Below are 56,894 nucleotides of genomic sequence, written 5' to 3'. Positions count from 1 at the left end.
CTGGCCGGCGACCTGTCGTCGGTGGCCATCGTGATGCAGAGCTATGTGCCGATGTCGGCCCTGCTGGCATGGTGGCTCCTCGGTGAGCGCTTCGCGTGGCGGACGGGGCTGGCCATCGCCGTGAGCTTCTCTGGCGTGCTGGTGCTCGGCTTCGACCCGCTGGTGCTCGACCGCCCAGCCTCCCTGCTGCTGATGCTCTGCTCGGCGGGCTTCCTCGCCCTGGCCACCGTGATGATGCGCGGCCTGCAGGGGCAGACGCCGTGGAGCCAGCAGGGCTGGCTGGCCCTGATCAGCGTCGGCCCGCTGCTGGCCCTGTCGTTCGCGATCGAGGGGCCGCTGACGCAAAGCCTGGCCGGCGGCACCTGGATCGGCTGGAGCGGCGTGGCGTACTCGGCCCTCGTGTCGTCGCTGCTGGGCCACGGGCTCTACTACGTGCTGGTGCAGCGCCATCCGGTGGCGCAGGTCACCCCGTGGCTGCTGCTGGCCCCGGTTTTGGCCATCGGGCTCGGCGTGGCGTTCTGGGGCGACCGGCCCGGCCCGAAGCTGTGGATCGGCGGTGCGATGGTGTTGGGCGGCGTGCTGGCCATCGCCCTGCGCAGCTGGCAGAAGGCGCGGCAGACGGTCGCCCGCGCCTGATCGACCGGTCGCTCCCGGCCGCCGGCGGTTCACCGTGGTTTCACGCCACACTGACAACACTGTGGCCACGACTGCGGGCCCCTCTGGTCATGCGTGATGCATGGCGATGTCGGAGTCGTTCATCGATCCACCGGCCCGCAGCACGGACGCTCCTCGCCTCGAGGCCGGCCATCGATGACCCATCGACCTGCCTTCGGAGTCATTCATGGAACTGTTGACCGGCCTCTGGCTGGGTATGCCCGTCTGGGTGTGGCTCGCCTTCCTCGGCGCCGTCCTCGCCATCCTCGTCTTCGACCTCGGCGTCCTGCACAAGGAAGCCCACGAGATCGAGGTCAAGGAGAGCCTGTGGATGTCGGCGCTCTACATCGGCCTGGGCCTGCTCTGGGCCGTCGCCGTGTGGTTCATCTACTACAACTACGGTGGCGACAAGGCCATCGACCCGCAGATCGCGAACCTCGCAACGCCCGAGGCCAAAGCCTGGGAGGCGGTCAAGCTGTACATGACCGGCTACCTCGTCGAGAAGGCGCTGGCGATGGACAACGTGTTCGTCATCTCGATGATCTTCACGTACTTCGCCGTGCCGCGGATCTACCAGCACCGCGTGCTGTTCTGGGGCATCCTCGGCGTGATCGTGCTGCGCGCGATCATGATCGGCCTCGGCGCCGCGCTGGTGATGAACTTCTCGTGGATCCTCTACGTCTTCGCGGTGATCCTGATCGCCACCGGCGTGAAGATGCTCTACGCGATCGACGACGAGCCGGACATCGCCAACAACTTCGCCCTGAACTTCCTGAAGAAGCGCATGCCGCTCACGAAGGAACTGCACGGCGAGAAGTTCTTCGTGAAGCTGCCCGACAGCACCGGCGGCAAGATGGTGTGGTTCGCCACCCCGCTGTTCCTCTGCCTCGTGCTGGTCGAGATCGCCGACGTTGTGTTCGCGATCGACTCGGTGCCGGCGATCTTCGCGATCACCCCGGACCCGTTCATCGTCTACACGTCGAACATCTTCGCGATCCTCGGCCTGCGCGCCCTGTACTTCGCGCTGGCGGCGATGGTCCACCGCTTCCACTACCTGAAGTACGCGCTGGCCTTCGTGCTGATCTTCATCGGCGGCAAGATCTTCCTCGGCGACTGGCTGTTCGACGGCAAGGTGCCGGCCGAGATCAGCCTCGGCGTGACGTTCGGCCTGCTGTTCGGCGGCGTCGTCTACTCGCTGTGGAAGTCGCGCGACCAGGCGCCTACCCCGCAGGCCTGAGCCCGACCCAGCACCCTAGAGAAGCCCGCATCCGTGCGGGCTTCTTTTTTCCAAGGAACTCCCCATGAACACCCTCGACGCATCGCCGGGCACCCGACGCCGCGGCGTCCTCGACTGGATCGAATGGCTCGGCAACAAGCTGCCCGAGCCGGCCCTGCTGTTCGCCCTGCTCGCCTTCCTCGTGGTGCTGCTCTCGGCCCTGGGCTCCGCGCTGGAGTGGCAGGTGCAGCCGGTGAAGCCGGTGCTGGAAACGCAGGCCGTGGTGCAGGCCGATGGCAGCACGCTGCAGCAGCCGGTGCTCGACGCCAACGGCCGACCGGTGCTGGACCTCGTCGCCAGCGGAACGCCGATCCAACCGCGTTCGCTGCTCACCGCCGACGGCATCTACTGGATGCTGTCCTCGGCCTTGCGCAACTTCGCGCAGATGCCGGCGATGCCGCTGATCTTCGTCGCGATGCTCGGCATCGGCCTCGCGGAGAAGTTCGGCTTCTTCTCCGCCCTGATGCGCAGCCTCGCCCTGCTGACGCCGAAGCGCCTGCTGACGCCGGCCGTGGTGATGCTGGGCGCCACCGCCTCGGTGGCTTCCGACGCGGGCTACATCATCCTTCCGCCGCTGGCGGCCGCGCTCTACCTCGCCGTGGGGCGGCACCCGGTGGCCGGCATGGCGGCGGCTTTCGCCGGCGTGGCCGGCGGCTTTGGCGCCGGCTTCTTCCCCAACGGCAGCGACGGCGTGCTGACCGGCTTCGCGCAGGACGCGGCACGCGTGATCGATCCCGACTACTCGGTGTCGATCCTGCACAACTACTTCTTCAAGGTCGCCTCGGTGTTCACCGTGATGGCCGCCGGCTGGTTCGTCACCGACGTGATCGTCGAGCCGCGGCTCGAACGCCAACATCCCGGCGACAAGGTCGGCGCTGCTGACGACACCGCGGCCTCGATGGCGCTCTCGCCCAAGGAGCGTCGCGGCCTGAAGATGGCGCTGGCGGCGGTGGTGGTCGGCCTCGGCCTGCTCGCGACGGCGGTGCTGGTCCCGGGCATGCCCCTGCACGGCGACGGCAAGCCCACGCTGCCGAATGGGCGCGCCCTCACGCAGACGGCGGTGCAAGTGCTGCCGGCCGGCGCCGACGCCCCCACCGATGCGGTGGTGCTCGCCACCGAGCCGCTCACCGTCATCGCGGAAGGCGCGCCGCGTCTCGTCGAGTCGCCAGGGCCGCGCTGGTCGCACGTGATCGTGCCGGTGATCGTGATCCTGTTCCTGCTGCCCGGCCTCGCCTACGGCGTCGCCACCGGCACGCTGCGTGGCCAGCAGGACCTCGCCGATGCGTTGAACCACGGCATCCGCAGCATCGTGCCGGTGCTGGTGATGCTGTTCTTCCTCGCCCAGTTCGTGGCCTACATGGGCTACAGCGGCCTCGACCGCATGCTCGCCTACGCCGGCGGTAGCGTGCTGTTCAACGCCGACCTGCCCATCCCGCTGCTGGTCGTCGCCTTCGTGCTGGTGGTGGTGTTCGGCGACTTCGCGATGAGCGGCATGCTGAGCAAGTTCGGCGTGCTCGCACCGATCTTCATCCCGATGTTCATGATCGTCGGCATGAGCCCGGAGCTGACGACGGCGGCCTACCGCATCGGCGACTCGGTGGTGAACATCGTGACGCCGCTCAACAGCTACCTGCTGATCATCCTCGCGGTGTTCCAGAAGTACCGCCCGAAGGCGGGCCTCGGCACGCTGATCGCGCTGATGGTGCCGTACTCGATCGTCATCGGCCTGGTGTGGACGGCGATGCTGGTGGCGTGGGTACTGATCGGCGCGCCGCTGGGGCCGGAGTCACCGCTGTACTACGTGCCGGGCGGCTGAAAAACAGCATCCATTGCCGGAAACGACGAAGGGGCCTCGCGGCCCCTTCGTCTTTCTCTCGGCCCGCCTCGTGGCGGGAACTCATCGTCCGGACGCGGACCGGCTTACGCCGGCGGCTTCCAGGTGTCCTTCTCGGTCGGGCGCAGCAGGAAGCGGCACAGCGCCGGCAGGAAGACGATGGCGGCCACCATGTTCACCACGAACAGGAAGGTGAGCATCAGGCCCATGTCGGCTTGGAACTTCAGGTCGGAGAGGATCCACGTGGCCACGCCCACCGCCAGCGTCAGCGCGGTGTAGAAGATGGCGATGCCGGTGGTCTTCAGCGCGATGAAGTAGCTCTCCGACAGCGTCTTGCCCGAGAGCATGGCCTCGCGCATGCGGGCGAAGATGTAGATCGCGTAGTCCACGCCGATGCCGACGCCGAGGGCCACCACGGTGAGCGTGTTGACCTTCATGCCGATGTCCAGCTCCACCATCAGCGAGTGGCCGAGTTCGGTGACGAGGATCAGCGGCAGCACGATGCAGGCGGCGGCGAGGGGGTTCTTGAAGCTCAGCAGGCACATCACAAACACCGCGGCGTACAGCAGCCACAGCATGATGTGCTCCTGCTCGCGAACCTCGTCGTTGATCGCCGCCATCACGCCGACGTTGCCGGTGCCGATGCGCGGGTTGACGACATTCAGCGCCGGCGCCGTCGGGTCGTTCATCGCGGCCATGTGCGCCTCGGCGAGCTTCTCGCGGATGCCGGTGCGGTCGAGGTCCGGGATCGCGGCGTCCTCGGCGAGGCCGAGCACGGTGCGGATGCCGGCCACGTTCTCCGCTTCGGCCTCACGGAAGTCCTTGATGGCCTTCACCACGCGGTCGATCGTCGTGGCCTTGTGGTCGGTGAGGAACACGGTCACCGGCATCACCGAACAGTCGTTGTTGAGCAGGCCGGTGTCGGTCTCGAAGCTCTGCGTGGCCGTGCGCAGGTTGTCCGGCACGCGCGGCAGCTCGCGCCAGCGCACGTTGCCTTCGTTCCAGCCGGCGTTGGCGATCTTCGCGGCCATCGGCAGGCTGATCACCTGCTGCACGCCCTCGACGTTGGCGAGGTGCCACGAGAGGCGGTCGATGACCTCCATCACGCGGTAGTTGGTGCAGGCGTCCGGACTGGTCTCGACGATCACGTTGATGGTGTCGATACCGAGCGCGAAGCGCTGGGTGATCTGCGCGGCATCCTGGTTGAAGCGCGACTCCGGACGCAGCTCGGCCACGCCGGACTCGGCGTCGCCGATCATCACGTTGTCGCCGTGGGCTTCGGCGAAGAACCAGATCGCCACGCCGGCCACGACGACAATCGCCGCCGGCCCGGGCTTCGAGAGCCGCGAGAGCACCGCCCAGACCTTGTCGAACTGGGTGAGCTGGCGCAGGCGGAACTCGCGCTTCTTCTCCATGTTGCGGAGCGTGGTGTAGCTCAGCAGCACCGGCAGGAGCACGAGGTTGGTGAGCACCGTCAAGCCCACGCCGACCGTCGCCGTGATGGCGAGCTCGCGCACCATCTGGATCTCGATCAGCATGATCGTCGCGAAGCCGATGCAGCCGGCCGCCAAGGCGACGGTGCCCGGGATCAGCAGCATGCGGAAGCTGGCCTTCGCGGCCTCGAGCGGCGAGATGCCGTGGCGCTGGCGCAGCTCTTCGGGGCTGCCGTCCTCCATGCCGCCGAAGAAGATCTCGCCGCGGAAGCGGTTGATCATCTGCTCGCCGTGGCTGACCGCGATCGCGAAGATCAGGAACGGCGTGAGCATGTTCATCGGATCGATGCCGTAGCCCAGCAGGCGCAGCGCGCCGAGCATCCAGATCACCGCCACGAACGAGGCGAACACCGTCAGCGTCGCGAGCTTCGCCGAGGTCGAGTAGATGAACAGCAGCAGCCAGGTGAAGGCGATGGTGATCGCGAAGAAGATCACCACCGATGCGGCGCCGTCGGCGATGTCGTCCACCATCTTGGCGAAGCCGATGATGTGCACCGAGTACTGGTCGTTCTCGTACTTGGCGCGGATGCCCTCCAGCTGGTCGCCGATGACCTGGTAGTCGAGCTTGCCGCCCGGCGCCTGGTCTTCGGGGATCAGCTCGGCCCACACCATCGTCGCCGACCAGTCGCGGGCGACGAGGCGGCCGAGGATGTTGGCCTTCACGATGTTGCCGCGGATGCGGTCGAAGTCCTCCGGCGACGCGGTGTAGCCCTCGACGTTCGGCGAGAAGGTGTCGGGAATGACGTTGCCACCCGAGAAGCCGTCTTCGACCACTTCCACGAAGCGCGTGTTCGGCGTGAACAGCGAGCGCACGCGCGCGTCGTCCGTCGCCTCCATGGCCATCACGTCCTTGGTCACGTTCTCCAAGGTCGCCATGTACTGCTGGTCGAAGATGTCGCCATCCTTTGCGACCACCGCCACCAGCACGCGGTTGGCGCCGCCGAACTCCGCCATGTATTCGACGAAGGTCGACATGTACGGGTGTTCGCGCGGGATCTGCTTCATGAAGCCCGCATCGACGCGCAACTGGCTGGCGAAGAACGCCATCGTCACCGTCACGATGGCGAAGAACACCATCACGATCCCGCGGTTGTTGAAGATCACGCGCTCCAGCGCGCGGTGGAAGGCGCTGTCGCCCGAGGAATTACCGAGCGCCATGGCGGTCCGCTCCCTTGTCGCCGATCAGGATGAGGCCGCCCGCGGCATCGGGGATGGCACCCGAGAGGACCGGCGTTTCGCCGTCCGCGTTCTGGAAGGTGGTGCGTTCGAACGGCGAGGCGCCGTCGGCACGCTGCAGGATGGTGCCTTCGTTGCCGACCAGCACCGCGCCGCCGCCAGGCAGCGCGGTGCCGCCCATCAGGGCGACCTCGGTGCCGGTGTCGAGGCGGCTCCAGCTTTCGCCGCCGTCGGTGGATTCGTAGACGTTGCCACGCAGGCCGAAAGCCAGCACGTGGCCGGCATCCCAGGCGACGATGCCGAACATGGAGCCCTCGTAGGGGAATCCGAGACGCTGCCAGGTGTCGCCGTTGTCGCGCGAGCGGAACATCGCACCACGTTCGCCGGCGAGGTAGAGGGTGCCGGCGGCGTCGCGGGCGATGGCGTTGAGGTGCGGGTCCACTTCGTCCTCGAGGACGAGGTCGTCGGCGAGCAGCACGCCGCTGTCGTCCATGCCCATGCCCATCTCCATGCCCTCGTCGGCCAGCGCGGTGTCATCCGCCGGCGCGGCCTCGGCAGCCGGAGCCCCGCCCTTCAAGGAGAGCGCGACCCACGACTGGCCGCCATCGGTCGTCCGCAGCAGGGTGCTGAAGGCACCGACCGCGAAACCGTTGCTGGCGTCGACGAACAGCAGGTCGAGGATCGGCGCGCCCTGCGAGGGCTCAATGCTTTCCGGGTTCCAGATGTCGATCCGCTGCCGCGCCCAGGTGTCGCCGTTGTCGCTGGAACGCAGGATCACGCCGGAGTGGCCAGCCACCCACAGCTCGCCGTCGGCGCTGGCCACGCTGGTGAGGGCCACGCGCGTCGGCGTGCTGAGCTGGGTCCACTGCCCGGCGTCGTCGCCGCGCAGCACGATGCCGTGTTCACCAACGGCGAACAGGCCCGCGCTAGTCCGGGCCAGGTCGAGCAGCAGGGCCTTCGTCGCCAAGGGCAGGAGTTCGGAAGGCTGCACCGAGGGATCGGTGGGCGGCGGGTCTTGGGCCGTCGCTGCGCTCGCCCACGCCAGGGTGGCGCCCAGGGCGAGGACGAGCGGCGTCCGGGATCGCGCGAGATTCAAAGACATGGAACCCTCAAGAAAAACGGGCGGCGCCGTGAAGCGCCGCCCGCGGAGAATACGCGCCACGTCGACCGTGGCGCGACGGATCAGCGGACGCCCGCGGAGCGCAGGTTCTGCGGCGAGAAGTCCGCCGGCGTGGCCTGATAGCCGAAGTCGTAGGGCTTGTCCTCTTCGTTGTCCAGCAGGCCCGCGAGGTAGCGACCCGACTTCAGGTCGTAGTGCGCTTCGATGGTCGACCAGAACGTCGGCACTTCGTAGTAGTTGATCGACGGGGCCTCCGACACGCGCCAGATCGCACCCTGGCCGTCGTAGTGGTCGATCGCGAGGATCTGGTAGCTGTCCTCGTCGAGGTAGAAGGTGCGGCGGCTGTTGATGTGGCGCGCACCGGCCTTCAGCTTGGCCTCGACCACCCACACGCGATGCAGCTCGTAGCGCATGAAGTCGGGGTTCAAGTGGCCCGGGCGGACCAGGTCGGCGACCTTCGTGTTGTTGCTGTGCGCCTTGTAGGAGTTGTACGGGACGTACATTTCCTTCTTGCCGACCAGCGTCCAGTCGAAGCGGTCCATCGCACCGTTGAACATGTCGGTCATGTCGTTCGTCGACAGGCCGTCGGAGGCGGTGGCCGGGTTGTCGTAGGCGACGTTCGGAGCGCGGCGCACGCGGCGCTGGCCGGGGTTGTAGATCCACGCCTGACGCGGTGCCACCGAGTTGTTCAGGGTTTCATGGACCAGCAGCACCTGGCCGGCGAGACGCGCCGGGCCGAGCACGTCCTGCAGGAAGTACAGCAGGATGTTGTTGATGTTCTCCGAGGTGTTGCCGGGCTTGTAGTACAGGCCCAGCAGGCGTTCCTGCAGGCGGATCATCGTGTACTGGCCACCCGGCGTCGGCGCGACGCGGTTCGCCCAGCGACGGCCCGAGACGCCCTTGTACTTGAGCTTGTGGTTCCAGATCAGCTCGTAGGCGTTCTGCGGCACCGGGAACGGGAAGCCCTCGGCGCAGTTCTGGATGCCTTCGCCATTGGCGACCAAGCGGCAACGGGTTGCGTTGTTCTTGGTGAATTCATAGGTGCGCTGCGGGAACGCGGCCGAACGGCGCGTCGGGTAGACGTCCATGCGGAAGGTCGGGTAGCGCGTGAACATGGCCTTCTGGCCGGCCGTCAGGTTGTTGCCGTACTGGCCGACGTTGGCGCGGGTGATCTGGAACTTCGGACGGTCCGCCGCGAACGGATCCGGGTGGAACATGCCGTTGCGGTAACCCGCCGGCGGACGGGTGACGCCGCCTTCCCAGGCCGGGATGGTGCCGGCGGCATTGCCGGCCTTCTCGGCACCGACCGGGGTCAGCGTCTGGCCGAGCTGGGCGGCCTTCGCCGCATCCACCGCGGCGTTGGCGACGCTGGCCGACAGGGCCAGCGCGCCGAGGGTGGCTGCGAGTGCAGCCTTGGTGGTCAATTTCATGCTGTTCCCTCCCAGGAGCATCAGAACGAGTAACGGACGCTGGCGGACGCGAAGTCGCGGTCGGCGATCTGGTTGTAGATACCGCCGCCCGAGAACGACGTGTAGGACAGGTCGAAAATCCACGAGTTCAGGTAATTGAACTCGGCACCCAGCGTGAGGGACTTGCGGCCTTCGAGGAAGTTGCCACCCGGACCCGGCGAGATGCCATCGACGTCATGGTTGTACGCGAGACGCGGCGAGAAGGTGAACGCGGTGCCGAGGAAGCTGTTGTAGTCGGCACGCGCCGCGAGGCGGTAGCCCCACGAGAACTTCGTCGGGAAGCCGCCGGTGAGCGTCTGCGGATTGCGGGCGCAACCGGCGAGCGCCGGGTTGAACACCGCCGGCAGGCCACCGGAGAGGGCCGCCGCGACGTTGGCGACGCTGCAGCCACCACCCGTGTCGGTGCCTTCGCCCTCGTAGCGGACATTGCTGTCGAGGTCGACGTCGGTCCAGCCCACTTCGGCCACCGTCGAGATCTGGTCGGCGCCCAGCACCTGGCCGAAGACCTTGGTGAAGGTCATCTGCACCTGGGTCTGCGCGTGCTCGCGCCAGCCGCGGATTTCCTGGCCGAGCGCGGCCGTGCCGAGCTGGCTGCGGAACTCATAGGCCGGCGGGGCGCCCTGCGCGCGGATGAAGGTGTTGAGCGGCGTGAGCGCAGCGAACAGCAGCTCGACGTCGTCCATCTGGATCGGCGCGTTCGGGCGGTAGCTGACTTCACCCTGGAAGGCGATGCCGGCCGGCAGGTTGGTGTTCCAGCTCATGCCGTACAGCTGGACGTCTTCCGGGTACTCCACGAAGAAGCGGCCGGTATTGGCCGACGTACCCGTGACCGCGCGGCCCGAGAGCAGCGGCAGGCGGCTGTGGTAGTTCATGAAGTAGAAACCGAATTCGGTTTCGTTGAAGTTCTCGGCGTACCAGCGCACCGCGCCGCCGTACTGGCCGTCGTCGCGGGCGTTGCGGTTCGGCAGGCGCGCCACGGCGCCACCGCAGCCGATGCCGGCGATGGTGGCGTTGGACACGCCCGGCGGCAGGCCGGTGAAGTTGAGGTCGGTGTTGAGCGGGCCGGTCGGGCCACCGAAGCAGGTCGCGAAGAAGCGCTCCGGGTTGTTGACCGGCTGCGGCACGGTGCCGAAGCCCAGCATCACGTAGGTGCCGCCCGGGGTCGCGAAGTCGTTCGCGCTGAAGTAGGTGCCGGCGGCGTCGACTTCGATCTCTTCGAATTCGAAGAGGTAGAAGCCTTCGATCGCGACGTTCTGCGTCAGGTTGAACGAGCCGTAGATCGCATCGACCGGCAGGAAGGCTTCCTTCAACTCGGCGCCGGCGACGCGGAGCGCCGAGAGGTCGACCGGGTTGACGGAGTTGATGCCGTTCTGGATGAAGGTGCTCTCACCCCAGCTGATCACCTGGCGGCCGAGGCGCCACGTGCCGCTCTGCTCGCCGATGTTGAAATCGCGGTAGATGAAGGCGTCGAGCAGGCGGAAGCGCTCGCCGATGCGGTCCTTGGCCTCGGACGTGAGGTCGGCGCGGTCGGCGTTTTCGAAGTCGTAGAAGTACGTGGCGCGGGTGAAGGCACCCCAATTGCGCCAGCCGAGCTTCATCTCGGAGGTGATCTTGAAGGTGTTGGCGATCGCGTCGCCCTTGTCGTACTTCAGGTTGCCGTCGTCACGGTTGACCGAGAAGCGACCCCGCGCGGCGATCTGCGCGGCCGAACCCGGGAAGCCGCCGGAGCAGGCCGGGAACGGGTTGGCCGGCGACGGCGCCGGCAGCGGAATGATGGCTTGGTTCTGCGCGCAGATCAGCGGATTGAACTGCGCCTTGCCGATCAGGTTCGGATCCTGGTCTTCGGTGCGCCACGAGTAGCCGTAGGACACGGTGGTATCGATCGTGCCGGTGAATTCACCGCTGCCGAACTCGAAGGCCTGGGCCGTCGGGGCCATCAGCGCCAAGCCGACGGCGGCGGCCAGCGGAGCGAGCGCGATGCCGCCGCGCAGGTGGGTTTTGGACTTCATCAGGACTTCCTCGGGACAGGATCAGATAACAGGACAACCCCCGGGGCCTCCGGGGAGGGGGCTCGATCCCTTGATCCAAGGTTCGCGATGCGCTCGCCGCGCCCTAGATCAAAAGCTCGAAAGTGACGACGAGCCCATATTAAGAGTCCGTTAGGAAAAGGCAATGCTCCGGCGTATGGCGGACGCGCTGCGTCGCAACATGCCGGTCCCCCCACCGTTCACACGGGAAAGTCGGCCGCCGAGGGCGCGAAGCCGCGCGGCGCCCAGCCCAGGGCATCGCGGGCCGGGCCGTCGTCGAACACCAGATCGTCCGCCAGACGCGAGGCCCAACCACGCAGCCGCGCGTCGGCCCGTCCGGCGAGCGTCACCAGCGGCCACGGCACTGGGCATGGCCGGCACCCCGGGGCGCCCGCGGCCACGCTGCGACGCAGCATCTCGCCGAAGGCGACGCGCTCCCCGCCAGGCAGGTCGAAGGCGCCGGCGACGCGGACATCGGCCGATAGCGCAGCCACCGAGGCCTCGGCGAGATCGAGGGCATGGACGGGCTGGCGGAGGCCCGGCGCACCGAGAGGGAGGGGCAGTACGGGCCAACGACGGGCCAAACGGACGGCGCGGCTCACGGTGGCGTCCCGCCCAAGGCCCCAGACCAAGGTGGGTCGCAGCACGGTGCACGGCGTCCCGCTCTCCCGGCAAGCCGCGAACAGCGCGTCTTCGGCCTCGGCGAGGCGGGCCGCGACATCGCGCTCGGCGGCATCGGGCGATCGCCCCTTGACGTGCAGGCTGGTCGAACCGAAGGCGACGATGCGGCCGGCACGCACGCGCCCCGAGGCCACGGCGCGAGCGAACGCGTCGAGGGGCCCGAGGCTGAGTGCCGCGTCGAAACGATGCGGCTCATCGAAGCTGTCGAGGTCACCGGCCCGCCATTCGACGTGCCCCCCGCCTGCCACCGGCTCGCGCGCCTGCCGCGAGACCGCCAGCACCGGCAACGGCAGGCCGCGGCGGCACAGGGCATCGCCGAGTTGGCCACTGAGGCCGAAGACGAGAAGCGGTGGACGACGCATGCTGGGGCCTCGGAAAGCGACGGCGAGGATGCCATGCGGGGCGGCGAGCGTACCGGGCCCATGCGATGCTCCGCGCCGACCGAGGCCACCCCACTCCCGATGACCGACGCCCCCGACGCTTCGACGCCCTCCCGACCGTGGTCCCTCGCGCTGGTGCCGGCGCTCGCCATCGCGACTTATCTCGCGCTGCGCGCTGCCGGATCGGAGCACCCCCTTGCGTTCACCGCAGCACTGACCCTGTGGTGTGCCGGTTGGTGGGTGCTCGAGCCGGTGTCGCCCACCGTCACCGCCCTGCTGCCGCTGGCGCTGCTGCCGATGGCCGGCGTGCTGACGCCGCAGCAGGTGTCGCAGAGCTACGGCAACGAGCTGATCCTGCTGTTGCTCGGCGGCTTCGTGCTGTCGATGGCGGTGGAGAAGAGCGGCGCGCACCGGCGCCTGGCGCTCGGCATGGTGCGCGCCGTGGGCGGTGGCTCCGGCAGGGCGGTGCTCTGGGGCTTCATGATCGCGGCCGCGGCCCTGAGCATGTGGATCTCGAACGCCGCGACCACCCTGCTCCTGCTGCCGGTGGCGCTGGCCGTGCTGGCCGACTACCGCGACCCACGACTGGCTGCGCCCTTGGTGCTCGGCATCGCCTACGCGGCCAGCATCGGCGGCCTCGGCACGCCGATCGGCACGCCGCCCAACCTCGTATTCATGAGCGTGTACGAACAGACCACCGGCGAGTCCTTCGGCTTCCTGCGCTGGATGGCCATCGGCGTCCCGATCGTCGTGCTGCTCATCCCGCTGATGGCGCTTTGGCTGGGCCGGGGCCTCGGCGGAACGCCGCGCGCCTTGCTGCCCGAACTCCCGACGTGGTCCGCGGGCGAGCGTCGCGTGCTGGCGGTGTTCGCCCTCACGGCCGCGGCCTGGGTGTTCCGCGAAATGCCGAACGGGGGTTGGAGCGCGTGGCTCGGGGTGCCTGGCGCCACCGATGCCGGTGTGGCCTTGCTCGGCGCGCTGGCGATGCTGCTGGTCGGCGACGGCCGCGGCGGCCGGGTGCTCGAATGGCGCGACGCCGAGCGCCTCCCATGGGGCGTACTCGTGCTGTTCGGAGGCGGCATCGCGCTGTCGATGGCCTTCCAATCCTCGGGCCTGAGCGACGTGATCGCCGCACGGATGGGCGGGCTGGCTGCCCTGCCCCTTCTGCTGATGCTCCTGCTGCTGGTCGGCACCGTGGTGCTGCTTTCCGAGATCGTCAGCAACACCGCGACCGCGGTGCTGCTGATGCCGATCATGGCCAGCGTGGCGGTCGCCATCGACGTTGAACCGGCCCTGCTGATGTTCCCGGCGGTCATGGCCGCCAGCATCGGCTTCATGCTGCCGGTGGCGACGGCACCGAACGCGATCGCCTACGGTTCGGGCCAGGTGCCGGCGCAGCGCATGCTGCGCGAGGGCGCGGTGATGGACGTCCTGGGTGTCGTCGTGGTGTGCGCGGTCTGCTACGCGGTGTTCCGCTGAGCGCCGCGCACGATCAGCCGGCGAGGAAGAGCACCGCGGCGAGCAGGGCGACCGTCGCTGCGAGGACGGCCAAGCCCAGACCGCGACCCAGCGGCTTGGCAGGCACAGCCACAACGGCGAGCAAGCCCAGCAGCGCGAGGCCTTGCGGCAGGGGGTGCGCGAGCAGGCCCAGGTCGAGCCCGGGCATCGCGACGAAGAACGCGGCCAGCGAGGCAGCGACGACGAGCAGCGCGCCGCCACCGAGGATCGCCGCATAGGCCGCCGCGGCATCGCCAAAGCGGGCGTTGAAGGTCGCGACGATCGCGACCGCCGCGCCGATGCTGACCAGGGCCGAGACGACGAGCGCGCCAACCGCGTCGAGGCCGGGCAGGCCCGCGAAGAAGGGCGCCCCGGCCAGCACGCCGCGCGCGCCGAGGGCGAGAAGGATCGCGCCAAGGGCAAGGCGGAACAGATTGCGCGCCCAGCCCTCGCGGCTGACCGCGAACTCGGCGAGTTCGGCCTGCGCCTTGTCGCCGTCGAGCATCCGCCACGGTCGAATGCGCAGCACGAGACCGGTGCTGATCAGCAGGCCGGCGGCACCGAGGCCCAAGGTGCCGAGCATGGCACCGTGCGCGGCTGTCACGGCCATCGGCAAACCCTGCCACGCGGCAGCAGTCGCGATGAGCGCCAAGCCCGGCAAAGCGTATCCGACGCCAACCAGCACGAGCCCTGCGGTCAGCGCCGAGGCACCGGCCTGCTGGACCAGACCGGACAGGCCCTTTGTTGCGGTATCGGTGCCGAGCAGCAAGGCGATCAGGCCGCCGATGAGGTAGAGGAATTCCATGGGCGTCACCTCGGCGGGCGCGGCGACGAGGCCGCGCGCTGCTTACTTCTTCTTCGGGATGTAGAGGTCGGTGATGGTGCCTTCAGCCACTTCCGCCGCCATCGCGACCGTCTCGATCAGCGTCGGGTGCGGATGGATGGTGTGGCCGATGTCGCCCACCTCGGCGCCCATCTCGATGGCCAGAGCGATCTCGCCGATGAGGTCGCCTGCATTCGTGCCGACCACGCCGCCACCGATCACGCGATGCGTCTCGGCATCGAGGATGAGCTTCGTCGAGCCTTCGGTGCGCCCGTTGCCGATGGCGCGGCCCGAAGCCGCCCACGGGAACTTGCCGACCTCGATGGCGAGGCCCTTGGCCTTGGCTTCGGTCTCGGTGACACCAACCCACGCCACTTCCGGGTCGGTGTAGGCCACGGACGGAATGACGCGCGCGACCCACTCGCGCTTTTCACCCGCCGCGACTTCCGCGGCGAGCTTGCCTTCGTGCGTGGCCTTGTGGGCGAGCATCGGCTGCCCGACGAGATCGCCGATGGCGAAGATGTGCGGCAGGTTGGTGCGCATCTGGCGGTCGACCGGGATGAAGCCGCGCTCGGTCACCTGCACGCCGGCCTTCTCGGCGGCGAGCTTGGCGCCGTTCGGGCTGCGGCCCACCGAGACCAGCACGCGGTCGAACGCCGCGCTGCTCGGCGCTTTCTCGCCTTCGAGGCGCGCGTGCAGGCCGTCGGGCTTGGCGACGACCTCCGGCACCTTGGTATTGAGGTGCACGATGACGCCGCGGCTCTTGAGCAGGTCGGCCAGCGGCTTGACGAGGTCGAGGTCGGCGCCCGGCATCAGCTGCGGGCCGAGTTCCACCACGGTCACCGCACTGCCGAGGCCGGCATACACGCAGGCCATCTCGAGGCCGATGATGCCGCCGCCGACGACGAGCAAATTCTTGGGGATGTCGGCGAGCTGCAGTGCGTCGGTGGAATCCATCACGCGCGGGTCACCCCACGGGAAGCCCGGAAGCTTCACCGGCTGCGAGCCGGCGGCAATGATGGCCTTCTCGAAGGCGAGGCGCTGCGTGCCCTCGGCGCCGGCGATGTCGAGTTCATTCGGCGAGACGAAGCTCGCCGTGCCCTGCAGCACGCGCACCTTGCGCTGCTTGGCCATGCCGGCGAGGCCCTTGGTGAGCGTGCCGATCACCTTTTCCTTGTAGCCGCGCAGCTTGTCGACGTCGATCTTGGGCGCGCCGAAGCTCACGCCAACCGCGTCCATGTGCTTCGCTTCCTGGATGACGGCGGCGGTGTGCAGCAGCGCCTTCGAGGGAATGCAGCCGACGTTGAGGCAGACGCCGCCGAGCGTCGGGTAGCGCTCGATGAGGACCACATCGAGGCCGAGGTCGGCGGCGCGGAACGCGGCCGTGTAGCCGCCGGGGCCGGCACCGATCACGACCAGCTGGCAGCGGTGGTCGGCGGGCTTGCCGTCGCTGGACGCGGCTTTCGGGGCCGGTGCGGCAGCCGGCGTTGCCGCGGCGACGGGCGTCGGTGCAGGCGGGGCGGGCTTCGGTGCTGCGGCGGGCGTGGCGGCGGCACCGGCTTCGGCGACCTCCAGCGTCGCGATCACGTGGCCTTCGGAAACCTCGTCACCAAGCTTCACCTTGAGCGCGGTGATCACACCGGCGGCGGGCGACGGCACTTCCATCGTCGCCTTGTCGCTTTCGAGGGTGACGAGGCCCTGGTCCTTCTTCACCGTGTCGCCGGGCTTCACCAGAAGCTCGATGACGGGAATACCGGCGCTGCCGCCGATGTCGGGAACCTTGACGTCAATGCTGGCCATGCGTGTTCTCTCTTGAATCAGGCGCCGCGCAGAGCGGCATAAAGATCGGGACGGCGGTCGATGAGGTTTCGGACGCTGCCGCGCTCGCGGGCGCGCTTGAGCGCGGCGCCGTCGAGCTCGGCGACGATGAGCTGCGCCACGTTCGGCGTCGCGGCCTTCGCGACGCCGTCGGCGGCGAAGGCGCTGATGGCGTCATCGCAGGGCGTGAGCACGACCGACTCGGCGTATTGCTGGTCGAAATTCGCCACGCCGGGGCAGAAGCCGGTGTTTCCGGCGGTGACGACGTAGACCTGGTTTTCGACGGTGCGCGCCTGCGCACTGTGGCGAACGCGCAGATGACCGCCGCGCAGGTCGGTGCAATAGGGAATCGCGAACAGCCACGCGCCGGCGTCGACTTGTGCGCGGCCCAGCTCGGGGAATTCGCTGTCGTAGCAGATCTGCACGCCGACCTTGCCCACCGGCGTGTCGACCGGCGCGACATCGTGGGCGTCGCCGCCCTCGACCGCCCAGCTGCCGGCCTCGCTCGGGGTGATGTGCAATTTGTCGCGCCGCTGAAGCGCGCCGTCGGGCGTGGCGACCCAGCAGACGTTGCGCGGGCGACCGTCGATCCACGTCAGGTGCGTGCCGCCGACCAGCGTCAGGCGGTGCCGCTTCGCCAGATCCGACAAAAGCGCCGTCCAAGCCGGCGTGTGCGCGGAGAGCCGATCCAGCGCGTCGGCGGGCCCGAGCCGCGTCGGCTCGGCGCTGAGTAGCTGGCAGGTGATCAGCTCCGGCACCACCAGCAGCTCGACGCCGTAGTCGGCCGCCACGCGAACCCACTCGCCGAATTCGTTCGCGAAGTCGTCGAAGCCGCTGACGCGGCGCTGCGCCCACTGCAGCGCGCCGACCGTGGCGCGCGCCGGGATGGCGTCGGACCCGGGCGGCAGCGGGATCATCAGAGCAGCAGGCGGCGCAGGTCGCCCAGCGACTTCGCGAGGAAGCTGGTGAAGCGCGCGGCGTCGGCGCCGTCGATCACGCGGTGATCGTAGCTCAAGGACAGCGGAAGCATCAGGCGCGGCGCGAAGTCCTTGCCGTTCCACACGGGCTTGATGCTGCTGCGCGAGACGCCGAGGATCGCCACTTCCGGCGCGTTGATGATCGGCGTGAACGCGGTGCCGCCGATGCCGCCCAACGAGCTGATGGAGAAGCAGCCGCCCTGCATGTCCGCCGGGCCCAGCTTCTTGTCGCGCGCCTTCTTGCTGATCTCCCCCAACTCACGGGCGAGATCAAGAAGCCCCTTCTGGTCGCAGTCGCGGATCACCGGGACGACGAGGCCGTCTGGCGTGTCCACGGCGATGCCGATGTGGAAGTAGCGCTTGAGGACGAGATTGTCGCCGTCGAGCGAGGCGCTGAATTTCGGGAAGGCCTTCAGCGCGGCGACCGCGGCCTTGATCAGGAACACCAGCGGCGTGAGCTTCGTGTCCTTGCTCTCCTCGCCGAGCTGCTTGCGGAAGGCCTCCATCTCAGTGATGTCGGCGTCGTCGAACTGCGTGACGTGCGGGATCATCGCCCAGTTGCGGGCGAGGTTCTGTCCGGAGAGCTTCTGGATGCGCGAGAGCGGCTGCGTCTCGACCGGACCGAACTTGGCGAAGTCGACCTTCGGCCACGGGATCAGGTTCAAGCCACCACCACCGCCGCCAGCGCCGGCACTGGGCGCCGCCATCGGCACGCCTTCCGCCATCACCTTCTTGACGAAGGCCTGCACGTCTTCCTTGGCGATGCGGCCACCGCGGCCGCTGCCGGCCACCTTCGCGAGATCGACGCCAAGCTCGCGCGCGAACACGCGCACGGCCGGCGAGGCGTGCGGCACCTTGTCGGGCAGCAGCGATTCGGCGGTGAAGGCGATCGGCGGCGAGCTCGGCGGCAGCGCTTCCGGATCGACGCCCGGGGTGTTGGCCAAGGCCGGAGCGGGACCCGTGGCGACGGGTGCGGCGGCGACGGCCGGTGCGGGTGCGCGCTCCGCAACCGCGGCCGGCGCCGGTGCGGGCTTCGCGGCAGGAGCGGGCGCGGCCACCGGTGCGGCGGCGGGCGCGGACACGCTTTCCTCGACCTCGATGCGCGCCACGACGTGGCCTTCGCTCAGGGCATCGCCGAGCTTCACCGTGATCTCGCGGACGATGCCGGCGAAGGGCGACGGCACTTCCATCGTGGCCTTGTCGGATTCCAGCGTGACGAGGCCCTGGTCCTTTTTCACCCGGTCGCCCACCGAGACGAGCAATTCGATGACGGGAACGTCGCTGCTGTTGCCGAGGTCGGGCACCTTGGCGTCGCGGATATCGGCCATGTCCCCTCCGAGGGACGCAAACAAGACCCTCATTCTGGCCTCCGCGCCGATGGGGCGCCATCCCTGCCGGCTCCGGGCCGGCCTCGAGGAGCCCGCATACGTTTACAGCGCGGCCGATTCACGCCCCGGGGACGCGCCCTTGCCATCCCGAGGACAAACCCTCGGCGTTCGCTGCACTGCGACATGCGCAGTCTTGCGCTGCAACCGGTGACCCCGCCGTGCTGCCCCCTCGCCTTCCCAAGGATCTCCCCGATGCGTACCCCCCTCGCCCTCTCCTCGATCGCCCTCGCTGCCGCGCTGGCGTCCACCACCGTCTCCGCGCAAAGCTTTGCCGTCCGCGCCGGCTACGCCAACGTCAACCCGAAGTCGGACAACGGCCTGATCGCCGGCGCCCGGTCCTCCATCGACTCGAACAGCCGCTTCGTCGTCGGTGCCTCGTACTACCTCGATGATCAGTGGGAGCTCACCTTCGACGCCGGCGCCACCACGTTCAAGCACACGGTGAACCTCGCTGGCCTGGGTGACGTCGTCAGCCTGAAGCACCATCCGATCAGCCTCGGCGCCAACTGGCACTTCCTCGGCGGTGACGAGGGTGGCTTCAGCCCCTACGTGGGCCTCGGCTACAACTGGACCTCGCTGTCCGACGTCCGCGGCATCAATGCCCTGCGTGGCGCGCCGGTCGCGATCGACGACTCGAATGGCCTGACCGCGGCATTCGGCGCCGACTTCCTCGCCAGCGACACCTGGTTCCTGCGCGGCGAAGCCCGCTGGATCGATTTCGATGCCGACGTGACGCTGGGCGGTGCCGCCATCGGCACGGCAAACGTCGACCCCTGGGTGTATTCGCTGCAGGCCGGCCTGCGCTTCTGAGGTCGGGGCACGGGCCGGGCCGCAGGTCCCGGCCCGGCCTGCACGGCGGAACCCGCCGATCGTCATGCAAGGCACACGTCGCTCGGGCAGAATGCCGCCAGCTTCCTTGCGCCGAGCCCATGAGCCTCTCGCTCCACCTCCCAACGCCCTATCGGGCGTTCGCGGTCTTCGCCCTCGCGATCGCGACGACCCTGCTCTTCCTCGGAACGCGGGGCCTCTGGGACCCCGACGAGGGCCGCTTCTCGAACGTGGCGCTGCAGATCCTGCGGAGCGGCGACTGGATCAGCCTTTACCGGCACCACGAGACCCTGCATTTCACCAAGCCGCCGGTCACTTATTGGGCCATCGCGGCCAGTGTCTCGGCGCTGGGCTGGAACGAATGGGCGGTGCGCCTGCCCGGCGCGCTGGCCCATCTCGGCATCGTGGCGCTGCTGCTGCGCATCGGCCGGCATTTCGCCCCGCGGCGGCCGTGGCTGCCGGCGCTGGTGTATGCGACGTTTCCACTGACGATGCTGGCCAGCGGCCTGGTCACCACGGACACCCCGCTGGCGTTCGCGACCACGCTGGCGTTCGCCTGCTACGTCATCGCGCGTTTCGAGTCGCGGCCGCCCTGGATGCTCGGCATGTGGGCGGGCTTCGCGCTGGCCTTCATGACGAAGGGCCCGCCGGCGCTGATCGGCCTCGCGGCCGTGCTGGTGCTCCATGCCTTCGACCGACGCGACGCAGGGCTGCCGTCGCTGCGCATCGGCCGGGGACTGCCCCTGTTCCTCGTGCTGGGCTTCAGCTGGTACCTGGTGGTCGTGGTGAAGCACCCCGGCCTGCTCGATTACTTCATCCACCACGAGGTGGTGGACCGCGTCGCGTCCGACGTGCATGGCCGCCACCCCGAATGGTGGGGCGGCCTCTACGTCTACGGGCTCACCTTGGGTCTCGGGGCTTTGCCGTGGTGGCCGTGGGCCGTGGCCGCCTGGCGTCGCGATGGTGGACGTTGGCGGGACGCCACACCGACGACCCGCCTGCTGCTGGCGTGGCTCGGGGTCGGCCTGCTCGTCTTCATGCTCGCCCGCTCACGCCTGCCGCTTTACGTGCTTCCGCTCTTCGCACCGCTGGCTCTGCTGATTGGTCGTGCCCTCGAAGGAGCGCCGCTAGGACGCGCCCGCGTGGCGGCGGCGGCCGCCGTGTCGGCCATGATCCTGGGCTTGAAGGTGCTGCTGGCTTACCTGCCGCAGGTGGCGGAAGCCCTGCCGACACGCATGGCGGAACGCCTGCCGCTGCACAAGAACGCGCGGGAATGGGCCGAACAACTCGATGTCGTCGTGCCCTACCGCATCGAGGAAGTGGTTTTCGTCAACGACATGGCCCGCTACGGATTGCATCTGTACCTGCGCGCCGAGATCGAGAAGACCGATGTCGACGGCGATCTCGCCAGCAAGCCGATCTCGGACGCGGCGTTCGACGATGTACTGGCGCACGAACTCCGCGAGAAACCGTCGACCGGCCGGGTGTTCGTGATGCGCCCCGCGATGGCGGAGCGTTTCGAAGCCGAAGCGCGCGCCGCCGGAGCGATGCCGAAGCGGTTGGGCGCGGTGCGTGATCGCGTGGTCTACGCGCTCGCCTTTCCGGCCGCCCCCTAAAGCGGGCGGGACAACGCCTCGACGGCGTCGCCCTTGGCCGACTGGTACAGGGGTTCGACGAGGCGGCGCAGCATCGCCCGGTCGCGCGCCGGGAACACCCCGCTGCGGCGGCAACGGGCCAGCAGCAGGGCGTGGTCCTGGGCCCGACCCATCCGCTCCGCCAGTTCGGCGATGCCCGTCGTGCTGCGGTCGGTTTGCGGGGCGATGCGTGCCAGCGTGCTCTCCTGCTGGCGGAGCCGGCGCAGACGGCGGCGGAGGGTGTGCCAGGCTTCGGCATCTGCGCTGCCCCGGGCCTGCTTGAGTGCCTTGCGAAGGCGCTTGCGCGAGAGGGACTGCGCGGCCTCGACATCGGCGTCGCGCACCTGCGCCCACGGCAGGAGCGCCAGCCGCGACTGCGCCTGCCGCAGGCGTGAGCGTCGCCGCGCGAAATCCGGATCACGCGCCAAGGCCGTCGCCAGCCGTCGGGCCCGGACGACGGCAACGAAGGCGCAAAGCCGCTCGCATTCGATCGGGCCGATCACCGCATCGCGCGAGAGGTGGAGCAGCGCATCGCGCAGGGCATCGGCATCGCGAAGGGCGGAGAGTCCGCGGCACAGGCTGCGCAGCGATGCGTCGAGGCGTTTCACCGACGGCGTGGCGGAGAACGCGCCCCCCGCGAGTGCCAGCAAGGCGCGCACGCGGCGGATGGACTTCCGCGCCTGATGGATGCCTTGGTGGCGCTCTTCGCCGGGGCGCGCCAACTGGCGCGCCGCCCGCTCCAACTCCTGCTCGGCTTCCGCCTGAAGCAACGCCCCCAGACCCACGATCGCCCCACCACGACTTCGACGCGCTGCAGGCTAGCAGGCCGTCGGCGCGCGAAGGTTACAGCGCGGGCGGCGGGCTCAGCCGGCGCGCGACGCGCGACGCGCCTCGCGCTCCGCCTTCAGGTGGTCGCGCAGTTCGTCCGGCACGATGCGGCCGTCGCGATTGCGGTCGATGGTGGCGAACTGGCCGGCGAGACGTGGCGCGTCGGTGCCGATCTCGGCCAACGTCAGGCTGCGGTCGCCATCCGCGTCGAGGAAAATGAATCGCGCGCGCATCGCTTCGCGCTGGGCTTTCGCCAGGTCGCGGCGTGCCTCGGCCAAACGGGCGGCCTTGCGCAGTTCCTCCGGGGCGAGACGCTGGTCGCGATTGCGATCGATGCGCTCGAAGCGCTCGGCCAGACGGGGGACGGACGCGACTTCGCTGCGATCGAGCACACCGTCGCGATTGCGGTCGAGTTCGGCGAAGCGGCCGCCCGGCGTCGCGCCCGCTTCGGGGCGGACGGGGAGGGCGCTGGCGACGGACGCCGCCAACAGGGTGATCGCGAGGGCATACAGGAGAGGACGGGGCATGGCGGGACTCCTTCGGGTGGTGAGTCCTACAACGCGCCACGCGCGCGCCGGTTGACGTTCGGCCGGGGCCTGCTGGATCAGCGACGCGCCAACCAGCGCCCGCGGCGTCCGGCGGGCATGGCGCCGGGACCGAAGCTCCGCTCTTCGAACCACAGCCCGTCATCGCCCACCAGCACCACGGTGCTGGCCCGCGTGCCGTAGTCCGCGCCGCGGATGAAGGCCGCCGACAGCCGGCGCTCCCACTCGAGCCCCACGCCGGTGTCCGGCAGCAGGGCGTCCGGCGCTTCGTGCGGATCGGCGAGGGCGTCGAAGAGCGGTTCGAGCAGGTCGCCGCCTTCGCGCGGCGTGCGTCGATCGACCCCCGTCAGCCATCGTGTCATCGCCGCACGCAGCGCCTCGGTCTTCGGCCACGGCGTGTGGAGGTCCGCGTTCGAGAGCGCATGCACCCCGGGCGCCAGGGTCCGCGCACCGTGCGCGGGATGGTTTGACGCGTAGTGGGCTGCGCCATCCCACAGCAGCAGGTTGAAGCGGCCGAACGCTGACGTGTGCGGCTGCAGGGCTTCGAGGTAGGTGCTCGCCGTCGACGTTCCGACCACGAAGTCGGCCACCAGCGCGCCGCGGGAACGGGGCGACGATTCCGCGCGACCGAGGCGCACGTTGGTGACGGCGGCCACGCGACCGTCGCGCGCCACCTGCAGCCAGCCCCCGCCGGCCTGAAGGTCGCGGCCACCATAGGTGGCCTCATCCCCATCGAGGAAGCCCGCCGCCGCGGTCGGGCGCGCGTGGAACTCGTCGCGGTTGCCGGCAAGCACGAAGCGCCAGCGCGGATGCGCGTCGACGGCGACAGCGATCAGGCACATGCGCGTTCGCCCTCCGGGGCGCGCAAGGCCGCGGACAGCGCCGCCCAAGCGTCGGCTTTCTCCATCAACGAACGGGCGGCGTGCGCCGGGCTCGTCGAGGGCAGCCGCAGCACGCGCATCGCGGCAAGGCGCGAACCCAATGCCGGGGCCACGTGGCGATCGAACAGGCGCGCCGCGGCGCCGCCGTTCAAGGCGATGACACGAAGACCGACATGATTCGCCAGCAGACCGGTGATGTCGTTAACCGCGACGCTGGCCGGCGCGATGGCGCTGTCGAGGCTCCCCTCGCGCTCACATTCGGCGAGGACGTCCCACAGGGCGACGCCGGCCTCGCCGAGCGCAGCGAGACGCACCGCATACGGCGCCTGGGAGGGCACCGCGAACAGCGCCTGCATCAGCGGCCAGAAGGCGTTGCGCGGATGCGCGTAGTACTGCCCAGCGCGCAGCGAGGCGATCCCCGGCATCGACCCGAGTACGAGGGCCCGAGGACCGGGAGGAATCGCGGGTGGAAAGGAAGCAATGCGAGGCATGCCGCGAGCATAGCGGGGTGGCCCGCGGCGGGCGTCAGCGCGGCGTTCGCGCGGCGTCCTCGTGCCTGAGGGCATCGCGAACGCCGGCGGCCAAGCCAGGTTGGTCGGCGAACACCCCGGTAACCCCCGCCGCGGCCAGCTGGCGGACCAGCGCTTCCGGCGCCTGCTCGACGCCATCGGCATCGACGAAACGGTACGGCGGCTCCGCCCGCACGGTGTAGGCATGCACGGCGAAGCCGAGCCGGCGCGCTTCGGCCAACCACGGCGCCATCGAGGCACCCAGTCGCGGCCGAGGATCGGCCGCACCGGCGGGCGCCGGACTCGCCTGCACGAGGCTGGCGATCCACGGCCCGAGGCCATCGACGTCGCCGCGCAGGGCGGACAGCGCGGCCGGCGTCACCAGCTCGCCGTAATGCGTGGCGGCACCGAAGCCCGGCACCGTCGCCGCCAGCGCGCCGTAGCGCGCCGCGAGGTCGTCGCCCTTCGCGGCGAACCACACGAGGTCGTAGGGCTGGCCGAAGTTGGTCGTCGTCGGATCGCTTTGGCCAGAGGTGTCACCGATCAGGAACACCAGCGGCAACTCGACACCGGCCCTCGGCATCAGCGTGTGCCGCAGCCGGCGCAAGTTGTCGATCTCGAAGCTCTGGATGAACACCCGCGCCGGGTCGGTGAATGCCAGCGCCACCAGTGCATCGACCAGCATCGCGCTGGTGTCCATCGCGATGGGCGTGCCGTCGAGGTGCCGGCCTTCGTGCAGGAAAAAGGTGGGGTGCTTGGTTTCCGGGTAGATCCCGATCGGGCGGCCGAGGCGCTCGCCTTCGGCCTTGGCCAGCGCCACCACCTCCTCGAGGGTGGGAATGCCGAAGCGCCCGTCGTAGGCGGTGTTCGCCGCGCGCACGTCCGGCCGCGTCTCGCGAGCCCGCAGCTGGCGGATCTCGACCAGCGTGAAATCCTCGGCGAACCAGTCCTCGATCCACACGCCGTCGATCTTCTTGCGTGCTTTCCGGTCGGCGAACTCGGGCCGATCCGCGACATCGGTGCTGCCGGAGAGCGCGTTCTCGTGGCGGGCCACCAGCACGCCGTCGCGGGTGGGCACGAGGTCGGGTTCGATGAAATCGGCGCCCTGCGCGATCGCGAGCCGGTACGCCTCGAGCGTGTGCTCGGGGCGCTCGCCGGAGGCGCCGCGATGGGCGATCACGAGCAGCGGCGGCGTGGCGAAGGCGGGCATGGCCGCGAGCATAAGCGCGAACGCGGCGGACAAGGATCGGAGGGTGGCATTCATCCCGCCAGACTGCCCCGCCCGCGTGTCGCCGGCGTGACGCCCCGGTATCCTCGCCGCCATGCGGAAGATCGTGCACATCGACATGGATGCGTTCTATGCCTCGGTGGAGCAGCGCGACAATCCCGCCCTGCGCGGCAAGCCGGTGGTCGTGGCCTGGAAGGGCGCACGCTCGGTCGTCTGCGCCGCCAGCTACGAAGCCCGCAAGTTCGGCGTGCGCTCGGCGATGCCCGCCATCCGCGCCGAGCGGCTGTGCCCGCAGGCCGTCTTCGTGCCACCGGATTTCGCCTGCTACAAGGCGGTGTCGAAACACGTGCGCGAAATCCTCGAGCGCCACACCGACCTGATCGAACCCCTGTCGCTCGACGAGGCCTACCTCGACGTCAGCTGCAACAAACAGGGCCTCGCGACCGCCACCGAGGTGGCGCAGGCCATCCGCGCCAGCATCCGCGAGGAGCTGTCGCTCACGGCTTCGGCCGGAATCGCCCCGAACAAGTTCGTCGCCAAGATCGCCTCCGACCATCGCAAGCCCGACGGCCTGTTCGTCGTGCGCCCCGAGCGCGTGCTGTCCTTCCTCACGCCGCTGCCCGCCGCTCGGCTGCCCGGCGTCGGCCAGGTGATGGCCGAGAAGCTCGCCGCACTGGCCATCCACACCGTGGGCGAACTCCGCGCCGTGCCCACGCCCCTGCTGGTGCACAAGTTCGGACGCTGGGGCCTGAAGCTCGCCGAGCTCGCCCGCGGCATCGACGACGAACCGGTGGTGCCTTCGCGCGTGCGCCAGTCCATCTCGTCCGAGGACACCTTCAGCGAAGACCACTTCCTCGACGAGCTCGGCCCCACGATCACGCGGCTGGCTGAGCGCGTCTGGGCGCTGGCCCAGCGCGAACCGCGCCGCGCCCGCACCGTGCAGCTCAAGCTGAAGACCTCGGACTTCCAGACCCTCACCCGCAGCCTCAGCCCCGAGGCCATGCCCACCAGCGCGCAGTCGCTGGCCGAAGTGGCGTTGGCGCTGCGCGACCGCGTCGACCTGCCGCCGCGCACGCGCTTTCGGCTCGTGGGCGTGGGCCTCGCGCACTTCGACGACGCCGCCCCGTCGCCACAGGACGCGCTGTTCCGAGCCGACGCCGCCGTCGCGTCCGACTCGCCCCGCCCCTGCTAGTCTGCGGGGCCCGTCATCGCACTGGAATCGCCCATGCGCCTTCGCGCTGTTCCGCTGGCCCTCGGCCTTGCGTTCGTCACCGCCCTCCCCGCCTTTGCCCTCACCCCACCGGCCACGCCGGCGGTACAGCGCGAGGAAGTGGGCAACCGCATCAGCGAGAACATCCCCGCGCCGTCGGCCGAACTGCTCGAGCAGCTCAACCGCTACCAGAACACGCGCGGCGCCAACTTCGCCGGCTGGTCGGGCAACGACGCGATCCTCGTCACCACGCGCTTCGGCGAGACCAACCAGGTGCATGTCGTGCGCCAGCCGCTGGGCATGCGCGAGCAGCTCACGTTCTACCGCGAACCCACCGTCGCCGTGCAGGCGCAGCCGGCCCGCGGCGGCTTCGTGTTCGGCAAGGACGAGGGCGGTTCGGAGTTCTGGCAGCTCTACCGCTACGACCTCGCCACGCGTGAGGCCACGCGCATCACCGACGGGCAGCGTTCGCGCAACGAGTCGCCGCTGTGGTCGCACGACGGCACGCAGGTGGCCTTCACCAGCACCATGCGCAACGGCCGCGACAGCGACATCTGGGTGAAGACCGGCGATGCCCCGGCGCGCGTGGTGCTGCAGGAAGGCGGCACGTGGTTCGCCACCGACTTCTCGCGCGATGGCCGCAAGCTGCTCGTGACGCGGACCGTGTCGATCAACGAGAGCTATCCCGGCGAGCTCGACCTCGCCACCGGCAAGCTCACGATGTTCCCCGTCGATGGCGGCAAGGCGGCGTTCGGCCCCTTCCGCTACGCCCCGGACGGCAAGGGCGCCTACTACACCAGCGACGAGGGCACCGAGTTCCGCACCCTGCGTTACCACGCGCCGGGCATGGCGAAGCCCGTGATGCTGAGCGAAAACATCCCTTGGGACGTCACCGGCTTCGACATCGCCGACGACGGCAAGCACCTGGTGTTCGCCACCAACGAGGACGGCATCGGCAAGCTGCACCTGCGCACCCTGCCCGACCATCGTGAAGTCGCCCTACCCGAGCTGCCGGTCGGCGTGATCGGCGGCATCGCGTTCTCGCCTGACGGCACCCGCGTCGCGCTGACGCTGAACACGGCGACCTCGCCCAGCGACGTGCACGTGATCGACATTGCCGCGAAGTCCCTCACCCGCTGGACGCAGAGCGAGGTCGGCGGCCTCGACACCTCGCGCTTCGTCGCGCCAAGCCTGATCCGCTACGAGAGCTTCGACGGCCTGAGCGTGCCGGCCTTCTACTACCGCCCCGCTAACGTGCCTGCGGGCGAGAAGCTCCCGGTGGTGATCCAGATCCACGGCGGCCCGGAGGCGCAGGCCTTCCCGACCTTCAGCCCGAGCATCCAGTACCTCGTCAACGAGCTCGGCATCGCCGTGCTCGTCCCCAACGTGCGTGGCTCGTCGGGTTACGGGAAGTCCTACCTGCAGCTCGACAACGGCTTCAAGCGCAAGGACTCGGTGAAGGACATCGGCGCCCTGCTTGACTGGGTGGCGACGCAGCCCGAGCTCGACGCAGAACGCGTCGGCGTCTTCGGCGGCAGCTACGGCGGCTACATGGTTTTGGCCTCAATGGTCGACTACGCCGACCGCATCGCCGCCGGCGTGAACGTGGTGGGCATCTCCAACTTCGTCACCTTCCTCGAGGCGACCGAAAGCTACCGCCGCGATCTGCGGCGCGTGGAATACGGCGACGAGCGCGACCCCGCAATGCGCGCCTTCATGCAGGAGATCGCGCCGCTCAACAACGCCGCGAAGATCACCTCGCCACTGTTCGTCGCCCAAGGCGCCAACGACCCGCGCGTGCCACTCTCCGAGGCCGACCAGATCGTGAAGGCCGTTCGCGGCAACGGCCGCGACGTCTGGTACCTCGTGTTCAAGGACGAGGGCCACGGCTTCGCGAAGAAGAGCAACGCGGACTGGTTCAACGCCGCCACCGTGATGTTCTGGCAGCGGCATCTCTTGGCGGAGTAAGCGGCTTCAGTCGCCGGGCTCGATCCACGCGCGCGAGCGCTGGACGGCCCGGCGCCACCCGGCGACGATCCGCTCCCGATGTTCCATCGCCATCGCCGGCGCGAAGCGCCGGTCGCGCCGCCACAGCGCGGCGATCTCCGCGGTGTCGCGCCACACACCCACCGCCAGCCCGGCGAGGAAGGCGGCCCCCATCGCTGTCGTCTCGTTGACGGCCGGCCGCTCCACCGGCACGCCGAGCACATCGGCCTGGAACTGCATCAGGAAGCCGTTCGCCGCCGCGCCGCCATCGACCTTCAGCGTCGTGAGGGCGATGCCGGCGTCCTCCTGCATGGCGGCGAGCACGTCGTGGGCCTGCAGTCCGATCGATTCCAGCGTGGCGCGCACGAGGTGCGCACGGTTGCTCCCGCGCGTCAGGCCGAGCACAGTGCCACGCGCGTACATGTCCCAGTGCGGCGCACCGAGACCGACGAAGGCCGGCACCACGACCACGCCGCCGCTGTCGGGCACGGACAGCGCAAGGGCTTCCGAATCCTCGACGTGATCCAGCACGCGCAGTTCGTCGCGCAGCCACTGCATCGCGGCGCCGGCGACGAAGATGCTGCCTTCCAGCGCGTAGTCGACGCGGCCATCGAGGCCCCAGGCGACCGTGGTGAGCAGGCCGTGCTTCGAGGGCACGCGCCGCGTCCCGGTGTTCATCAGCATGAAGCAGCCGGTGCCGTAGGTGCTCTTGACCATCCCGGGTTCGAAGCACGACTGCCCGAACAAGGCCGCCTGCTGGTCGCCCGCGCAGCCGGCGATCGGGATCGCCACACCATCGAAGAGGGCGGCCTCCGTGTGGCCGAACACGCCGCTGGACGGGCGCACCTCGGGCAGCATCGCCGCGGGGATGTCGAGCGCGTCGAGCAGTGCCTCATCCCATCGAAGTGCGTCGATGTCGAACAGCATGGTGCGCGAGGCGTTGGAGACCTCCGTGGCATGCACCCGGCCGCCGGTGAGCTTCCACAGCAGCCAGGTGTCGACGGTGCCGAACAGCAGCTCGCCACGCCGCGCGCGCTCCCGCGCGCCGGGGTGCTGGTCGAGGATCCACTGCAGCTTGGTCGCCGAGAAATAGGCGTCGATGACGAGGCCGGTGCGCTCGCGCACGTGCGGCTCGAACCCGCGCGCCTTCAGCGCATCGCAGAGGCCGGCCGTGCGCCGGCACTGCCAGACGATGGCGTTGCCCAGCGGCTTGCCGGTGTCGCGCTCCCACACCAGCGTGGTCTCGCGCTGGTTGGTGAGGCCGATCGCGGCGACCTCCCCGGCACGCACGCCGGCCTTATCCAGCACGGCGCGGGCCACCCCGAGCTGGGTCTCCCACAGCGCGGCGGGATCGTGCTCGACCCAGCCCGGCTGCGGATAGATCTGCGGGAAGGGCTGCTGCGCCACGGCGACCACGCTCGCTGCGCGGTCGAACAGGATCGCGCGCGAACTGGTGGTGCCCTGGTCGAGGGCCAGCACATACCGCTTGTCCATCAGGGGTGCTCCTGGAAGTACTCGTCGAACTTGGCCTGCGCGTCCGGCCCGAACAGGATCTCGCAAGCGTCCATGAGGCCCTTCGCGGCGCGAATGTCCTCGCGACGTACGACGAGGGCGATCTTCGAGCGCCGGCGCAGGAAGTCCTCCAACTTGGTGATCATCTCCTGCTGCTTGGCAAGGCGGATCTCGCAGCGCAGGTAATCGGTGCCCTCGATCAACACCTCGGCCTGCCGAGGATCCTCACGGATGTCGGCCAGCAGTTCGAAGGCCTGCTGGTCGTAGCGCCGCCACAGTCGGCTGCTCAGGCGTTCGATGGAGGTCGGTGAGGTGTAGCTGTCGAGGTCCATCAGGCGCGCCTGGTGCAGGTACTCCTCGCGCACGCTGGAGTGTGGCTCGCCGTACCAGCGGTAGTCGGCATGCGGCAAGGCCACGCCCATCGCCGCGACGTGCTCCGCGATCTCATCGCCGACGTTGATGCAGTCGGTGAGCTTGCCGCCGAACACGCTCAGGTGCGCCGAAGCCGGATTCACGTCGATCTGGTGCCGGCGTGACATCTGCAGCCAATCGTCACCGTCGGCGGCCACGCCGTCCGTCTTCACCACCAGCGGCCGCACGCCGCAGCGCTCGGCAATGATGTCGTCGCGCGTCAGGGGCGTCTTGAGGTTCAGCCGCTTGTTGATGTTGTCCAGCACGAATTGCCGATCTTCATCAGTCACGGCGGCGTGCGGCGAGTCCACCCGCGTGTCGGTGGTGCCAACGCAGGTGCGCAGCCCCATCGGGATGGCGAAGAACAGACGGCCGTCGTCGGCGAAGAAGGTCAGGATGCGCCGGCTCGAGGTGATCCTCGGCACGACGAGGTGGATGCCCTTGGAGAACACGTGGCGGTGCGACGTGCGCTCGCCGGTCAGACCGTTGTGCGCATCGACGAAGGGCCCGGCGGCGTTCACCAGCACGGTCGAGCGGATCTCGAACTCCGCGCCGGACATCACGTCACGCGCCTGCGTCACCCACTCGCCGTCGGTCCGGCGTGCGCCCAGTGATTCAACGTAGTTGGCCGCGATGCAGCCCCGGTCCATCGCCGAGCGGACGAACTGGAAGACGAAGCGGGCGTCGTTGTCGTGCAGGTAGGCGTCGGAGTATTCAAGCCCGCCTGCGTAGCGCGCCGTGCCGACGACCGGCTCTTCGCGCTCGATCGTGGCTTTCGACAGCCATCGCGGCGGCGCGGTGCGGGCGTCGCCGAACAGCCAGTACAGCCAGGCACCAGCCCAGACCAGACGCGGCGGAAAGCGGAAGCCGCGATCGAGCGTCGAGAAGAAGCGGATGGGCAGCACCCGCGAGGGATAGGCGTCGAGCAGGCGATTGCGGCTCTTGCAGAGGTCGCGCACCAGCCCGAACTCGCGACTCTCCAGGTACTTGATGCCGCCCCAAGCAAGATTGCTCGAATGCTGGCTGGTGAAGCCCGCGAAATCGCGCTGGTCGATGAGGGCCACCGTCGCGCCCTTGCCCGAGAGCGCCGCGGCGGCCACGGCGCCGTTGATGCCGCCGCCGACCACCAGCACGTCGAAGCGGCGTGCGGCGAGCTTCCCGAGGTTGCTGCGGCGCAGCTGCATGCACGCTCCCTCGTGGCGACAGACCTCGTGGTCCGCCGCCAGTCTAGCGCTGGCGCCCCACGTCGACCGGCCGCGCCGCGCTGTATTCGGGTAACACGAGTTGGGCATCCCGACCCGCGGGATCCCGCGGGCTCCGATGGAACCGCGGCCCCGGGATCGCTCCTCGGTCCTCCAGCGGCCAAGGCTGGCAAGAACCGTCGCGGCAGGCCCAGTGCTCGCCGCGCGCCGCCATCACGTTGACGACAAACATCGGCACGTCCGCCAGGTGGGCCATGGTCGGCACGGGCGGCGACTGCCCGGGCAGGAGGCCGCCCACACGAGTCGGTGGTGCGCGCCGTGCGTGGTAGTTGCCCACCAGCACCACGAAGCGACGCTCCGGGTCGCGCGCGAAGGCCTCGCGCAATACCGCGGCCATCCGCGGGTTCCGCACGTTGGCGTCGCCACCGCCGCTGCCGGGATCGAAGGCAAGGACGCGGAGGTCTTCGCCGGCGGACCGTCGTTCCCGCACCGACTTGAGAAGCGTGAGCATGGCGACGCTGCGACGGCCATCGCTTCGCTCGGGTTCCACGGCCCAGTACGGGCCCGAAATCAGCGCGTCGCGCGCGGCGGCGTCCCCGGACGAGTCGAGGAAGGCGTCGATGCGCGACTGCTCGGTCGCGTGGATTTCCAGCGCCAGGGTCACGCCCTCGCCGGGCGCTCCGTGGGCTTGTCGCCAACGCAGGCCCACCAACTCGCCGGCCAGCGCGGGCGCTTCGTGGGTGCCGTGCAGTTCGCCAAGCACGACGATGCGCTCCTGCGACGCGCCGGCCGCGACCAGCGCCGCGGCCTCACGCACAGCTGAAGGCGCTGGAACGGCGGCGACCGTCGATAGCGACAGCAGCAAGCCGGAGACGAGGCCGACACATCGCCACACACGATGGTTGCTTTTCCACATGGTCGTCCCCCGCGATGGCCGTCGGCCGATGGGAGGGAACTGGTGCCGATCCACGCGGGGCGCAAGCCCCTCAGCCCACCCGCTCGAAGCTCAGGCCCGGCGTCGCGTCGACGGCAGGCGCCTCGTCGACGAGGTAATGGTCGACCAGCAGGAAGGCGAACAGGACCATCAGGTAGATGATCGAGTAGTTGAACACCCGCATCGGGTACATCGGGTCCGGCGGGTTGAACAGGCGCACGGCGTAGTAGAGGAACACGCCGCCCAGCACCAATGCACCGCCGAGGTAGAACAGCCCGCTCATGCCGCTGGCGAAAGGCAGCACCGTCACCGCGATCAGCAGCAGCGTGTAGAACAGGATCTGCCAGCGCGTGTACACCACGCCATGCGTCACCGGCAGCATCGGGATCATCGCCTTCGCGTAGTCGTCCTTGCGGAAGATCGCCAGCGCCCAGAAATGCGGCGGCGTCCAGACGAAGATGATCAGCACCAGCAGCAGGGCATGGTGGTAGTCGTGCGGCGCGTCGAACAGCGCGGCGAAGCCCGCGCCTTCCGGCCAGCCCTTCACCGCAGCCCAGCCGAGCAGCGGCGGCGCCGCACCGGCGAGCCCGCCGATGACGATGTTCTGAGGCGTCGCGCGCTTGAGGTAGCCGGTGTAGATGATCGCGTAGCCGATCAGCGAGGCGAAGGTCAGGGCCGCGGTGAGCGGGTTCACCCACAACGCGAGGATCAGCATCGACAGCGCGCCGAGCCCGATGGCAAAGCCCAGCACCTGGGCGGCGGTCAGCGAGCCGGTCGGCAGCGGCCGGTGCTGGGTGCGCGCCATCACCGCGTCGATGCGCTGGTCGAGCAGGTGGTTGATCGCCGCCGCGGAGGCCGCGGCCAGCCAGATGCCGAGCGAGCCCAACACCAGCGCGCGCCAGCCCGGCAGCTCGGGCGTGGCGAGGAACATGCCGATCACCGCGGTGAAGACGATCAGCGCCACGACGCGCGGCTTGGTGAGTTCCCAGTACTGGCTGGCGAGGTTGGCCATCGGCTCAGGCCTCGGGAGAGCGCAGTCGCGCCAGCAGGGTGACGACGGTGAACAGCATCAGCACGGCCACCAGCAGGTGCGCGGTCGCCACGTACAGCGGCAGACCCATCACCACGTTGGCGATGCCCAGCGCGACCTGCGCGCACAGCAACACCAGCAAGGTGATGCCGGAAGTGCGGAAGCCCGGTGCGAACGCGAGGCGGAAGCCGAGGAAGAGGAAGTACGCCGTCACCACCGCAGCCCCGATGCGGTGCGCGATCTGGATGGCCGCACGCGCCGAGGCGTCGAGCACGCCGCCTTCGTAATCCACGCCGATGCCGCGCCAGAGTACGAAGCCCTCGGCGAAGTCGGTCGAGGGCCACCACGCGCCCTTGCACTTCGGGAAATCGAGGCCGCAGGCCAGCGCCGCGTAATTCGACGCCACCCAGCCGCCCAACGCGATCTGGATGGCGAGCAAGACGAGGCCGATCCACATCAGTGTGCGCAAGCGCGGCGCATCGACGTGCACGCGCATCGCGTTCGGCGTGGTCCACCACGCCAGCACGGTGAGCAGGGAGAAGGTCGCGAGGCCGCCCATCAGGTGGCTCATCACGATGACCGGCTTCACCAGCCACACCACCGTCCACATGCCGAGCAGGGCCTGGAAGGTGACGAGCATCAGCAGGCCCACCGAAAGGCGCGTCACGCCATCGGCCCAGCGCACGATGCCGGACAGCCACACCGCCTGGCCCGCTGCGGCGAGGCCGAGCGCGAGCACGTGGTCCACCTTGATGTAGGCGAAGATCGCCGCCACCACCAGCGCCGCGCCGATGCCGACGGTGGCAACACCCTGCGGCTTGCGGCGCACGGCCAGCAGCGCGAGCACCAACACCAGCGTCCCCAGCGTCGCCGCCATGTGGCGATGCACCTGTTCCCACACCGCCTTGCTGACCTCGACGGCACGCTCGAAGTTGGCGTTGGCGTGGGCGATGTCCGCTTCCGTCGTGGGCCACGTCACCTTGCCGTAGCAGGTCGGCCAATCGGGGCAGCTCAGGCCGGCGTTGTTCAGGCGCGTGAAGCCGCCGAGGAAGATCACGCCGAAAGCGAGGATCACCGCCACCCAGGCGATGCGATGGAAGTGCCGCACGGGGATCATTCGGTCACCTTGAGCAGGCGCGCGAGGTCCTTGCGCAGGCCGGTCGGGTCGAAGCCGGGCGCATACCGCATCACGAGGAAGCCGTTGGGATCGATCAGGTACACCGCGAGGCTGCCGTCCACGTGGGAGGCGGGCAGTTTGGCACGGAGCGCCGGCGAGGCCGCCATCGGCAGGAAGGCCCGGTATTCCGGGGCCTGCGCCGGCACCTCGCCGAACCACAGCACCTGCACGCGGTCGGCGTGGCGGCCTTCCGAGATCCAGACGCGATACAGGGAGTCGCTGAGCTTCAGGCAGGGCTCGCCGCAGCCGTCCGGCGGCAGCACCACGACGCGCCACAGGCGCTTGTCAGCCTCCCACTCCGGATACGTGCTGCCATCCGCGCGGGTGAGGCCGAGCGTTCCGAGTTCGATGGGCGTGGCGAGCAGCTCGCCGGCGTTGCGCGTCGCGGTCGGGCGCCAGCCCGAATAGATCAGGTACAGCGCGATGCCGAACGAGGTGAAGAACAGCGCGACGACCAGCAGCAGGGTCGTACGGGAACGCAGGAGAGTGGTCATGGACGGCGTCGGAACTGGAGAAAGAGGGAAAGCAGCAACAGGCCGGCGGCGAAGCCGAACCACTGCAGCGCGTAGCCACGGTGCTTGTCAGGCGACAGGGTATTCGCCAGCAGGTCGAGGTCGCGTTCGTGGCCGAGCGCCGTGGCGGGATCCAGGCGCAGCACGGCGCCATCGAGCGCCTCGCCGGCCTCGCGCAGCACCGCGGGTTCGAGTCGGAGTGCCAGCCGGCCGCCGTCGGGGAGCACCGAGGCCGCGGGGCCGAGCGCCAGCCCCGCCGAGGGCGGCGGCACCAGCAGACCCTCGAGACGCATCGGGGCGGCAGGCATCGGGGCTTCGTCGGGCACGCGGCGGTCGGCCGGCAGCGGGCGCCAACCGATGTCCACCCAGAGACGCGGGCCATCGTCGAGCCGGAAGGCGCGGTACACCTGCACGCCGACCTGCGGCCCGCGGCGCTGGTTGTCGAGCCGCAGTGCGGGGATCGCCTCGAAGGCCCCCTCGACGGCGACCCACGCGGGCATGGCGGCCAAGGCGTCGGCCAAGGGTTTCGGCTGGCGCTCGGCGAGCACGCGCGCACTGTCGCCGAGCAGCGCCTCCTTCTCCGCCGCGCGGCCGGACTGCCAGAGCCCGGCGCGCACGAACGCGAGGCAAAGCCCCAGCGCGACGACCCACAGCAACGCGCGACGCAGCGCGGGTTTCACCCAACACTCCCATCAGGCGCGGATAATCCGCGCACGTCCCGTCTTTCAGGTCCGCCCGTGGAAAAGCTGCTGGTCATCGCGTTTCTCGCCGTCATCGTCTGGAACCTCTTCGCCGCGCTGTTCCACATGGTGTCGAAGCCGCAAGCCGACGGCCGGATGGTGCGCTCGCTGAGCTGGCGCATCGGCCTGTCGATCGCGCTTCTGGCCATCATGACTGCGGGGCACTTCCTGGGGTTCTGGCGTTTCCACGGCATCGGCCAGTAAGCGCCACCCAATCCCCTGAATGCGACAAGGCCGGCGCGAGCCGGCCTTGTGCATTTCCGCCGGAGGGCGGGATCAGAGCACGTAGACGAACAGGAACAGGCCGAGCCAGACCACGTCGACGAAGTGCCAGTACCAGGCGACCGCCTCGAAGCCGAAGTGCTTCTCGGGGGTGAAGTGGCCCTTCAGCACCCGGAACCACACCACCAGCAGCATGACCGTGCCGAGGAACACGTGCAGGCCGTGGAAGCCCGTCAGCATGTAGAACGTGGCCCCGTAGATGCCCGAGCTGATGCGAAGGTTCAGGTCGCCCCAAGCGTGGATGTACTCGTAGGCCTGCACGCCGAAGAAGCAGAAGCCGAGGAGGATGGTCGCACCGAGCCAGGTGAGAACCTTGCTGCGCTGGCCGACCACCATGGCGTGGTGGGCGATGGTCAGCGTCAGGCCCGAGGTGAGCAGGATGACGGTGTTGATCAGCGGCAGCCCGAAGGCCGGCAGCGTCTCGAAGGCGCCACCGATGGCCTCCGGGCCGTTGGCCGGCCATCCGGCGACGTAGCCGTTCCAGAGGAATTCGTTGGCGAGGCTGCCGTGGCCATCACCGGAGATCCACGGCAACGCGAAGGTCCGGACATAGAACAACGCGCCGAAGAACGCCGCGAAGAACATCACTTCCGAGAAGATGAACCAGATCATCCCCTGCCGGAACGAAATGTCGACTTGGCCGTTGTAGTTGCCACCCTCCGACTCGCGGATGACGTCGCCGAACCAGCCGAACAGCGTGTAGATCATCATCGCGATGCCGGCCATGAAGATCCAGAACGACATGTCGCTGCCGTTGAACCAGTTGATCAGGCCGATCATCAGCACGAACAGCGAGATCGAGCCGACGAACGGCCACTTGCTGTGGTGCGGGACGAAATAGACGTCGGCGTCGTGGTGGGCGGTGGCCATGGAAACCCCTAGCGATGCAGCAGTGGAATGGTGTCAGCGTGGCGCGAAGACCGGGGCCGATGCAACCGCGGGCACCGGGCCGGCGGCAGCGCGGGCGGTGGCCGCGTCGTTCTTGAAGAAGGTGTAGGACAGGGTGATCGTCTTGACCTCGGGCGGCAGCGCCGGGTCGACGATGAAGCGGACCGGCATGGTCTTGCTCTCGCCGGCATACAGCAGCTGCTCGGTGAAGCAAAAGCACTCGGTCTTGACGAAGTAGCCCGCCGCGACGACCGGCGCCACGGACGGGGCCGCATTGCCGACCACCGGCATCGCGTCGCGGTTGCCTGCGACGTAGTTCATCTCGTAGGCCTGGCCGGGCACGACGTCCATCGTCAGCACTTCGGGCTGGAAGGTCCACGGCAGCTTGGAGTTCACCGTGCCGTCGAACTCGATGCGCACGGTGCGGTTCGGATCGACCTGCATGCCGACGACGCGGTGTTCGCCGGCCGGGGTGTCCTCGAGCTTGATGCCGAAGACCTTCTCACAAGCGATCTCGTACAGCGGCACCAGCGCGAACGCGGCGACGAAGCAGCCCGCGGAGACGAGGGCGATGGTGCGGGCAGTGGCGGCGTTCGAACTCATGCGTTGGCCTCGGCCACGACCATGAACATCGCGTAGACGTAAAGCGCCGCCGCAACCCCGCCGAGCAGCCATGCCGTCCGCCGCACCGAGGTGCGGCGGGCCGGGGAGTCGTTGGGGTCGCGAGGGGCGTCCACGTCAGTCGCTCGTCAGGCTCAGTGCGCGACGTCGCCGTGCGACAGGTCTTCGTCGCGGATGACCGGCGGCTTGGTGAAGGTATGGTGCGGGGCCGGCGACGGCACCGTCCACTCGAGGCCCTTGGCACCTTCCCACACGCGGTCGGTCGCCTTGACGCCGCCGCGGGCGCACTTCCAGACGATGTACACGAACAGCAGCTGCATGAAGCCGAAGCCGAAGCCGCCGACCGACGACCACATGTTGAAGTCGGCGAAGGCCACGTTGTAATCCGGGATGCGGCGCGGCATGCCGGCCAGGCCCAGGAAGTGCTGCGGGAAGAACAGCAGGTTCACGAAGATCGTGCTGCCCCAGAAGTGCACCTTGCCGAGCGTCTCGTTGTACATGTAGCCGGTCCACTTCGGCAGCCAGTAGTACACGCCGGCCATGATGCCGAACACGGCGCCGGTCACCAGCACGTAGTGGAAGTGGGCCACCACGAAGTAGGTGTCGTGGTACTGGTAGTCGGCCGGCACCATCGCGAGCATCAGGCCCGAGAAGCCGCCGATCGTGAACATCACGACGAAGCCGAGCGCGAACAGCATCGGGGTTTCGAAGGTCATCGAACCGCGCCACATCGTCGTGACCCAGTTGAAGACCTTCACGCCCGTCGGGATGGCGATCAGCATCGTGGCGTACATGAAGTACAGCTCGGCGCCGAGCGGCATGCCGACCGTGAACATGTGGTGCGCCCAGACGATGAACGACAGGAAGGCGATCGAGGCAGTGGCGTACACCATCGCCTGGTAGCCGAACAGCGGCTTGCGGGCGAAGGTCGGGATGATCTCCGACACGATGCCGAAGGCCGGCAGGATCATGATGTAGACCTCGGGGTGCCCGAAGAACCAGAACACGTGCTGGTACAGGACCGGGTCACCGCCGCCGGCGGCATTGAAGAACGAGGTGCCGAAGAACTTGTCGGTGAGCAGCATCGTCACCGCACCGGCCAGCACCGGCATCACCGCGATCAGCAGGAACGCCGTGATCAGCCAGGTCCAGACGAAGATCGGCATCTTCAGCAGATCCATGCCCGGGGCGCGCATGTTGAGGATGGTGGCGATGATGTTGATCGCGCCCATGATCGAGCTGATGCCCATCAGGTGGATCGCGAAGATCGTGAACGCCACGTTCGAACCGCCCTGCAGCGACAGCGGCGGGTACAGCGTCCAACCACCGGCCGGGCTGCCCGAACCGATGCCGAAAGCCTGAAGCGCGAGCGGCATGAGCAGCAGCGCGAAGGCGAAGGGCATGATCCAGAAGGACCAGTTGTTCATGCGCGGCAGCGCCATGTCGGGCGCGCCGACCATGAGCGGGATCATCCAGTTGGCGAGGCCGACGAAGGCCGGCATCACCGCACCGAAGATCATGACCAGCGCATGCATCGTGGTCATCTGGTTGAAGAACGACGGGTCGACCAGCTGGAGGCCCGGCTGGAAGAGCTCGGCGCGGATGACGAGCGCCATCGAGCCGCCGACCAGGAACATGACCAGCGAGAAGACCAGGTAGAGCGTGCCAATGTCCTTGTGGTTCGTGGACATGAACCAGCGCTGGAAGAAGCTCTGCTGGTGGCCGTGGTCGTCGTGGTGCGTATCAGCGTGCGTGTTTGCCATGGCGGAATCTCTCTGGCTCAACCCTGCGGGCCGGCGGCGGCCGGAACGGCGGAAGCGGTGCGGGCGGTCTCGTCGTTCGCCGACTTCATCGCGGCGAGACGGGCCTGGAACTCGGCCTTCGGCACGGCTTCGACCACGATCGGCATGAAGCCGTGGTCCTTGCCGCACAGCTCGGCGCACTGACCGCGGTAGATGCCCGGCTCGCGGATCTCGGTCCACTGCTCGTTGACGATGCCGGGGATGGCGTCGCTCTTCCAGCCGAGGGCCGGGACCCACCAGGCGTGGATCACGTCGTCGGCGGTGATGATGAAGCGGATCTTGGTGTCGGTCGGCAGCACGAGGCGGTTGTCGACGTCGAGGAGGTAGTTCGGATTGCTCGAATCCACCACAACGCCGCTCTGGCGCAGGCGGTCCGACTCTCGGTCGAGGCGGCTCGTGAAGCTGACGCCCTCGCCAACGTACTCATAGGTCCACAGCCACTGCTGACCGATGATCTTCACGGTCATCTCGTGGTCCTTGGTGTCGTAGGCCTCGATGACCTTGACGGTCGCCGGGTAGGCCATCACCACGAGGATCAGGGTCGGGATGGCCGTCCAGACGATCTCGAGCTTCGTGCTGTGCACGAAGGTCTTGTCCGGCACCGCGCCCTTCGACTTGCGGAACTTGACGATCGAGTAGGCCATCGCGCCGAACACGATGATGCCGATGACCACGCAGATCCACAGCATGATCATGTGCATGTCGTAGGCACGCTCGGCGGTGGCCGTGACGCCCGGCGTCATGTTCAGTTGCCACGGTTCCGCCTTCTCGGCGGCCCAGGCGAACGTGGCGCTCAGGCTGGCCAGGAGGCCGGCGATCGCGTGTTGGGGTCGGAACTTCTTCATGCCGATGACCTCACCTCAATGTTCGTTGGCCGGCGCACGGCCCGAGGCCGCCGCCAACATCCACCGCAGCCGCTCTGCGAGCTCGCTGCGCTCGCCGGGCGGCAGGAAACTGCCGATTTCCACCTCGCGCCCCTGCGACCCCAGCCGCAGGTGGTCCGGCGCGTCACGCACGCCCTCCGTGCGCAGTCGCACCCAGTAGGGATGCGCCTGGAACACGGCGGCGTCATCGGGCGAACGGCGCACTTCCAGCCGCTGCTCGCCCACGACGATCCGCTCGTAGCGGTCGCCCGATTGCCACACCCCGCGCAGCGCCACGGCCACGATCACGAGATCGAGCAGCGCGAACCACGGTGCGTAGGCGTTGCCCAGAGCGAACCCGTAGCCCGACACCGCCGCGACCGGCACCGAGATCAGTCCGAAGAGAACGAAAAACTGCCGCGACGTCAGGATGCGGCGAGGGCGCAGCACAAGCTGCGCCTCGGAGCCGGGAACCGACGGCGGCAGTTCATCGATCACGTGGGACGCGAACCGGACCTGCGACAAGGTGACGCAGTTTACGGCCCGGCCGTCGGGGGGGGCAAGCAAAGCCCTGTGAGTGAAGGCCCCGGGAGGCGGTACCGAGGGAATTTCCCGAGTCAAACAGCAGGGGGTTACGGGGGTTCGGGGCGGCGGGCACACTGCCGCCTTTCCTCGCCGCTGCCGGTCACCGCGTGAAGCCCATCCTCAGCCTCGAACTGCCCGCTGCGCCCGGTCCGGCGCGTGAACGCACCACCGCGGCCTATGCCCGCGACGAGTCGGACCACTTGGCCGAGCTGCTGGCCGCCGCCCGCCTTCCGGCCGACGTCCAGGCCAGGGTTCAGGCCACGGCCGAGGCGCTGGTGGAGCGGACCCGCGTCCGCGCCGCCGATCCGGAGCTGGTGCAGGCCTTCATGCGCCAATACGACCTCAGCTCCGAGGAGGGCGTGCTGCTGATGTGCGTGGCCGAGGCCCTGCTGCGCATCCCCGACCAGCTGACCGCCGACAAGCTCATTCGCGACAAACTGGGCGACGCCGCTTGGGAGAAGCATCTGGGCGGCTCTTCGTCCGTCCTGGTCAACGCCTCCACCTGGGGCCTGATGCTGACCGGCCGCGTGGTGAGCCTCGCCGAAGACACCCGCCGCGACTTCGGCGGCGCCTTCCGCCGGTTGGTCGCCCGGACCGGCGAGCCGGTGATCCGGCTCGCGGTGCGCCAGGCCATGAAGATCATGGGCCACCAATTCGTGATGGGGCGCACGATCACCGAGGCGCTGGAGCGCAGCCTCAAGGGCGAGAACGCCCGCTACCGCTACAGCTTCGACATGCTGGGCGAAGGCGCCCTCACCACCAAGGACGCCTCCCGCTACTTCCAGGCCTACAAGGACGCCATCGGCGCGATCGGCGCCTCGCTGCGCTCCGTGGGTGGCGCCGAGAGCGTTTTCGCAGCGCCTTCGATTTCCGTGAAGCTCTCGGCCCTGCATCCGCGCTACGAAGTAGGCAAGCGCGCCCGCGTGATGGCCGAGCTGACGCCGATGGTGCTGGAGCTGGCGCAGCACGCGAAGGCGCAATCGATCGGCTTCACCATCGATGCCGAGGAAAGCGAGCGCCTCGAGCTCTCGCTCGACGTGATCGGCACCGCGTTCGCGGACAAGAGCTTCGACGGCTGGGAGGGCTACGGCCTCGCCGTGCAGGCCTACCAGAAGCGCGCCCCCTTCGTGATCGACGAACTCGCCACGCTGGCGCGGCAGGTCGGCCGACGCATGCCGATGCGCCTGGTGAAGGGCGCCTACTGGGATTCCGAGATCAAGAAGGCCCAAGTGGAAGGCTTCGGCGGCTACCCGGTGTTCACCCGCAAAGTGAACACGGACGTCAGCTACCTCGCCTGCGCGCGTCGCATGTTCGCCGCCACCGATGCGCTGTACCCGATGTTCGCCACGCACAACGCGCAGACCATCGCCGCGATCCACGCCATGGCGAACGAAGGCGGCACGCGCCGTGACTACGAGTACCAGCGCCTGCACGGCATGGGCGAGGACCTCTACGCCGAGGTGATCGGCGCCGACCAGCTCGGCGTGCCCTGCCGCGTCTACGCCCCGGTGGGCTCGCACGAGGACCTGCTGCCCTACCTCGTGCGCCGCCTGCTCGAGAACGGCGCGAACTCCAGCTTCGTCAACCGCATCACCGACAGCCGCGTTCGCGCCGCCGACCTCGTCGCCGACCCGGTGGCCACGGTGGAACGCAACACCATCAAGCCGCACCCGCACATCCCGCAGCCGCGCGACCTCTTCCGCTCGCAGAACGAACCCCGGACCAATTCGATGGGCATCAACCTCGCCAACCACGCGCAGCTGCGCGACCTCGCCGCCAAGATCAACGCCGCCGTGAAGCACTGGTCGGCCCAGCCGCTGGTGCCGGGCGCATCGGCCTTCGGCGCGACCGTGAAGGTGACCAATCCCGCCGACCGCCGCGAAGGCGTGGGCGAGTACCTCGCCGCCTCGGAGGCCAACGTGCAGCAGGCGCTGGCGAACGGCGTGAAGGCGCAGCCCGGCTGGGACGCCCTGCCCGCCGCCAGCCGCGCGGTCATCCTTGAGAAAGCGGCGGACCTGCTCGAGGCGCGCACGCCGGAGTACATGGCGATGTGCGTCAAGGAAGCCGGCAAGAGCCTCTCGGCCTCGGTGGCCGAGGTGCGCGAGGCGGTCGACTTCCTGCGCTACTACGCCCTGCAGGCGCGCGAACTGTTCGCGCCGGTGAAGCTGCCCGGCCCGACCGGCGAGTCGAACCAGCTCACCCTGCACGGCCGTGGCGTGTTCGTTTGCATCAGCCCGTGGAACTTCCCGCTCGCCATTTACCTTGGGCAAGTGGCGGCGGCATTGGCGGCCGGCAACAGCGTGATCGCCAAGCCCGCGGAGCAGACGACGCTCGTCGCCTTCGCCGCAACCAAGCTGCTGCACGAAGCCGGCATCCCCGAGGACGTGCTGCAGTTCCTGCCGGGCGACGGCGCTACCGTCGGCGCCGGCCTGACGCGCGACCCTCGCGTGGCCGGCGTGGCCTTCACCGGCTCGAACGAGACGGCCTGGGCCATCAACCGCACGCTGGCGGCGCGCAATGCGCCGATCGCCTCGTTGATCGCCGAGACCGGCGGCCAGAACGCGCTGATCGCCGATTCCTCCTCGCTGCCCGAGCAGGTGGTGAAGGACGCCGTGGGTTCGGCTTTCGATTCCGCCGGCCAGCGCTGCTCGGCCGCGCGCGTGCTGTTCGTGCAGGACGACATCGCCGACAAGGTGATGCACATGCTCGCCGGCGCGATGGATGAGCTCGTGATCGGCGACCCGGGCCTGCTCAGCACCGACGTCGGCCCAGTGATCGACGAGGACGCCAAGCGCAATCTCGAGACGCATGCCGCGCGCATGGACAAGGAAGCCCGCCTCATCAAGATGGCGCCGCTGCCGGAGGCTGCCGCGCACGGCTGCTTCGTCGCCCCGCGCGCCTACGAACTGAAGTCGCTCTCGCAGCTCGACCGCGAAGTCTTCGGCCCGATCCTGCACGTGGTGCGCTGGAAGGCCGACAACCTCGATGGCGTCATCGCCGACATCAATGGCACCGGCTTCGGCCTGACCTTGGGCATCCACTCGCGCATCGACGCGACGATCGACCACATCGCGAAGAACGTCCGCGTCGGCAACTGCTACGTCAACCGCAACCAGATCGGTGCGGTGGTCGGCGTGCAGCCCTTCGGCGGCGAAGGCCTCTCGGGCACGGGCCCGAAGGCCGGCGGCCCGCACTACCTCGCCAAGTTCGCTACCGAGCGCACGCTCACGGTGAACACGACGGCGGCCGGCGGCAACGCCTCGCTGCTGACGCTGGCCGAGTAAGCGCGCGATGACGAAGCGCGGCGGAACGAAGCACGGCGGAACACGGCGCGGGGGCACGACAGGGCCGGTGTCCGGCACGACCTCCCCCGCCGTCCCGGCGGTCACGGGCCACGGGCCGCTGCGCCTGCGACGCTTCGTCGCCAACCCGGGCTTCATCGCGTTCACGCACGCGCTGATCGCGATCAACGCTGTGGCGCTGGGGATGGAAGCCCTGCCGCGCGCCAGCGAGTCGTTCGAAGGCTTGCTCGAAGGCCTGTTCGCCGTCTCGACGGCGTGGTTCGTCATCGAGATCGCGCTGCGGATGCTGGCGCACGGCAAGCCGCTGGGCGGGTTCTTCCGCAACGGCTGGAACACCTTCGATACCGTCATCGTCGTGCTGTCGCTGCTGCCGCTGGCCGGCGGTGTCGCCATCGTGGCGCGCCTCGCCCGACTGCTGCGGCTGCTGCGTCTCGTCTCCGGCAACGACCTGCTGCGCAGCTTCGTGGAACGCCGACTGCCGGCCGGGCTCCACCTTCTGGCGGCGACGTTCCTGTTGGCGCTGTCGATCTATGCCTTCGCCCTGGCCGGCTTCCATCTGGCCGGCGGCATGCTGGCCGAACCCGGCGCCTGGGCGGACCTGCCGAGCGCCCTGCGCAGCACGCTGGGCTGGAGCGTCATCGTCGCGGCACCGGCCCTGCCCTCGGAAGGCGCGGCGGGCACGGCGTGGCTGGTGGCCCTCGGTGCGACGCACCTCGCCTGGCTGGTGCTGACCGTGCGCGGCCTGTTCGGCGCGGGAGCCAAGCCATGAAGGCCGTGCTGATGCTGCTTGCCCTCGTGCTGCTGGCGCTCGCCGGCGTGATCGGCGTGCAGCGGGCGAACTTCGTCCGCGTGGCCGTGCCGACGAGCGGGATCGTCGTCGACATCGAATCGCGCAACACGCGCTGCGGACGCAAGCCGCGCCGGGCCTGCACGAAGTTCACCGCGGTGGTCGAGTACACGGTCGCCAATGACACCCGCCGTATGCGTACCGGTGCGGGCCAATCGCGCGGCCGCGACGAGCCCGAAAGCGAGGCCCGCTTCGACGTCGGCGATGCGTTCCCGCTGCGCGTCCATCCGGGCACGCGCGAGGCCTTTCCCGACGACACGATGGGACTGTGGGGCCTGCCGATCCTGCTGGGCCTCGGTGGCGGAGTCTTCGCCGTCTTCGGGCTGTGGGGCGCCGGCCGGCGGCGTTGAGCCCGCCTCATCCGCGCGGGGCGCGCACCAACCGGTTGCGGCCCTCGGCTTTGGCCACGTAGAGCGCTGCGTCGGCGGCCTGCAGCAGTTTCTCCGGCGTGTCGCCGGCGCTGGGGCGGACGGCCTGCACGCCGATGCTCACCGTCAGCTGCAGCGGCACGCCCGCAGCATCCAGCATCGCCCCAGCGATGCGCTCGCGGAACGCCTGCAATTGGGCAAGGGCCTCCTCGATGCTGCCGCCGGTGAGAAGGACCACGAACTCCTCGCCGCCGTAGCGCACCAGCAGGTCGTCCTCGCGGCGGAACGCGGCGCGCAACTCGGCGGCCATGGCGCGCAGCGCGCCGTCGCCCACCGGGTGGCCGTGGCGGTCGTTGACGTTCTTGAAGTGGTCGATGTCCACCATCGCCACCACCAGCGGCAGGCCATTGCGCGCGCACAAGTGCAGGCGCGCCGGCAGCTGCTCGTCGAGGTGCATGCGGTTGCCGAGGCCGGTCAGCGGGTCGCGCCGGCTGGATTCGGCGAGCTTCGCGTTCGCGAGCTGCAGCTTGGCATTGAGCCGCCGCAGGGACACCGACCAGGCGAGCAGGGCCAACAGGCCGACGAGGATCGGCACCGTGGTGCGCCAGAACCAGCGCGAGTCGAAGCCGGTATCGAAGCGGACGGCGAGCCAGCGGTTGAGGATCGGCTGGCGCTCCTCGGGGCTCAGCGAGGCGACGAGGCGTTGGAAGATGCGGCCGAGCTGCGGCTCGTCGTTGCGGGTGGCGATGGCCGGGCGCGTGAAGTCGCCGGACCAGCCGGCGATCTTCAGGTCGACGATGCCGTCGCCCTGCAAGGCATGGCCGATGCTGGCCATGTTGCCCAGCATCCCGAACAGCTCCCCGGCCTGCACCTTTTCGAACCCCTCGCGATAGCTGTCGACCTCGACCAGCCGGATGCCCGGGTACTGCTCGCGCAGCGTCTTCACGGTGGAGAAGCCGCGCATGATCCCCAGCGGCTCGTCGAGCACCTGCACAAGATCGGTGACGTGGTGGACGTCGCCGCGGGTGACGATGACGCCGGGGATGTCGATGTAGGGGTCGGTGAAATCGAACCAGCCCTCCCGCTCCCGCGTGCGCGTGACCATGGAGAGCAGGTCGCACTCGCGGGCCTGGGCCTTGGCCATCGACTCCGCCCAGGACGCGGTCGGCACGAGGCGAAGCTCGATGCCGGCACGGGCCGACAGCAAAGACATGACATCCGCGCCGATGCCGACATGGCGCCCGGAGGCGTCGACGCTCTCGAGTGGCGCCCAGGCGGGATCGACGCACAGGCGCAGCGGGCCCTTGGCGTCGAGGTAGGCGCGCTCGGCCGGCTCGAGGACGAAGCGCGGGGGAGGGCCCGCGTTCGCGCCGGTCGCCAGCAACACCAGAAGGAGGGCCGCGCATCGCATCGGCCGAGTGTGCAAGAGGCCGCCCGCCCCCGCCAGCGCCCTGCGCGCGGCGGGGCATCCATGGCAGGCTTACCGCCCATCCCGGTGGTTCCTTCGAATGCTCCTCGAGTACTACGGCTTCGCCGAAGCGCCGTTCTCGATCACGCCGGACCCGCGCTTCGTCTACCTGAGCGAGCGCCACCGGGACGCGCTCGCACACCTGCACTACGGCATCACCCAGGGCGGTGGTGGCGGCTTCGTGCAGCTGACCGGCGAAGTCGGCACGGGAAAGACCACGCTGTGTCGGCTGCTGCTGGAGCAGCTGCCCGAGAACGTGCGCGTCGCCCTCGTGCTGAACCCGCTGCTTTCGCCGGTGGAATTGCTCGAAGCCATCGCCGAGGAGTTGCGCCTCGAGATCAGCGCGGTGCGCGGCAGCCTGAAGGGCCTCTACGACCGGCTGAACGCTTATCTCATCGACGCTTATGCGCAGGGCCTGCGCGTGGTGGTGATCATCGACGAAGCGCAGAACCTCTCGAAGGAGGCGCTGGAGCAGGTGCGCCTGCTCACCAACCTCGAAACGCCGACGCAGAAGCTGCTTCAGATGGTGTTGCTCGGCCAGCCCGAACTGCGCGACCTGCTCGACCGCCCCGAGCTGCGCCAGCTCGCCCAGCGCATCACCGCGCGCTTCCACCTGACGCCGCTCGACGCCGACGAGGTCGAGGCCTACGTCCGCCACCGCGTGGCCGTGGCCGGCGCCACGCGCTTCCCCTTCACCCGCCTCGCGGTGAAACGGCTGCACCACCATGCCGGCGGCGTGCCGCGGCTGGTGAACGTGATCGCCGAGCGCGCACTGCTCGCCGGCTACGCGCGGGACGAGCATCCGGTCGGCGAACGCCTGGTCGATCTCGCGGCGCGCGAGGTACTGGTGCGGCCGCTCAAGCGCCTGCCGAAACCTTCGATGCCGGTGGTGGTCGGCGCGGCCCTGGCGATCGGCATCGCGCTGTTCGCGCTGGCGCCGCGACGCTCCTCGGCGCCGCCGACGCCCGAGCCCGCCGCGGGGCTGTCCATACCGATCCCGCCGCCGCGCCTCGATGGGGCGACCCTCGCGGCCCGGCTTCGGCAACTCGACGACTCGCCGGCGCCCGCCGCGGCCGAGCTGATGCGGATGTGGGCGGTGCGGGCACAGGAGGCCACGCCGCGACGCCTCGCCGACTGCCCGCCCGTGCTCGCGCCAGGCCTGCTGTGCCAGACCGGCACCACCAGCCTCGACGCCCTCGTGGCGCTGCAGCGCCCCGCGCTGGTCCAACTGGACGGCGACGACGGTCAACGCGTCTGGGCGGTGCTGCTCGGCGCCGATGCGCTGCGCGTGCGCCTGTGGCTCGGCGACATCGCCGTCGACATCCCGCGCGTCGACTTCAACCGCCATTTCCGCGGCCGCCACTTGTCGATCTGGCGCGGCCCCTTGGCCTTGGCGCGCGTTCCCGCCGAAGGCGAAACAGGGCCGGAAGTGGATTGGCTGGCCTCGCGACTGGCGGCGCAGCGCCAAGCGGCGATGCCGCAGGGCCCTTCGGAGTTCGACACCGCCCTCACCGGCGCCCTACGCGACGTGCAGCGGGTGCACGGGCTGGCCGTCGACGGCGTGCCGGGCCCGGCCACCTTGCGCTCGCTCGGCGCGGAACGCAGCGACGGCCCGCGGCTGCGTCGGGCCTTGGATTGAGGGCCCGGCCGTGTCGCTGATCCTTGAAGCCCTGCGCCGCTCGGAAGCCGAGCGCCGTCGCGCCGCGCTGCCGACCCTGCTAGGGGATGTCGGCCCCGCACGCCCGGCCCGGACCTCGGTCTGGCCGATGGCGCTCGGCGGACTCCTGCTCGGCGGGCTGCTGGCCGCCGCCGCGGCATGGTGGTGGGGCGTCGGTCGCGGGGCGCCGGCAGCGGCGGTCGAGCTTTCGAGCGCCTCGCCGGTCGCGGTGGTCGCGAGCCCCGAGATGCCGATCGAACCCGTGCCCGCAGCTGCCTACGCGCCGCCGCCTTCGCAGGCGCCGATCACCCCGGCACCGCGGCCGGCGCCCGAGGCCGCGCCGCCCTCGCCCGCCCCGGAGATCCAGCCCCTCGTACCGGCGGCGCCGGTCGCCGAGACCACGATCACCGCGCCCATCGAGCCCGAGGCGGTGAGCCCCGCAACATCGGACTCAGGGCTCGGCCCGCGCGACGGCGACCTGCCCTGGTCCGCGGTGGCCGGCGATGCGTTGCCACCGCTGCGCGTGTCCATGCACGTGTATGCCGACGATCCGGCGCGCCGCTTCGCCATCGTCGACGGGCAGCGTCGCCGCGAAGGCGAAACCCTGCAGCCCGGCCTCACGCTGCTCGAGATCCGTCGCGACGGCCTGCGGCTGGGCTGGCAGGGCCGCGTGCTCTGGATTCCGCGCTGATGGTGTTCGTCGATGCGCCGGGACGCCGCCACGTGATGTGGCGCTGGGCTACACCCCTCGTGCTCGTGCTGTGCGTCGGCGCGTTCGCCCTGCTGGCGTTCGTCGACCGCGCCACCCATGACGCGTTGCTGCTGCGCTGGGGGGCACTCTCGGCCGCCGCCGCCGACTGGCGCAGCCTCTTGCAACCGGAGCGTGCAGCCACCCTAGTGACCACACTCGGGCTGCACAGCAGCGGCACCCATCTGCTCGGCAACATGCTGTTCCTGCTCGTGTTCGGCCTGCCCGCCGAGCGTGCCCTTGGCTCATGGCGCCTGCTCGCGCTGTTCGTGGCGGGCGGCGCGCTGTCGAATTTCGTGGCGGCGCTGTCGATGGACCGGCCCGACCGCGTGATCATCGGCGCGTCGGGCGCGGTGTCGACGCTGATCGGGGCCTACCTCGCGCTATTCCCCAATGCGCGCCTCGGCGTCGTGCTGCCGCTCGGCCTCTGGCTGGAATTCGTGCGTATGCCGGCCGTCGTGCTGATCAGCCTGTGGGTGGTGCTGCAGTTGCTCTTCACCTGGGCGGGCCCGAGCTTCGGCGCCGTCGCGTGGTGGGCGCACCTCGCCGGTTTCGCCTTCGGCTTCCTCGTGGCGCTGGCGGTGCGGGAATCGTTGGCGCGCCGGTCGCGACTGCGCGCCTGAATACCGCAGTTATCCCGCGCTCGTGGCGCGCCGGGCCGTCGCCTGCCGCGCCGCGGCCGCCTGCTTCACCCGGCGCAGGGCTTCAGCCACCGCGGATTCGCCCTCGACGATCACGCCGGTGGCGTAGCCGTCGGGCACCTCGGCATCGCCGGAGAGATGCGTGGGCAGGTCCTGCTCGCGCAACCCGCGAATGGCGGTGCCCGGCAGCGTGACATCCGGAAGGATGCCGGCAGCCTGGATCGAACGCCCCGACGGCGTGTAGTAGCGCGCGGTGGTGAGCTTCAACGCGTCGCCGTTGCCGAGGTCGACCACCGTCTGCACCGAGCCCTTGCCGAAACTGCGCGCACCGAGCAGCAGGGCGCGGCGCTGGTCGCGCAGCGCGCCGGCGACGACTTCCGCCGAGCTGGCGGTGCCGACATCGAGCAGCACGGCGATGGGCGCGCCCTGCAGCGCATCACCGGCCCCGGCGCGGTACAGCACGTTCGACGTCGCGGTGCGGCCGCGGGTGCTGACGATCGGGCCGCCTTCGAGGAACAGGTCGGCGACTTCGATGGCGGTGGTGAGCAGGCCGCCGGGATTGTTGCGCAGATCGAGCACGAGGCCGGAGAGCGGGCCGCCCGACGCGGCCTGCAGCGCGGCGAGCTGGCGCTTCAGTTCGTCGGCGGTGTCGCCTTCGAAATAGCCGATGCGCAGGTAGCCGTAGCCGGGTTCAAGCAGGCGGCCACTGACGCTCGAGAGCGCGATGCTCTGCCGCACCAGCACGACGTCGCGCGGCAGGGCTTCGCCAGGGCGCAGCAGCGAGAGGCGGACGCTGGTGCCGGCAACGCCGCGCAACGCGCGCGACGGATCGGGATCGCGCAGGCTGCCAGCCGGGCGGCCGTCGATGGCGACGATGACGTCGCCGGTGCGCAGCCCGGCCTTGTGCGCCGGGCCGCCGTCGATGGCGCCGATGACCTTCAGGCTGCGGTCCGGCCGGACCTCGACCTCCACGCCGATGCCGTCGTACATGCCCTGCACTTCCTCGGCGAGGGCGCTGGCACTGGTGGCGGGCAGGTAGGCGCTGTGCGGGTCGAGGTCGGCGAGCAGCGCGCGCACCGCGGCCTGCATCAGCGTGCGGTCGTCGATCGGGTCGACGTAGCCCTCCTGCACCGTGCGGAAGACCTCCGCGAAGCGGCGGATCTCCTCGAGCGGCACGGCCGACGACGGCGCGGGCGCCAGCGGATCGGCGGCGACGTCAACCTGCGCCCGGAGGGGCGTTGAGGCGGCGAGCGCAAGGAGGATCGGAAGGGGGGAGAGTCGCATGGCGTCCACCGGAGAGGCCGCCATTATGCGGCTTCAGCGCCACCAACCGCGCGGATCGACCGGCTGCCCGTTGCGCCGCAGTTCGAAATACAGCGCGGTCTGCGGCGCACCGCCGGAGTCGCCGGCGCGAGCGAGGGTCTCGCCCTGCCCCACCCAATCGCCGACGCCGCGACGCAGCGTGTCGTTGTGGGCGTAGAGGCTCATCCAGCCCTCGCCGTGGTCGAGGATCAGCAGCAGGCCGTAGCCCTTCAGCCAGTCGGCATAGGCGACGCGCCCCGGCGCGACGGCGCGCACCGGCGTGCCACGGGCCACGGCGAAGCGCACGCCATCGCTCTGCAGGCCGCCGGGCAGCGCGGCACCAAAGCGCTCCAGCACGCGCCCGCCGTCCACCGGCAGCGGCAGCTGGCCGCGACGGCTGGGAAAGGGCCGATCGTCGTCCAGTCGCTTCGGGATGTCGGCGATGGCATCGCGCAACTCGGCCAACAGGGCTTCGACCGCGCGCTGGTCGCGGCCGAGCGCCGCCAACCTCGCTTCGCGGCCTTTGAACGCGGCTTCGAGGCCCACCAAGGTCTGGCGACGGGCCTCGCGCTCGGTTTCGAGCGCCGCCAGCGCCGCCGTGGCCGAGGCGGCAGCCGCCGCCACTTCGGCCTGCTGGCGCTGCACCTCGGCGGTGAGCGTGGCCAGCGCGTCGAGTTCGGCGAGCACGCCCTGCACGCGGCGCGCGCGGTCGGCCTGCACGTGCCGGTGGTAGGCGAGCGCCCGGCCCATCGCGCCCACCTGGTCCTGCGCCAGCAGCAGCTTCAGCTGCTCGTGGCGACCGGCGGCATAGGCGGCGCGCACCAGCCGGGCCAGGACCTCGCGCTGCGCCTTCAAGGCCTCGGCCAGCGCCGCCCGCTCGGCCTCCTTCGCGGCCAAGGCGTCGGCGAGACGGGCCTGTTCGGCGTCCGCCGCATCGACTGCCTGCTGCGCCTCGGCCACGCGCGCATCGGCCTCGCGCAAGGCGGACAGCGTCTCGGACTTCTCGGCCTCCGCGCGCTTCTGCTCGGCGGCCAAGCTCACGACGCGACGCTTCAGTGCATCGAGCTGGGCCTGCGCCTCGGCCTCGCGCGCCGCGCGCTGCGGATCCGCGGGCTGGGCGAAGGACGGCGTCGCGACGAAGGCCGACGACGCCAGCAGCAGCGCCACGCCCCAGGCCGCAAACGCGCGGGCTGGTCTCAAGCGGGCTGCACCAGCGATTCGCCGGTCATCGCCGCCGGCTTCGGCAGGCCCATCAGCTGCAGCACCGTCGGGGCGATGTCGCGCAGCGCGCCGCCCGATCGCAGCGTGGCCTTGCGGCCGACGTACACGAAGGGCACCGGACCGACCGTGTGCGCGGTGTGCGGCTGGCCGGTCTCCGGGTCGCGCATCATCTCGAGGTTGCCGTGGTCGGCGGTGACGAGCATCTCGCCGCCGACCGCCTCGATGGCTTCGCGCAGGCGGCCGAGGGCGGTGTCGACCGCTTCCGCCGCCTTGATCCCGGCCTGCAAATCCCCGGTGTGGCCGACCATATCGGGGTTGGCGATGTTGCAGGCGATGAAATCGACCTCGCCGCCGCGAATCGCGGCGACCAGCTTGTCGGTGAGTTCCGGGCAGCTCATCTCCGGCTGCAGGTCGTAGGTGGCGACCTTGGGCGAGGGCACGAGCTCGCGCGATTCGCCCGGCAGCAGGGCTTCGCGGCCGCCGCTGAAGAAGAAGGTGACGTGCGCGTACTTCTCGGTCTCGGCGATGCGCAGCTGCTTCAGACCGGCGGCGGCGATCACTTCGCCCAGCGTGTCGCGCAGGTCTTCCGGCGCGTAGGCCACCTTCGCCGGCAGCTCCGACGAGTACTCGGCCATGCCGACGAAGCGCGACAGCGCGATCGCGCGCGGCTTCGCGAAACCGTCGAAGCCCGGCACGGTGAAGGCCGCGGTGATCTGGCGGGCGCGATCGGCGCGGAAATTGAAGAACACCACGGCGTCGCCGTCGCGCATCGGGGCGGCACCCGCGATCACGGTCGGCTTCACGAACTCGTCGTTCTCGCCGCGGGCGTAGGCGGCCTCGAGCGCGGCCAGACCGTCAGCCGCGCGGAACTCGGCGACGCCTTCGGTCATGGCGCGGAACGCAACCTCGACGCGATCCCAGCGCTGGTCGCGGTCCATCGCGAAGTAGCGGCCCGACACGCTGGCGAGGTGCGCGTTTCCGGCCTTCGCCATGGCGTCGGCCAGGGCGCGCAGCGAAGGTTCAGCCGACTTCGGCGGCATGTCGCGGCCGTCGAGGAAGGCGTGCACAGCCACCCGGGCCACACCTTCGCGCTTCGCCATCTCGATGAGCGCGAACAGGTGCGCCTCGTGCGAGTGCACGCCGCCCGGCGAGAGCAGGCCCATCAGGTGCAGGGTGCCGCCGGCGTCGCGGGCCGCGTGGCAGGCGGCCAGAAGCTCGGGGTTGCGGAAGAAGTCGCCGCTCTCGATCTCGGCGTCCACCCGGGTGAGGTCCTGGTAGACGATGCGGCCGGCGCCGATGTTCATGTGGCCGACCTCGGAATTGCCCATCTGGCCGTCCGGCAGGCCGACAAACTTGCCTTCCGTGTGGACGAGGGTGTGCGGGCACTCGGCCAGCAGGCGGCGCCAGTGCGGCACCCGGGCAAGGGCGATGGCGTTGTCGGCCGTCTCGTCGCGATGGCCCCAGCCATCGAGGATCAGCAGCAGGACGGGTTTCGGACGCGACGCCATGACCTTTGCACCAGTGACGAAAGGGAGGCGACAAGTCTAGCCGGCGGGCGGCAGGATGGCCGCGTCATCCCGACCCGGAGCCCGCCATGCGCCATCCCGTCCGCCTCAGCCCGCTGGTCCTCGCCTTGGCCCTCGCCGTCGGCGCCGGTCACGCCCTGGCCGACAGCCCGCCCAGCGAGTCGAAGGTGCTGGGCAGCATCACCGCCCAGGCCGGCCAGGCCTACGACAGCCTCGATTCGGTGAACGGCGGCATCAGCATCCAGCGCGGCGCCACGGTGCGCAGCGCCGAGACCGTCAACGGCGGCATCAGCATCGAGGAAGGCGCCACGGTCGGCAGCGCCGAGACCGTCAACGGCGGCATCAGCATCGCCGCCAAGGTGAGGCTGGGCAGCGCCGAGACCGTGAACGGCGGCATCAGCCTCGACATCGACAGCGAGGTGTCCGGCGACCTCGAAACCGTCAACGGCGCCATCCGCATCGGTCCGCGCGGCGTGGTGGCCGGCGACGCCGACACGGTGAACGGCGGCATCCGTCTGGATGGCGGCACCGTGCGCGGCGTGATGCGGACGGTGAACGGTGATATCACCCTCGCCCGCGGGTCGCAGGCCGGCAGCATCGAGATCGAAGAACCGAACCGCGGCTGGTGGAACTGGGGCAGCGAGAAGCTGCCGCGGATCGTCATCGGCCCGGAGGCGAAGGTGAACGGCCCGATGGTGTTCAAGCGCGAGGTGAAGCTCTACGTGCATGCCACGGCCACCATCGGCGAAGTGCGCGGCGCCACGGCCGTGCGCTATGAGGGCGAAGACGCGCCCGAGTAACCGGCCTAGGGGCGGGCCGCATAGAATCACGGGACGTTTCCACGTTGGAGTGTCCCCGTGATGCGATCCACCCTGATGGCGGGCGTCGCCCTCCTCACCAGCGCGGCCGCCTGCGCCACGCCGGTGCCGCCGGCCGCCGCCACCGCGACGGCCCAGCACAGCTTCGGGCCCGAGATCTCGGCCGAGGATTTCAGCGCCCACGTGCGCACCCTCTCCGGCGATGACTTCGCCGGCCGTTCGCCCGGCGGCATCGGCGAGACCAAGACCGTCGAGTACCTGATCGCCCAGCTGCAGCGCCTCGGCCTCCAGCCCGGCAACAACGGTTCGTGGACGCAGGACGTCCCGATGACCGAGACCAAGGCCGACGACAAGACCAGCACCTTCACGCTCACCACGGCGAAGCAGACGCTCGCCCCGGCCATCGGCCCCGAAGTGGTGGTCGGCACCCGCACCGGCCAGACGGAAGTGACCATCGACGGCAGCGAGCTCGTGTTCGTCGGCTACGGCGTGAACGCGCCGGAAGCCGGCTGGAACGACTACGACGGCCTCGACGTGAAGGGCAAGACGGTCGTGATGCTGATCAACGACCCGGGCTTCCACGTCGGCAGCGCCGAACTGTTCGGCGGCAAGCGCATGACCTACTACGGGCGCTGGACCTACAAGTTCGAGGAAGCCGCCCGCCAGGGCGCCGCCGCGGCGCTGATCATCCATGACGACGTCGGCGCGGCCTACCCGTGGGAAGTGGTGCAGAACAGCTGGGGTGGGCCGCAGTTCGACCTGCCGCCGAGCGAAGACCCGGAACCGCGCCTGCCGGCGCAAGGCTGGATCAATGCCGCCACCGCGACCACGCTGTTCGCCGACGCCGGCCTCGACTTCGAGGCGATGCGCACGGCCGCCAACCAGCGCGGCTTCAAGCCGGTGCCGCTGAAGGCCACGTTCTCGCTGTCGCTGAAGAGCAGCTCGCGCACGGCGACCTCGCAGAACGTCATCGCGATGCTTCCGGGCACCACGCACCCGGACGAAGCCATCGTCTACACCGCGCACTGGGACCACTTGGGCCGCAACTTCTCCGGCGTGGGTGATCGCATCTTCAACGGCGCCATCGACAACGCCACCGGCGTGGCCGGCGTGCTGGAGATCGCCGAGGCCTTCACGGTGCTGCGCCCGGCGCCGGAACGCAGCATGGTCTTCCTGTTCGTCACGCTGGAGGAATCCGGCCTGCTGGGCTCGAAGTACTACGCCGCGCACCCGTCCATCCCGCTGGAGAAGACCGTCGCCGTCATCAACTTGGATGCCATGAGCGTGATCGGCCCCTCGAGGGAGCTGGTGGTCATCGGCCTCGGCAACTCGACGCTCGACGACGTCGCCCGCCCCCTCGCGGAAGCGCAGGACCGCGTGCTGATGGAGGAAAGCGAGCCGCAGAACGGCTACTTCTTCCGCTCCGACCACTTCAACTTCGCCAAGGCCGGCGTGCCGGCGCTTTACGCCAAGGGGGGCGTCGACCACCGCGAGAAGGGCCGCGAGTACGGCCTCGCGTGGATGACGGACTACACGGCGGTGCGCTACCACAAGGTCGGCGACAACTACGACGCCAACTGGGACCTGCGCGGCACCATGCAGGACCTGAAGCTGCTTTACGACGTGGGCCGCACCTTGGGCGGCAACCGCGAGTGGCCGAACTACGTGGAAGGCAACGCCTTCCGCAAAGTGGCACAGCGCGGGCAGTAATCGATCGACGGGCCCGAACCTCGGGCCATCGGAATGAAAAACGGGCGCCGTGAGGCGCCCGTTTCCGTTTCAGCCCATGACCGGCAGGAACGCCGCCGGCGCGGGTTCAGTCGGCCTTTCGCACGTGGGTGTCGAGGAACTTGAGGTAGGCCTCCTGCGCGGTGATGCGGTTCTCGCGGCGCAGGAACCCATGGCCTTCGTCGGGGAACAGCACGTACTCCACGGGCACGTTGTTCGCGCGCGCCGCCGCCACCAGCTCGTCGGATTCGACCTGCAGCACGCGCGGGTCGTTGGCACCCTGCACCACGAGCATCGGACGCACGATGTTCTTCGCGTGGAACAGCGGCGAGATGCGGCGATGGCGCTCGGCGTCCGTGGCCGGGTCGCCCATCTCGTCGTAGAGCGCCTGCCGCTGGGCACCCCACCACGCGGGGATCGACTCCAGCGTGCGCACCCAGTTGGTGA

49 protein-coding genes (2 of these 49 running past the window's edge) are annotated in these 56,894 nt (G+C 69.6%); 17 read left to right on the top strand and 32 right to left on the bottom strand.

Features of this window, described 5'->3' with window-relative positions; genetic code table 11:
• From O9255_RS01945 to O9255_RS01935, 3 genes are all read left to right on the top strand, one after another.
• A protein-coding gene (locus O9255_RS01945; protein WP_297865140.1) for a DMT family transporter crosses the window boundary here: on the top strand, positions 1-636 show its 3' portion. 255 nt of this gene lie to the left of the window's left edge; the window shows 636 of its 891 coding nt (coding positions 256-891); the start codon falls outside the window, past its left edge; its stop codon occupies positions 634-636.
• A 205-nt stretch (positions 637-841) separates the two neighbouring features.
• Positions 842-1,891, top strand: a complete 1,050-nt coding sequence (locus tag O9255_RS01940; protein WP_297865139.1) for a TerC family protein — start codon at positions 842-844, stop codon at positions 1,889-1,891.
• Positions 1,892-1,955: 64 nt separating this feature from the next.
• Entirely contained in the window at positions 1,956-3,746 is a 1,791-nt protein-coding gene (locus tag O9255_RS01935) for an AbgT family transporter (RefSeq protein WP_297865138.1), read from the top strand.
• 104 nt (positions 3,747-3,850) lie between these two features.
• On the opposite strand, the gene O9255_RS01930 is transcribed toward O9255_RS01935, so the two are convergent.
• The 5 genes from O9255_RS01930 to O9255_RS01910 form a co-directional block, all read right to left on the bottom strand.
• On the bottom strand, positions 3,851-6,415 hold the full coding sequence (locus O9255_RS01930; protein WP_297865137.1) for an MMPL family transporter: 2,565 nt from the start codon (positions 6,413-6,415) through the stop codon (positions 3,851-3,853).
• Positions 6,402-7,535 (bottom strand): YCF48-related protein, encoded by a 1,134-nt coding sequence (locus O9255_RS01925; protein WP_297865136.1) that lies wholly within the window; start codon positions 7,533-7,535, stop codon positions 6,402-6,404. Before O9255_RS01925 ends, O9255_RS01930 begins: the two co-directional genes overlap by 14 nt.
• Positions 7,536-7,615: 80 nt before the next feature.
• Positions 7,616-8,983 carry a DUF1329 domain-containing protein gene (locus O9255_RS01920; protein WP_297865135.1) on the bottom strand — a complete coding sequence of 456 codons (1,368 nt, stop codon included), beginning with the start codon at positions 8,981-8,983 and terminating at the stop codon, positions 7,616-7,618.
• Positions 8,984-9,003: 20 nt separating this feature from the next.
• Positions 9,004-11,031 (bottom strand): DUF1302 domain-containing protein, encoded by a 2,028-nt coding sequence (locus O9255_RS01915; protein ID WP_297865134.1) that lies wholly within the window; start codon positions 11,029-11,031, stop codon positions 9,004-9,006.
• Positions 11,032-11,249: 218 nt separating this feature from the next.
• A complete protein-coding gene (locus tag O9255_RS01910) occupies positions 11,250-12,092 on the bottom strand; it encodes a nucleoside-diphosphate sugar epimerase (RefSeq protein WP_297865133.1) in 843 nt (280 codons plus the stop codon).
• A gap of 99 nt (positions 12,093-12,191) precedes the next feature.
• Between O9255_RS01910 and O9255_RS01905 the strand changes: the two genes are divergently transcribed.
• Positions 12,192-13,589 carry a DASS family sodium-coupled anion symporter gene (locus O9255_RS01905; RefSeq protein ID WP_297865132.1) on the top strand — a complete coding sequence of 466 codons (1,398 nt, stop codon included), beginning with the start codon at positions 12,192-12,194 and terminating at the stop codon, positions 13,587-13,589.
• A 13-nt stretch (positions 13,590-13,602) separates the two neighbouring features.
• Here O9255_RS01905 and O9255_RS01900 read toward each other — a convergent pair whose 3' ends face one another.
• The 4 genes from O9255_RS01900 to aceF are packed head-to-tail and all read right to left on the bottom strand — an operon-like array spanning position 13,603 to position 18,553.
• The gene (locus O9255_RS01900) at positions 13,603-14,412 is read right to left on the bottom strand and encodes a hypothetical protein (RefSeq protein WP_297865131.1); all 810 of its coding nucleotides are present in this window, start codon (positions 14,410-14,412) and stop codon (positions 13,603-13,605) included.
• A 42-nt stretch (positions 14,413-14,454) separates the two neighbouring features.
• Positions 14,455-16,230 (bottom strand): dihydrolipoyl dehydrogenase, encoded by a 1,776-nt coding sequence (gene lpdA, locus O9255_RS01895; RefSeq protein WP_297865130.1) that lies wholly within the window; start codon positions 16,228-16,230, stop codon positions 14,455-14,457.
• Between the two features lie 17 nt (positions 16,231-16,247).
• Complete coding sequence (locus O9255_RS01890) at positions 16,248-17,165, bottom strand: carbon-nitrogen hydrolase family protein (RefSeq protein WP_297865129.1); 918 nt, start codon at positions 17,163-17,165, stop codon at positions 16,248-16,250.
• Positions 17,165-18,553: a dihydrolipoyllysine-residue acetyltransferase gene (aceF, locus tag O9255_RS01885; protein WP_297865128.1), complete on the bottom strand. Its 1,389-nt coding sequence runs from the start codon at positions 18,551-18,553 to the stop codon at positions 17,165-17,167. The genes O9255_RS01890 and aceF overlap by 1 nt, the downstream gene beginning before the upstream one ends.
• 252 nt (positions 18,554-18,805) lie before the next feature.
• Between aceF and O9255_RS01880 the strand changes: the two genes are divergently transcribed.
• Both O9255_RS01880 and O9255_RS01875 read left to right on the top strand, forming a co-directional pair.
• Positions 18,806-19,423 (top strand): OmpW family outer membrane protein, encoded by a 618-nt coding sequence (locus tag O9255_RS01880; protein ID WP_297865127.1) that lies wholly within the window; start codon positions 18,806-18,808, stop codon positions 19,421-19,423.
• Between the two features lie 119 nt (positions 19,424-19,542).
• Positions 19,543-21,057 carry a glycosyltransferase family 39 protein gene (locus O9255_RS01875; protein WP_297865126.1) on the top strand — a complete coding sequence of 505 codons (1,515 nt, stop codon included), beginning with the start codon at positions 19,543-19,545 and terminating at the stop codon, positions 21,055-21,057.
• Here the strand turns inward: O9255_RS01875 and O9255_RS01870 are convergent.
• From O9255_RS01870 to O9255_RS01850, 5 genes are all read right to left on the bottom strand, one after another.
• Entirely contained in the window at positions 21,054-21,860 is an 807-nt protein-coding gene (locus O9255_RS01870; RefSeq protein ID WP_297865125.1) for a CHAD domain-containing protein, read from the bottom strand. The two genes, O9255_RS01875 and O9255_RS01870, sit on opposite strands and share 4 nt — an antisense overlap.
• 78 nt (positions 21,861-21,938) lie before the next feature.
• A complete protein-coding gene (locus tag O9255_RS01865; RefSeq protein ID WP_297865124.1) occupies positions 21,939-22,430 on the bottom strand; it encodes a hypothetical protein in 492 nt (163 codons plus the stop codon).
• A gap of 77 nt (positions 22,431-22,507) precedes the next feature.
• Positions 22,508-23,290 carry an NRDE family protein gene (locus O9255_RS01860; RefSeq protein WP_297865123.1) on the bottom strand — a complete coding sequence of 261 codons (783 nt, stop codon included), beginning with the start codon at positions 23,288-23,290 and terminating at the stop codon, positions 22,508-22,510.
• Positions 23,281-23,820, bottom strand: coding sequence for a DNA-deoxyinosine glycosylase (locus tag O9255_RS01855; protein ID WP_297865122.1), 540 nt, complete (start codon positions 23,818-23,820; stop codon positions 23,281-23,283). The genes O9255_RS01860 and O9255_RS01855 overlap by 10 nt, the downstream gene beginning before the upstream one ends.
• Before the next feature lie 34 nt (positions 23,821-23,854).
• Positions 23,855-25,048 carry a glycerophosphodiester phosphodiesterase family protein gene (locus O9255_RS01850; protein WP_297865121.1) on the bottom strand — a complete coding sequence of 398 codons (1,194 nt, stop codon included), beginning with the start codon at positions 25,046-25,048 and terminating at the stop codon, positions 23,855-23,857.
• A gap of 112 nt (positions 25,049-25,160) precedes the next feature.
• On the opposite strand from O9255_RS01850, the gene dinB reads away from it, so the two are divergent.
• Positions 25,161-26,258: a DNA polymerase IV gene (gene dinB, locus O9255_RS01845; protein ID WP_297865120.1), complete on the top strand. Its 1,098-nt coding sequence runs from the start codon at positions 25,161-25,163 to the stop codon at positions 26,256-26,258.
• Positions 26,259-26,291: 33 nt separating this feature from the next.
• Positions 26,292-28,244, top strand: coding sequence for a S9 family peptidase (locus O9255_RS01840; protein ID WP_297865119.1), 1,953 nt, complete (start codon positions 26,292-26,294; stop codon positions 28,242-28,244).
• 6 nt (positions 28,245-28,250) lie between these two features.
• Here O9255_RS01840 and glpK read toward each other — a convergent pair whose 3' ends face one another.
• The 7 genes from glpK to O9255_RS01805 form a co-directional block, all read right to left on the bottom strand.
• Positions 28,251-29,756 carry a glycerol kinase GlpK gene (glpK, locus tag O9255_RS01835; protein ID WP_297865118.1) on the bottom strand — a complete coding sequence of 502 codons (1,506 nt, stop codon included), beginning with the start codon at positions 29,754-29,756 and terminating at the stop codon, positions 28,251-28,253.
• Positions 29,756-31,369: an FAD-dependent oxidoreductase gene (locus O9255_RS01830; protein ID WP_297865117.1), complete on the bottom strand. Its 1,614-nt coding sequence runs from the start codon at positions 31,367-31,369 to the stop codon at positions 29,756-29,758. The genes glpK and O9255_RS01830 overlap by 1 nt, the downstream gene beginning before the upstream one ends.
• Before the next feature lie 43 nt (positions 31,370-31,412).
• On the bottom strand, positions 31,413-32,204 hold the full coding sequence (locus O9255_RS01825) for a hypothetical protein (RefSeq protein ID WP_297865116.1): 792 nt from the start codon (positions 32,202-32,204) through the stop codon (positions 31,413-31,415).
• A gap of 169 nt (positions 32,205-32,373) precedes the next feature.
• Complete coding sequence (gene cyoE / locus O9255_RS01820) at positions 32,374-33,333, bottom strand: heme o synthase (protein ID WP_297865115.1); 960 nt, start codon at positions 33,331-33,333, stop codon at positions 32,374-32,376.
• Between the two features lie 4 nt (positions 33,334-33,337).
• Positions 33,338-34,468, bottom strand: a complete 1,131-nt coding sequence (locus O9255_RS01815) for a COX15/CtaA family protein (protein WP_297865114.1) — start codon at positions 34,466-34,468, stop codon at positions 33,338-33,340.
• Positions 34,465-35,022 (bottom strand): hypothetical protein, encoded by a 558-nt coding sequence (locus O9255_RS01810; RefSeq protein WP_297865113.1) that lies wholly within the window; start codon positions 35,020-35,022, stop codon positions 34,465-34,467. The genes O9255_RS01815 and O9255_RS01810 overlap by 4 nt, the downstream gene beginning before the upstream one ends.
• Positions 35,019-35,720, bottom strand: a complete 702-nt coding sequence (locus tag O9255_RS01805) for an SURF1 family protein (RefSeq protein ID WP_297865112.1) — start codon at positions 35,718-35,720, stop codon at positions 35,019-35,021. The genes O9255_RS01810 and O9255_RS01805 overlap by 4 nt, the downstream gene beginning before the upstream one ends.
• Positions 35,721-35,777: 57 nt before the next feature.
• On the opposite strand from O9255_RS01805, the gene O9255_RS01800 reads away from it, so the two are divergent.
• The gene (locus O9255_RS01800; protein ID WP_297865111.1) at positions 35,778-35,984 is read left to right on the top strand and encodes a DUF2909 domain-containing protein; all 207 of its coding nucleotides are present in this window, start codon (positions 35,778-35,780) and stop codon (positions 35,982-35,984) included.
• A gap of 72 nt (positions 35,985-36,056) precedes the next feature.
• Here the strand turns inward: O9255_RS01800 and O9255_RS01795 are convergent, their stop codons facing one another.
• The 6 genes from O9255_RS01795 to O9255_RS01770 are packed head-to-tail and all read right to left on the bottom strand — an operon-like array spanning position 36,057 to position 40,731.
• Entirely contained in the window at positions 36,057-36,932 is an 876-nt protein-coding gene (locus O9255_RS01795) for a cytochrome c oxidase subunit 3 (protein WP_297865110.1), read from the bottom strand.
• A 33-nt stretch (positions 36,933-36,965) separates the two neighbouring features.
• Positions 36,966-37,553: a cytochrome c oxidase assembly protein gene (locus O9255_RS01790; RefSeq protein ID WP_297865109.1), complete on the bottom strand. Its 588-nt coding sequence runs from the start codon at positions 37,551-37,553 to the stop codon at positions 36,966-36,968.
• Positions 37,550-37,687: a hypothetical protein gene (locus O9255_RS01785; protein ID WP_297865108.1), complete on the bottom strand. Its 138-nt coding sequence runs from the start codon at positions 37,685-37,687 to the stop codon at positions 37,550-37,552. Before O9255_RS01785 ends, O9255_RS01790 begins: the two co-directional genes overlap by 4 nt.
• An 18-nt stretch (positions 37,688-37,705) precedes the next feature.
• On the bottom strand, positions 37,706-39,334 hold the full coding sequence (ctaD, locus tag O9255_RS01780) for a cytochrome c oxidase subunit I (protein WP_297865107.1): 1,629 nt from the start codon (positions 39,332-39,334) through the stop codon (positions 37,706-37,708).
• Positions 39,335-39,351: 17 nt separating this feature from the next.
• Complete coding sequence (coxB, locus tag O9255_RS01775) at positions 39,352-40,218, bottom strand: cytochrome c oxidase subunit II (protein ID WP_297865106.1); 867 nt, start codon at positions 40,216-40,218, stop codon at positions 39,352-39,354.
• 15 nt (positions 40,219-40,233) lie between these two features.
• A complete protein-coding gene (locus O9255_RS01770; RefSeq protein WP_343228696.1) occupies positions 40,234-40,731 on the bottom strand; it encodes a DUF2244 domain-containing protein in 498 nt (165 codons plus the stop codon).
• A 164-nt stretch (positions 40,732-40,895) separates the two neighbouring features.
• On the opposite strand from O9255_RS01770, the gene putA reads away from it, so the two are divergent.
• The 3 genes from putA to O9255_RS01755 all read left to right on the top strand — a co-directional run bounded on the left by putA (position 40,896) and on the right by O9255_RS01755 (position 45,320).
• Positions 40,896-44,105, top strand: coding sequence for a bifunctional proline dehydrogenase/L-glutamate gamma-semialdehyde dehydrogenase PutA (gene putA, locus O9255_RS01765; RefSeq protein ID WP_297865167.1), 3,210 nt, complete (start codon positions 40,896-40,898; stop codon positions 44,103-44,105).
• Between the two features lie 67 nt (positions 44,106-44,172).
• Positions 44,173-44,892 (top strand): ion transporter, encoded by a 720-nt coding sequence (locus O9255_RS01760; protein WP_297865104.1) that lies wholly within the window; start codon positions 44,173-44,175, stop codon positions 44,890-44,892.
• Positions 44,889-45,320: a DUF3592 domain-containing protein gene (locus O9255_RS01755; protein ID WP_297865103.1), complete on the top strand. Its 432-nt coding sequence runs from the start codon at positions 44,889-44,891 to the stop codon at positions 45,318-45,320. The genes O9255_RS01760 and O9255_RS01755 overlap by 4 nt, the downstream gene beginning before the upstream one ends.
• A gap of 7 nt (positions 45,321-45,327) precedes the next feature.
• Here the strand turns inward: O9255_RS01755 and O9255_RS01750 are convergent, their stop codons facing one another.
• A complete protein-coding gene (locus O9255_RS01750; protein ID WP_297865102.1) occupies positions 45,328-46,749 on the bottom strand; it encodes a diguanylate cyclase in 1,422 nt (473 codons plus the stop codon).
• A gap of 97 nt (positions 46,750-46,846) precedes the next feature.
• Between O9255_RS01750 and O9255_RS01745 the strand changes: the two genes are divergently transcribed.
• Genes O9255_RS01745 through O9255_RS01735 form a run of 3 tightly spaced genes read left to right on the top strand, consistent with a single transcriptional unit; the run spans position 46,847 to position 49,834 of the window.
• Positions 46,847-48,445 (top strand): ExeA family protein, encoded by a 1,599-nt coding sequence (locus tag O9255_RS01745; protein ID WP_297865101.1) that lies wholly within the window; start codon positions 46,847-46,849, stop codon positions 48,443-48,445.
• 10 nt (positions 48,446-48,455) lie between these two features.
• A complete protein-coding gene (locus O9255_RS01740) occupies positions 48,456-49,154 on the top strand; it encodes a general secretion pathway protein GspB (protein ID WP_297865100.1) in 699 nt (232 codons plus the stop codon).
• Positions 49,154-49,834: a rhomboid family intramembrane serine protease gene (locus O9255_RS01735; RefSeq protein WP_345781349.1), complete on the top strand. Its 681-nt coding sequence runs from the start codon at positions 49,154-49,156 to the stop codon at positions 49,832-49,834. The genes O9255_RS01740 and O9255_RS01735 overlap by 1 nt, the downstream gene beginning before the upstream one ends.
• Before the next feature lie 9 nt (positions 49,835-49,843).
• Here the strand turns inward: O9255_RS01735 and O9255_RS01730 are convergent, their stop codons facing one another.
• From O9255_RS01730 to gpmI, 3 genes are read right to left on the bottom strand one after another with little or no spacing between them, the layout of a single operon-like run.
• A complete protein-coding gene (locus O9255_RS01730; protein ID WP_297865099.1) occupies positions 49,844-51,136 on the bottom strand; it encodes a S41 family peptidase in 1,293 nt (430 codons plus the stop codon).
• 33 nt (positions 51,137-51,169) lie between these two features.
• Positions 51,170-52,354 carry a peptidoglycan DD-metalloendopeptidase family protein gene (locus O9255_RS01725; protein ID WP_297865098.1) on the bottom strand — a complete coding sequence of 395 codons (1,185 nt, stop codon included), beginning with the start codon at positions 52,352-52,354 and terminating at the stop codon, positions 51,170-51,172.
• Complete coding sequence (gpmI, locus tag O9255_RS01720; protein ID WP_297865097.1) at positions 52,351-53,883, bottom strand: 2,3-bisphosphoglycerate-independent phosphoglycerate mutase; 1,533 nt, start codon at positions 53,881-53,883, stop codon at positions 52,351-52,353. Before gpmI ends, O9255_RS01725 begins: the two co-directional genes overlap by 4 nt.
• 86 nt (positions 53,884-53,969) lie before the next feature.
• Between gpmI and O9255_RS01715 the strand changes: the two genes are divergently transcribed.
• Both O9255_RS01715 and O9255_RS01710 read left to right on the top strand, forming a co-directional pair.
• A complete protein-coding gene (locus O9255_RS01715) occupies positions 53,970-54,701 on the top strand; it encodes a hypothetical protein (RefSeq protein ID WP_297865096.1) in 732 nt (243 codons plus the stop codon).
• Between the two features lie 60 nt (positions 54,702-54,761).
• Complete coding sequence (locus tag O9255_RS01710; RefSeq protein WP_297865165.1) at positions 54,762-56,429, top strand: M28 family metallopeptidase; 1,668 nt, start codon at positions 54,762-54,764, stop codon at positions 56,427-56,429.
• A 106-nt stretch (positions 56,430-56,535) separates the two neighbouring features.
• Here O9255_RS01710 and O9255_RS01705 read toward each other — a convergent pair whose 3' ends face one another.
• On the bottom strand, positions 56,536-56,894 hold the final stretch of the coding sequence (locus O9255_RS01705) for a S9 family peptidase (protein ID WP_297865095.1). It continues 1,549 nt past the right edge of the window; 359 of the gene's 1,908 nt are visible here — the last part of the coding sequence; its start codon lies off the right edge, out of view; the stop codon is at positions 56,536-56,538.

The organism is Silanimonas sp. (assembly GCF_027530345.1).
Lineage (GTDB): Bacteria > Pseudomonadota > Gammaproteobacteria > Xanthomonadales > Xanthomonadaceae > Silanimonas.
This window is presented reverse-complemented; position numbering and strand designations above follow the sequence as displayed.

What these genes read in the sequence shown, in the direction of transcription:
- O9255_RS01940 (WP_297865139.1), top strand. Translation starts at nt 842, where the DNA reads ATGGAACTGTTGACCGGCCTCTGGCTGGGTATGCCCGTCTGGGTGTGG.
- O9255_RS01935 (WP_297865138.1), top strand. Translation starts at nt 1,956, where the DNA reads ATGAACACCCTCGACGCATCGCCGGGCACCCGACGCCGCGGCGTCCTC.
- O9255_RS01930 (WP_297865137.1), bottom strand. Translation starts at nt 6,415, where the DNA reads ATGGCGCTCGGTAATTCCTCGGGCGACAGCGCCTTCCACCGCGCGCTG.
- O9255_RS01925 (WP_297865136.1), bottom strand. Translation starts at nt 7,535, where the DNA reads ATGTCTTTGAATCTCGCGCGATCCCGGACGCCGCTCGTCCTCGCCCTG.
- O9255_RS01920 (WP_297865135.1), bottom strand. Translation starts at nt 8,983, where the DNA reads ATGAAATTGACCACCAAGGCTGCACTCGCAGCCACCCTCGGCGCGCTG.
- O9255_RS01915 (WP_297865134.1), bottom strand. Translation starts at nt 11,031, where the DNA reads ATGAAGTCCAAAACCCACCTGCGCGGCGGCATCGCGCTCGCTCCGCTG.
- O9255_RS01910 (WP_297865133.1), bottom strand. Translation starts at nt 12,092, where the DNA reads ATGCGTCGTCCACCGCTTCTCGTCTTCGGCCTCAGTGGCCAACTCGGC.
- O9255_RS01905 (WP_297865132.1), top strand. Translation starts at nt 12,192, where the DNA reads ATGACCGACGCCCCCGACGCTTCGACGCCCTCCCGACCGTGGTCCCTC.
- O9255_RS01900 (WP_297865131.1), bottom strand. Translation starts at nt 14,412, where the DNA reads ATGGAATTCCTCTACCTCATCGGCGGCCTGATCGCCTTGCTGCTCGGC.
- lpdA (WP_297865130.1), bottom strand. Translation starts at nt 16,230, where the DNA reads ATGGCCAGCATTGACGTCAAGGTTCCCGACATCGGCGGCAGCGCCGGT.
- O9255_RS01890 (WP_297865129.1), bottom strand. Translation starts at nt 17,165, where the DNA reads ATGATCCCGCTGCCGCCCGGGTCCGACGCCATCCCGGCGCGCGCCACG.
- aceF (WP_297865128.1), bottom strand. Translation starts at nt 18,553, where the DNA reads ATGGCCGATATCCGCGACGCCAAGGTGCCCGACCTCGGCAACAGCAGC.
- O9255_RS01880 (WP_297865127.1), top strand. Translation starts at nt 18,806, where the DNA reads ATGCGTACCCCCCTCGCCCTCTCCTCGATCGCCCTCGCTGCCGCGCTG.
- O9255_RS01875 (WP_297865126.1), top strand. Translation starts at nt 19,543, where the DNA reads ATGAGCCTCTCGCTCCACCTCCCAACGCCCTATCGGGCGTTCGCGGTC.
- O9255_RS01865 (WP_297865124.1), bottom strand. Translation starts at nt 22,430, where the DNA reads ATGCCCCGTCCTCTCCTGTATGCCCTCGCGATCACCCTGTTGGCGGCG.
- O9255_RS01860 (WP_297865123.1), bottom strand. Translation starts at nt 23,290, where the DNA reads ATGTGCCTGATCGCTGTCGCCGTCGACGCGCATCCGCGCTGGCGCTTC.
- O9255_RS01855 (WP_297865122.1), bottom strand. Translation starts at nt 23,820, where the DNA reads ATGCCTCGCATTGCTTCCTTTCCACCCGCGATTCCTCCCGGTCCTCGG.
- O9255_RS01850 (WP_297865121.1), bottom strand. Translation starts at nt 25,048, where the DNA reads ATGCCCGCCTTCGCCACGCCGCCGCTGCTCGTGATCGCCCATCGCGGC.
- dinB (WP_297865120.1), top strand. Translation starts at nt 25,161, where the DNA reads ATGCGGAAGATCGTGCACATCGACATGGATGCGTTCTATGCCTCGGTG.
- O9255_RS01840 (WP_297865119.1), top strand. Translation starts at nt 26,292, where the DNA reads ATGCGCCTTCGCGCTGTTCCGCTGGCCCTCGGCCTTGCGTTCGTCACC.
- glpK (WP_297865118.1), bottom strand. Translation starts at nt 29,756, where the DNA reads ATGGACAAGCGGTATGTGCTGGCCCTCGACCAGGGCACCACCAGTTCG.
- O9255_RS01830 (WP_297865117.1), bottom strand. Translation starts at nt 31,369, where the DNA reads ATGCAGCTGCGCCGCAGCAACCTCGGGAAGCTCGCCGCACGCCGCTTC.
- cyoE (WP_297865115.1), bottom strand. Translation starts at nt 33,333, where the DNA reads ATGGCCAACCTCGCCAGCCAGTACTGGGAACTCACCAAGCCGCGCGTC.
- O9255_RS01815 (WP_297865114.1), bottom strand. Translation starts at nt 34,468, where the DNA reads ATGATCCCCGTGCGGCACTTCCATCGCATCGCCTGGGTGGCGGTGATC.
- O9255_RS01810 (WP_297865113.1), bottom strand. Translation starts at nt 35,022, where the DNA reads ATGACCACTCTCCTGCGTTCCCGTACGACCCTGCTGCTGGTCGTCGCG.
- O9255_RS01795 (WP_297865110.1), bottom strand. Translation starts at nt 36,932, where the DNA reads ATGGCCACCGCCCACCACGACGCCGACGTCTATTTCGTCCCGCACCAC.
- O9255_RS01790 (WP_297865109.1), bottom strand. Translation starts at nt 37,553, where the DNA reads ATGAGTTCGAACGCCGCCACTGCCCGCACCATCGCCCTCGTCTCCGCG.
- ctaD (WP_297865107.1), bottom strand. Translation starts at nt 39,334, where the DNA reads ATGGCAAACACGCACGCTGATACGCACCACGACGACCACGGCCACCAG.
- coxB (WP_297865106.1), bottom strand. Translation starts at nt 40,218, where the DNA reads ATGAAGAAGTTCCGACCCCAACACGCGATCGCCGGCCTCCTGGCCAGC.
- O9255_RS01755 (WP_297865103.1), top strand. Translation starts at nt 44,889, where the DNA reads ATGAAGGCCGTGCTGATGCTGCTTGCCCTCGTGCTGCTGGCGCTCGCC.
- O9255_RS01750 (WP_297865102.1), bottom strand. Translation starts at nt 46,749, where the DNA reads ATGCGATGCGCGGCCCTCCTTCTGGTGTTGCTGGCGACCGGCGCGAAC.
- O9255_RS01745 (WP_297865101.1), top strand. Translation starts at nt 46,847, where the DNA reads ATGCTCCTCGAGTACTACGGCTTCGCCGAAGCGCCGTTCTCGATCACG.
- O9255_RS01735 (WP_345781349.1), top strand. Translation starts at nt 49,154, where the DNA reads ATGGTGTTCGTCGATGCGCCGGGACGCCGCCACGTGATGTGGCGCTGG.
- O9255_RS01730 (WP_297865099.1), bottom strand. Translation starts at nt 51,136, where the DNA reads ATGCGACTCTCCCCCCTTCCGATCCTCCTTGCGCTCGCCGCCTCAACG.
- gpmI (WP_297865097.1), bottom strand. Translation starts at nt 53,883, where the DNA reads ATGGCGTCGCGTCCGAAACCCGTCCTGCTGCTGATCCTCGATGGCTGG.
- O9255_RS01715 (WP_297865096.1), top strand. Translation starts at nt 53,970, where the DNA reads ATGCGCCATCCCGTCCGCCTCAGCCCGCTGGTCCTCGCCTTGGCCCTC.
- O9255_RS01710 (WP_297865165.1), top strand. Translation starts at nt 54,762, where the DNA reads ATGCGATCCACCCTGATGGCGGGCGTCGCCCTCCTCACCAGCGCGGCC.